This is a genomic window from Lactiplantibacillus brownii (assembly GCF_031085375.1).
Taxonomy (GTDB): Bacteria; Bacillota; Bacilli; order Lactobacillales; family Lactobacillaceae; genus Lactiplantibacillus; species Lactiplantibacillus brownii.
In genome coordinates, this window is sequence record NZ_JAVCWF010000001.1 from 2768231 (window position 1) to 2825901 (window position 57671).

Genomic DNA, 57671 nt, shown 5'->3' on the forward strand with positions numbered 1-57671 from the left:
ACCGCACCGAACGAGGTAGTGCATTATAGTTATAAGTAGCCGACCTACTGAGCTTGCCGCTCCGGTTGGTCTGGACTGACGCTGGAACGTGGTGGCCCGGCTTGTGAGCCAAAAGGCGGTCTCACAAGCCGGGCTTTCTCTAAGCTGGAAAGACCACCAGCAAAGAGAAATTTCACCACTGAGCATCATCCAGCCCGCGCTGCGCTAAATAGTGACCCTAACTAAAGGTTGAAAGTTAAAAATTGCCGGTCTGCACTACTACGTCAACAATCCGGTAATGAAAACTAGTCGACTACTGCCGCTTCCGGTTGTTGCCGATAACATGCGGACGAGGGACCGGTTCAAGCCATAGAAACGTCTTGAACCTCGCCCGATGCTATCAGCAACAACCTCCAGCTAAGTCAGTAGTTATTTACGCTTAGCGGAGTCAGTCAAAATCGGTTTGCAGTGTCGGCGAGATCAATCGGCGTTCTTGGCTGACTAATCTCGCGGGGCAATTCAAAGACGTGTTTTGTCGGCTTGGAATTGAGGCGTCAGACCGTACCTTGGCTGGCGCCGTCCCCCCACAGCACACCGATTTTGACTGACGGAGCGCTAAATTTAGGTGAGTCTACTTTAGGCTTATGGGTTACCGGTACTACAACATTTGTGATGCTTTTGAGTCTTTCAACCTTTAGACCCTAATATTAATTGGCTTTTTGCCATGTCCTGACTTTACTATTGCCAGAATTAAAATCACGAGTTAACGTTGGTGCGGACCAGCACGTTTGCCGTGTCGAAACATTTCGCCAATCAACGAAATCGCCCACTAGTCATCTGTTCGAATGATGGCTGCTTAAATTCCTGATAAAGAGAATTAATCTGGTCGCCCAGACCCCTTCAATATCGTTTTCAGCCTAACACGCTTATAATTAAACTTGTGTCAGAAATTTGATTATTTTAACTAATAATTCAATTAATTTGGAGGAAATTATGTACGATAAAAATTTTAAATATCCAGATAAGGCTGCTTATGAATTTGTCATCAAAGCCCTGGCAGCTAAAGGAATTACTTATAAAGAAATTGCACAAATTACGTATAAACTGCAGATCAACTACGTTCCTGGTTTAACGATTACCGAATGCGAGAATGAAACCAAAGAAGTTTTGCATAAACGCGAATTGTTAAATAACGCGATGGTCGCGTTGGAACTTGATCGGCTTGCCACTGAAGGGAAGCTCAAGGAACCGCTCCAAACAATTATCGCAAGCGATGCGGGTGTCTTTGGCGTTGATGAAGGTCTCGCTTTAAACATGGCTAATATTTACGGGACGATTGGCGTCACTAATTATGGTTACGTTGACAAGGTTAAAGAAGGCGTCATTAAGAAGCTAGATACGGACAAATCCGGCGCGGTAAACACCTTTATCGATGATTTGGTTGGTGCGATTGCTGCGGCCGTTGCAGCCAAAATCGCCCATAAATATGCCTAGGATTTACCACCACTTTCCAGCATATACAGAACAGCTTATTAGGCTTAAATTGCCGCTAAACCATTAACACCGGAATTTAAGCAAAAGTAAAGGAACGTTAACTGTCGACATCAGTTTGTGATGGCAATCAACGTTCCTTTTTAATTTTTTTACCCCAGTAATTAGTGTTCCACTCTTAATCGCACTAATCTTAAGCCATTTGGTGTTCTGATAAAGATTTCATCTTCAAGACACGTTGGTCCCGTGGAATAAACATCCGAATCTCATCTTGATTAAACCCGCATAATAAGCGATGGTCGTCAAAAATAATTGGTCGACGTAACAACTGTGGCGTTTGACTTAAAACATGTACTGCTTCACTCAGCGGCATATCTTCAATTGGTGTGGTTCGACTCAATCGTTGATATGCATTCGACTTGGTACTGATCAAATCATCAATCCCGTCGTACGTATACTGTAGCAAATGTTTAATTTCAACTTCAGTCAATGGTTGAGCATTCATATTCCGTTCATGGAACGGGATCCGATGCTCTAATAACCAGCGATGGGCTTTCCGACAACTTGCGGTACTTGGTAACACACATAAGTTTATCATAATATTATCCCCAATCTTGCTTGCCTAACAATGCAACCCCCATTATTGTGCACTGTAATAGTTGACGTCATTAATTAACAACCTAATCATAGCAAAACTAAGCACTAATTGCTAGCGTTTTCAGGAAAATAATAAAAATAATTTGATGGTCGCAGTTTATAAGCGGAATTATTCCAATTTTATAATCGTTCTCATAAAGAAAATAATATCAAATCGTGGGCAACTGACCGCTGTTTTTCAAGAAATCCATCAATACAACGGCTTGGTTGTGCTGTTCGTCCTTTGCGCCGTATAATAAGATGACGTTTGTTTGTTCAAGTTGTTTAGCTACTTGTTTTACAAACTCAGGTGTAAGTGGATTTGCGTGAATTTCGGCCAAATATCGTGTTTTAAATTCCGCATATTTCTCAGGATCATGGTTAAACCACTTTCGAAGTTCAGTCGTTGGGCCGATTTCTTTAATCCATTCGTCCAAGTGAGCATTCACTTTTGAGATACCTCGTGGCCATAACCGATCCACTAAAATACGATAACCCTCTAAATCAGCGGGCTTCGTATAAATTCGTTCTAATTTCAATGTCAACGCTATCATCTTCAATCTTTAGAATTCGAGGAATTATTGTGACTAAATTATCCTATGCAACTGCCGAAGACTTTACTGGCCGACCAACAACTGAGATTGCCCAAGCCTTATTGGGTACAACCTTATTATATCGCACTCCCACAATTACGGTAGGGGGTTTAATTGTTGAAGCTGAGGCCTACCTTGGTAAACACGACACGGCCGCGCATGCCTTCAATGGCCGGCGCAGTGCTTTTAGCGAACCGCTCTATCGTGGACCAGGGACGCTTTACATTTATCGGTTACGCGCTAATTATTTGCTCGATATCGTCACTCAACCAGCCGAAACGCCTGAAGGTATTTTGATTCGCGCCATCGAACCCAGCCTGGCCCCCGCCCAAATGATCGCTAACCGTGGCAAAAATGGCGTGCTAGTCTCAAATGGCCCGGGGAAACTCATGCAAGCACTAGGCATTCAGGATCAAGCGATGAATCTGATGCCTATTAACGACAGCGATTTAGCGATTGATTTGGGCCATCGGAAAACACCACGCAAAATTTTAGCCCTTCCACGAGTTGGGGTGAATCCCGATGCCGCCAGTGGTCAGCTTCCCCTCCGTTTTGTAGTCGCTGGAAATCCTTACCTCAGCGATATTAAGAAACGTGACTGGCAGGACGATCATGGCTGGAAAGCTTAACCAAAGCTCAAAAAAACTGTAACTAAAATAATCGCACTCCCGCTTGAGGAATGCGATTATTTTAGTTGTTTTTATACTGGTTGAACCAACATATCAGCTAATTCTGTTTTAGTCGGATAAGACTTTTGTGTTCCTTTTTTTGTGACCGTCATTGCTGCATATTGGTTGGCATGGCGTAATGCCGTTGGAACGTCCTCACCTTCAGCGAAGTAATGTGAGAAGCTCCCAATAAATGAATCGCCAGCACCGGTTGTATCGACTGCTTTAACTTTCATACCTGGAACAATCTCTGAATGACCTGCAGTGACCCAAAGAGCTCCTTTGCTACCAAGCGTAATGATCAAATTACCAACACCACGACTGATTAAGTTCTCGGCTGCCAACTTAATTTCATCTAAATCATTCGTCGGCATACCTGTCAAGGTGGCTAATTCCGTTTCGTTAGGTGTGAAGAAGGCAGCCTTCGAAACGTAATCAATATTCAAGTCTTCATTAGCTGGAGCAGGATTAAGTAACACTGGCACCCCATACTTCACGCCTAAATCAATCGCATGATAATTCGTTTCCAACGCGATCTCTTGTTGAAGCACGATCAGCTTCGAATTTTTAATTAATTCAACTTTTTCATCAAGTACCGCAGGCGTTAATTCTTTATTGGCCCCCTTGATGATCAAGATGCGATTATCACTAGTTGGATCAACAAAAATTGGTGCCACGCCACTAGCTTGATGCCCAATACCAATGCCATCAGTCCGAATACCGCTGGCTTCATAATTCGCCAACTGTTGCTTACCAAAGTCATCGTTACCTACCATGGTAATAAAGTTGACATCCGATCCAAGTCGCGCAGCCGCCATCGCTTGGTTAGCGCCCTTGCCGCCAAAACCCATGCTGAATTCTGGTGCTTCAATAGTTTCGCCTTCGATTGGCATGCGATCAACATACGCGGTTAAATCAATCATATTTGAACCAATTACTGTAATATCTGCCATGTGGGTGGCCTCCTTAGTTTTCCAAACCAGTTGTGACGCTGAAGCTTCGTTGTTCCATAGGCTTCAGTTGAATTAACGTCCCGGCCTTTTCAGCCGCATGCTTGCCTTCAGGCGTACTAGTCCCAGGTAATGCAAAGGCCGCAACTTGTTGATCAGCATTATGAAGCAACCAGCGTGTTGCAATTGGAAATTCGCTCGTCTTGAATTTAGTCAAAAAGTTATGTTGATCATCTAAATGTAACCGGAATTCGGCGACATCTGTAAATTCAGTCAAATTCTTTGAGAAAAAGACAATTTCTGGATCATAGTGTTCAGGGTCATCTAAGGTGTTAATTAATTCACCACTCGCTTTAAGCTTATCATTATACGCTAACCAATCTGGGGTTGGATGCACATGACTTGGAACCGTTTGGCGCAATTGGAATGCGGTATCTGGCATATTTTGTTCAATCTTGCCATTTTCGGCATAGGCATAATTCATGTGGCACATGTATTGCAATGGCATTGGTTGTGCTTTAGATAAATTCGTCACGCTCAGATTAATATCAAACAAGCCTGAGTCCTTACGCATCATCACAGATGGTTCACTCAAATAGTGATCACCAAAGCCTTTGACATATTCGAAATCAGCATGAATCGTTAACGTGTCCATCCCCAGAGTTAAGTAGGCATGATCCATCTTGCTGGTTGGGAATTCACCATGTAATTGATAATCATCTTCCGGAGCTGGCGTCCCATTACCCAATAAGCCAGAAGTGAACTGGAAACAACCGTAAGTATCAGCAATCCCCTTACCTGGTAATGGTTGTGAGAACATATCCTTCATCTTTAATGAGATATTATCAAAAATCGCGTCCCAAATAATCAGGCCCATAAATGGTAAGACGACCAAATGTCCACGACTATTGTCGATTCGTAGGCCTTCAACACCCGAAGGATACGTAAAAGTAGTCGTTTTAAAATCATCATCTTGGTATAACACTTTTTCTGCTTCCCCAAACATTGCATGGGTTAAATTAATTTTTTTCATAGTGATTAATCCTCCTAATTTGTCACACGTTGGTGTTTTTGATAATAGTCATAGGCATAAATACCAACAATTGCAAAACTGACGACATTGATAATAAACGATAGTGAAATTGACCCTGTTAAATCAGCAACTGCACCTTGAATTAACGGTGAAACTGCCCCGCCAATAATTGACATCACCACAATGGCCCCCGCGGTTTCGGTATAACGCTTATCCTTAACCGTATTTAAGGTTTGTGAATAGATGGTTGGCCAACTCGGACCAAATAAACCGCTTGCAAGAATGGCGAAATAAATCGCAGTAATATTTGGGACAAACATTACGTAAACCAGCGCTAGGACACCGACCACTGAGAACCCCATCAAGACTTGTGACGATTGGAATCGTTTCATCAAGCTAGTCGCAATAATCTTGCCTAAGAAGAAAGCGATGTAGCTATAAACCATGAAGGTTGAGGCGTCCCGTTCGGTGATTGTCTTGGAAAAGCTCATTGCCAAAGTGATCGTAAATGACCACACGGCTGTTTGCATTCCCATGTAGATGAACTCAGTACCAATTCCTTTCATAAATTCCTTGTTATGAATGAGGTAACTTAACGTTTCACCGATTTTGGCATCCGCCACTGGCTTCGTCCCTTTTGCGGCATGTGGGCGCCCACTTGGAAATTGCGTCAGTGCAAAGAGCAACATGCCAACCAGTAAAACAACAATAATGTATTTATAGGGTAGTAAGGTTTGTTGCAGCATTTTTTGCCCATAAGCTAAACGTGCTGCACCATGCATTTTTGCCATGGTTGATTCTAGGCTGGCACCATCGTTAAAGACTAAGTACTTACCCAAAAGAATTCCGGCAACAGCCCCAATCGGATAGAAGATCTGTGAGATATTCAACCGCACCGTTGAAGCTGATTTTGGTCCCATCAGTGTCGAGAAGGTGTTGGCACTAGTTTCCAAGAAGCTTAGTCCACAAGCAATGGCAAACAAAGCAACTAGGAACACGCCATAAGTGGCTAAATGTGATGCTGGGAAGAATAACCAGCAGCCAACGGTATAAAGTGTTAAGCCCATCAGAATAGCAAACTTATACGAAGTCTTTTTGATAATTCGACTAGCAGGAATCGCAAGGACGAAGTAACCAAGGTAAAACGCACTATTAACGAAGGCACTCGCAGCATTGCTAAGCGTAAAAATAGTTTTAAATTGCGTGATCAAGATATTATTCAAGCTGGCCGCTGCAGCCCATAGTGGAATCAGCAGTGATAGCAACATAAATTGAAAGACTGGCGTTCGATCTAAGTAACCATCTTCAAGTTCCTTAGCTCGTAATTTGATCAAACCGAATCGGCGCTTAGGTTCAACCGACCCGTTAATTGGTTTTTCCATAAAATGACATTCCCTTTCGCGTCCAAGTTGAATCCCAAGCGTGACTGGCTTGCAATTCTTAATTGCTGATCCGTAAGTTCATTCGAACTAGGGGCAGTGGCGCTTTTTGTGTGTAATTTAAAGGCTGTTTCAACAATTTACAGCGCTTACATTAATTCAATAAAGTCAAGCCGTTTTAGCAACGGCCACGATAGCTCTAAGCTTTACCAATAATCTTCATGCTGGCACTAACGCCTAATCGTGAAGCACCGGCATCCAACATTGCTTGTGCTTCTTCAGCAGAGTGAATGCCACCGGAAGCCTTGACCTTAATTCGATCACCAACTGCAGCCTTCATCAATTCAACATCATGCACCGCAGCACCGCGTGTCGAAAATCCAGTCGAGGTTTTAACGAAATCAGCACCTGCATCGGCAACAACTTTACTTGCCTGACTAATCTCAGCATCGGTTAATAATGCCGTTTCAATAATTACCTTAACGAGTTTGCCAGCCTGATGGCCAGTTTCAACGACTGCTTCGATATCCTTTTGAACAATTGCTAGATGGCCGGATTTAAACTCACCAATATTCATCACCATATCGAGTTCATCAACGCCGTCATGAATCGCTTGTTCGCTTTCAGCAACTTTAATGGCGGTCGTATTAGCTCCTAAGGGAAAACCAATGACACAAGCCGTCTTCACATCTGAGCCAGCAAGTTGCGTATGTACGTGGTGGACCCAGTAAGGATTGACCATTACTGAGCAGAAATGATTCGCTAAAGCTTCTTGGGTGACGCGATTGATTTGAGCTTCAGTCGCCTCCGGATTTAGTAACGTATGATCGAGATAATGATTTAATGACATGTTTTTGAAACCCCTTTCTTTTTCAACAAAATCATCATATCAGGGAATTGAACATTTGTAAAGTACTATCTTGAAAATATGTTCATGTCAGTTAATGTGCTATAATGACGCTATTAATAACAATGGAGTTTGCCAATGGATAATCAAGATAAAATCAAAACCGCGCTAAAAGTTTGCCATTTATACTATGAAGACGGCCTTAGCCAAGGTGAAATTGCCGCGAAACTTTTAATTTCACGACCAACTATTTCACGATTACTACAGTTTGCACGTGACCAAGGGTTGCTCAAAATTGAAATCATGGACCCGCTAAAAGATTTAGATGTCCTAGCAAAACAGCTTGAAAATAAGTATCACCTCAAAAAAGTTATTCTTATTTTTGATGCCACCAATGATCTCGAAGCAATCAATCCCAAAATTGGCGCTGCCGCCGCTGATTACTTAGATACCATTGTCAAAGATCAAGACAGTATCGGCATTAGTTGGGGGGAAACGCTTGAAAGTGTGGCGAACCACTTACATCCTAGCAAGGCCAATAATGTGTCGGTCGTGCAACTCAAAGGGAGCGTTTCTGGGAGTGAAATGAATAACTTTGCTAACGATATCATCAATAAATTTAGTAATGCGTTCAAAACCGATGCCATCAACCTACCTTTGCCGGTAATTTTTGATAATGCCACCACCAAAAAAGTCGTCATGCAAGATCGGTTTATTAAGGCCATTATTCAAGCTGGGATTAAAGCTAACATCGCTTTATTTACTAGTGGCACAGTCCGTGATGATGCGATGCTTTTTAATTTGGGTTATCTGACTCAAGCTGAAATTAGTCGGTTGCAATCACAAGCTGTCGGTGATGTTGTTTCACGATTCATCACTGCAACCGGGGAAATAGCTAATACCGATATCGACGATCGAACGGTCGGAATCCCATTGAGCGCCTTACGCGACAAGGAATATTCAATCTTAATTTCGGGATCGAGTCGCAAAGTGGCGTCAATCCGAGGGGCATTACTTGGGGGCTACGCTAATGTACTAATTACTGACTCACAAACCGCCGCTGCCCTGCTGGATTAGAATTTAAGTCACTATAGCTAACACTCAGACAACAAAAAAAGGATCTAGCTTAACACCCCACAATCGGGCAGTTAAGCTAGATCCTTTTAATTTTAACTAACCTTCACCAACCACTACTTCAACTTGTCCCCGTTTCGGCACAAAGTTAATGTCGTAGATTGGTTCACGTAAGACTTTTTCGTACTCATCCAGTACGTCTGACGGCAATGGTGTATGCGTCGATAACGCCAGCAGGAGATCATCCACTGAATAAATCTCTGCCATATTCACGAATAGCCGCATGTTGCTGACAACATCATTGAGCAGCTCTGTTAAAACTGCATTGGGCTTGCCGTTGCCATCCGTGACAACGACTTGATTACTGTCGATTTCCTGATGATCTATCTTAGTTAACTTAACAATATCAAACACATTCAACAAGTTCTTCGCCCTCCGTCATCTTTAACCGTTTTTAACACGAGTCATTAGTTTGCTAATAGTTTACCACAATCTCAAACCCTTGCGGCAATCAACTGCTCACTTTGCTTCAGCACTATGATACCGATCCCAAATCTTGGTTTGGACTTTCGGCATCGGTAATTGGCTTAACGCTTCCTCGTTGACACTTTTACCGGCAAAGAAGGCTAAATCAGCTGGTGCAACTTGGCCTGATAATAACTGAATCGTCCACTTTTGATGCGTGAAGGTATGCGTCACCGGTCGAACAGCCAGTGGTTCAGCGGTCAAAGTAAGCTGATACTCTCGCTTGAAATACGCAATCACTGCTGTGACTAATTCAGCTGAGGGAACAGTTTCAGTTGGCAAGTCTAAGTCCGCCAATTTAATCAATGGCACCGTCCATAAATTGGCCAACATGCCCTGACTACCACGTTGCGTCATCAACCAATCAGGCCCCATTTTCGTAACTACCGCAACATAATCAATCGGTTGTGGCCGTGGTTTCTTTGTTCGGACCGGATAATCTAACTCCTTGCCATCCAAATAAGCCTGATTAAACACTTTAACCGGTGAATGTTCGGTATCCGGTTGTCGGGCTGTCATATAGCTCGCCCCTAAATCCATAATGGCTTGATTAAAATCCCCCGGTCGATCATGTGGCATAATTCTGCTGATTACCCGTTCAAAAAGTTGCCGCGTACCGGGTTTGGTGATGTCGGCATCAATTTCTAACAAGCGACTAAACACGCGATAGGCGTTGCCATCAACGGCCGGTACGGGTTCATTGAACGCAATACTAGCAATCGCACCCGCGGTATACGGTCCAATCCCAATCAACTCAGTCAATGCGGCGGCAGTTTGCGGCCACTGACCCTCGTAATCGGCCAATAACTGCCGCGCACAGCGTTGCATGTTACGAACCCGAGAGTAATACCCTAAGCCTTCCCACGCCTTTAACAACCGTTCCTCAGGCGCCTCAGCTAAGGCTGTAACCGTTGGAAACCAAGCCATGAAGCGTTCATAATATGGGATAACCGTTTGAACTTGCGTTTGTTGTAGCATGATTTCTGAGACCCACACATGATATGGCTCCTGATCACGACGCCACGGCAAATCACGGCCAGCAGTATCATACCAAGTTAATAAGGTCGTTTGAAACGCCTTAATAGTGGTTGGTGACCACTCGATCATGTCCATTCCTCCTTTATCCATTTTCGAAAAAAACGAGCCCGGGGGTTAGCCCAGACTCGTGACTTCATAAGTAAATTAATCTAACCGATCAGCTAGATCGACTAACGTTTTCTCATAATGATCCGTCACACTGGCATCCTGAAAATCAGCATTAAAGACTGCTAATGTCATATATTCGGGATACTTGACGATGACCGTTGCTAAACGATCATTGGATTGCGGATACTTCTGATCCTCGTTATTTAAAATATCTAAGCTTGCTTGATAACAAACGTTTGCCAAAAACAAATAATCGACAAAATAGTTAAAACCTAATTGATTTTTCAATTTAAAATGCGCGTCAGCATCGACCGTTTCCTTAATATTCGTTAAATACTTGGTTACGATTTCTTGATATTGACGCAACAACTCTTGTTTGGCCGCCGTATGTGTTTCGGTTGTCATAAATATTCCCCACCTAACTTCACTCTGTGAGAATTATAACATATGCCGTAACCCCAAATTAATGTTCTGAGCCAAACCAGCCAATTGTTGATATTGCCATTGACGTTCCGCTGTCACGGCTGCCGGATCATTCGGCTGCGTTAAATTAACTAACTTAATGCCTTGATCCGCCGCCCGTAAAGCATTTTCATCGACATACGCTGAAGCAATTGCCCAGCTGATACATTCCAAGGCAGCCGCACCAATCGAGCTCGTGCTATCCGCAATCATTGCTTCGACTTTGGCACTAGCCTGTCGAACTTGATAGACACTAGCTAAATTGACCTGCCATAATTCATTAGCGTCGATCGCCAACCGTAAACGGCGATCGCGCTGCTGATTGTCATCGACATACTGCATCGCTTTTTTCGCGATAATCAACGCCCATTTGGCGAGTTGTTGTTGTGAGAGTTCACCAGTTAACCCTTCGATTTGGGACCGTATTCCAGGGTCATCGTCAATCGATATCTTAGGGTGACTCGGTCTAAAACCTTCCGTCATCACGCATTCCTACTTTCTGCTAATCCTACGACTGTTCCAAATACTGAATAAGGCAATGGCGGCGAAAATGGCTAATAACCAATAATCGACGCTTGCCCCACTGGCAGTGGTCACTGCGGTTTTCTCCGGCAACAATTGGAACGACCCCACTACGGCCGCCAAGACACCCGTTCCTAATGAACCAGCATATTGTTGTGATAAATTGAATGCCGCATTGATATCCGCTTTTTGCTGCATGCTGACCTGCTTGCTGGCATTCGTAATCGTGTTCCCAAACGCAAAGGAAAAACCGACCCGCATGATCACGAAGAACACACAGATTAACCCTACCGTTAAGAACTCATGACTAACTACGAAAGCTATGCAACCAATCAGCATGGCCGTGACCCCACCTAATATCGGTCGGTACGCGCCATCTCGATCCATGATTCGTCCAGCTAATGGCGCCAAACAGGCCCCTAATAAGGCGCCTGGCAACAACATTAGTCCGGCAATAAATGACCCTTTACCCAAAACCAACTGGGCCACATTTGGTAAGATGAACGAACTACCGATATTAATGAATTGTAACAGAAAATAGGCCAATAAGTGCCAATCTACAATCAAATTACGAAAAATTTTTAAATCTAAGATATGAATGCTGGATTTGCGGTTGTAAATAACCAATGCAATGACCAAAAAAAGACCCGCTAATAAGAACAACCAAAATTTGGCACTCATAAATCCTGTTTTGCCAGCTTGATTAAACGCGAAGTCAATCACAATCAAGAAGGCCGAAAATAACACAAAGCCTACCCAGTCAAAACGATCTTGTGGTTCGCGGGCCGGCAAGTCTAAATGCCGAACACCGATAAAGAAGACCACCACCACGAGCGGCAATAACCACCAGAAAATTTCACGCCAAGAAAAGCTAGCCGTTAACCAGCCCCCATAACTCGGGCCTAGTGCTGGCGCTAAGGCAATAATCATCGCTGCCATACCGTTATACGTCCCAGTTTTTTCACGTGGAATCTGCGTCAAAATAATATGGAACATCAATGGCGTTGAAATGCCAGTCGCCAACGCTTGAATCACCCGTGCCCCCATTAATACCGGAAAATCCGGTGCTAAGGCTGCGACCACCGACCCCAGTGTGAAACAACCGATCGCAAATAAAAAGAGCTGCTTTGCCGGATAGCGTTTCAATAGGTGCGCTGAGGCGATCATCATCATGGTCACCACGAGCAAATACCCCGTCGTCAGCCACTGCACAGTATCCAAACTGACATGCATGGTTTTCATTAGTGTTGGAAAAGTCACATTCATGGAAGTTTCTACTAAGATTCCCATGAAACTTAGCAGCCCGGCTGCCACGATACTATATTTAATATTTTTTGATACTTTTTGAGTCACAATCTGCTTCCTTCCGTGCCTAGTGCTTGAAAACCACTGTTGACACTTATGTACACCCTTTATTCTAACAAAAGATTACGGCTATTTAACCACGTGTTGATTCTTAGCGCACCGTAGCCCGTTAAATAGCTCATTAATTGTCCGTCTCCGTGGACCAGCACGTTTGCTGTGAGGCAGACCTGCAGCCAAGAAGCGGTCTGCAGGGCGCTTTCAAGCCGCAACCCACGTCTTAAAAGTCGGCCAGACACTAACCTGGGTAAAGTCCACCCAGGTTAGTGTCTCGACACGGCAAACGAACTGGTCAACTCCGACGTTAAATAGCGATTGTGATTCAGGCAATAGTAAAGTCAGAATCTGACAAAAAGCCAATTAATATTAGGCTCACTATTTAGCGCAGGGCGGGCTGGATGATGCTCAGTGGTGAAATTTCTCTTTGCTGGTGAACTTCCAGCTTAGAGAAAGCCCGGCTTGTGAGACCGCTTTTTGGCTCACAAACGTGGCCACCACGTTCCAGCATCAGTCCAGACCAACCGGAACGGTAAGCTAAACTGATACTTATAAATATGATAGCTGCGAAGCACTAATCTCACACTTTTATCACAGCTACCGGCCATGAAAAAAAGACGGTGCCCCAAGTCTAACAACTCGGACCACCGTCTTAAACAATTTTTATTGAATTTCAATGTGATGCGTATCAGCCGCAGCCTTCTTTGGCAAAATCAACTTCAACACACCATCTTCATAATGAGCTTCAATCTTCGAAGCATCAACATCTGGTAGTGCGTATTGGCGACCAAAGCGACCCGTCCGACGTTCGCTGGCAATCATATTACCATCTTTATCGCTGTCATCGCTGATGCTATCGCGCTTAACCGCAATAGATAGATTGCCGTCACGATACTTCAAAGCAATGTCGTCCTTCTTAATTCCAGGAACATCGACGTGCATCTCATACTGTTCATCATTTTCTTTGATATCAGTTTTCAATACCGCGCTGTTACCAAAGTTACCTGAAAACGACCGTTCCAATCCATTTACTAAATCGTCCATTTTTGTTAAATCATTAAATCGATCAAATAAATCATTGTGCCAATTCATCATATCGTTAGCCATATCTAAATCACCCTTTCAACTTGATTACAATTTCTATCCTAAACATTTGAGTCATGAATGCAAGCATTTAGCACTCAATGTAAGTGAGTGCTAAATTCAACTTATTCCACTTGATAGGTACTCATGTCGACCGGAATAATTCGAACCACTTTATGCGGCGTAATCGTTATATTTTTAGTAGAACTTTGCCGCGGCCAGTGCGACTGTGGTCGATCCGCCAATTCAAGGCCAACCAACATCCGAATCCGATCCAAAATATCGGGCACGGCATACGCGTTGTTCCCTTGATTAAACGATGTCTGCAACATATTAATCTCAACTTGTAAGTGTTGATCATGATAACTGAACGTGACTGGCACATACACCAAGTCGGCGGTTGCGTTCGTTTCTTGTGCCAAAGTCTGATCCAGCGTGGCAATAAAGGCTGTGAATTTATCCATGCAAGCCACCCCCATCCATTGCTAATATTATACAGCGACCACCACAGAACAACCATCTTAATGCTGAAAAATAACGCCTTACGGTCAAAATGATTCATTTGCAGGCATTGCAACTTATTGTTCCAGCGTCCAATCAAGCCAGCTAAAATGATTAACGCTACTTTTTACTCAATTTATGACAAAAAAATAGATCAACCGCCGATTAGGGTCGTTGATCTATCTTCGTGATGAACGTCAGAAATTAGTTATTAGATAATTTCTTAGCATCTTCATCGATCGTTTCGAAACCGGAAACGCCGTTCTTCTTCTTTGGATGCTTTGCACGTTCTTCTTCAGCTTTTTGAATCATAGCCTTTTTTTGTTCTTTGCTAAGCTTTTGTGCCATGAGACTCGCCTCTTTCTTTTGGTAAACGGATTCATCATCCGCTACAAGACCATTATAGTGCTATTTGTCAAAAGTGTCACAGATATGCCCGAAAAGATTTAAAACCTTCTACTTGCATTCTGTAATTATAAGATTTACAGTTGAATTATTCAGGAGGGGATATCATGACAAAAGTACTAATTCTCGGGGCTGCGGGCCAAATTGCGCGCTTAGCTGAACAACAATTTCTTGCAGATTCCCAAGTAGAACTCACACTTTACTTACGAAATTCACAACGAGTTGCCGACTTGAAATCGGACCAGGTTCAGATCATCGACGGCGATACAACCGATGCTGCTAAGCTGACCAAAGCCATGCAAGGCCAAGATGTCGTATACGCTAACTTAGCTGGTCAAAATATCAAAGTTCAAGCAGAGACCGTTTTGAAAGCGATGCACACTGCTGGTTTGAAACGACTCATCTGGATCTCCACCTTGGGCATCTATGATGAAGTACCAGGTAAATTTGGCGAATGGAACAATGCCACTTTGGGGAGTTATTTAACCCGCTATTACAGTGCTGCGGAAGTTCTAGAAAATTCTGACTTGGACTACACCATTATTCGCCCAGCTTGGCTAACGAATAAAGATGAAATCGATTATGAAACGACCAGTCGTCATGACGCCTTTAAAGGCACCGAAGTTTCTCGGAAGAGTATTGCTGCGCTAGTCGTTAAGCTTGCCAAAAATCCAAGTGAATCAGTACGTGACTCACTTGGTGTTAACAAACCTAATACCGATGGCGATAAACCTGCTTGGTATTAATAAATTTATAACATGGTTAAAAATAAGCCGCTGTATTTCAGACGAAATACCGGCTTATTTTTTAATTTATTTTTCATTTTTGACCTGATAAAATCAACGTTTTGAAATTCTGGACCTTTCAAGTTGACGGCTTGAAAATGAGGTGTTAAATTGTAGACTCGTTTTGAAAAAATCTTGGATTTTCTGATCCATTTTTCAAGGAGGCACCACCTATGAATTTAAAATGGTTTGTTAAAAAGTTTAACGGTCTGACGACCATCCAACTCCACGATATTTATCAATTACGTGCCAAGACCTTTGTCCAAGAACAAGCGCGTAGCTACCAAGATCCTGATGATACGGATTTGGAAGCTCGCCATGTCTTTGCCTACGATGGCGATCAACTGGTGGCTTACGCCCGTATCTATGAACATGATGGCCTGGTCACCTTTGGTCGCATTACCACCGATAGCAGTTATCGTGGTACCGGCTTAGGCAAGATGCTCATGAACCATGTCATGGCAATTCTTAAGGTTCACTACGCGACCGCCACGATTGAAATCGATGCTCAGACGCAAGTTCAGAAATTTTACGAAAAATTCGGTTTAACCACGCAAGGTGAACCTTTCACAGACCTCGGCGCGGAAGTCATTAAAATGCAAGCACCAGCCCGCGCGTTGGTCCTCGCTTAAAACTAAGTCCAGCTAATCATTGACTAGCTGGGCTTTTTTGTAACCATTCATCTGGTCAACTATTGTTACGCTAGCACCAGCACAATTGTTCACGCAACAACCGATTAAAACGGACCACATAGGCCTTGTGAAAACGTTTAAAATAGGATTGCTGTCGTGTGATAAGTGGCGGTATAATAAGGCTTAGCAAAATCTTATCCCGCTAATAATAAAGGTGGAACTCTGATGAAAAATGATGATGACAGCTTAATAGTAATTTTGACTAAATTAGTCGTGCTGATTCCAGCAACTGCATTTGTGATCATGTTAATTATTGGCGTGATAATGTCTTAACGCATGATCTGACGTGTTTGTAGCGACTAGTAACAGGCTGTTAAGAGTCTGGGACAAAACCCCAGACTCATTTTGGTATTCCTAATATTTATAGCCGAAACGTGGAACAAAAGGCTGCGACCTCCGCTTAGCTACGAAAGTCAAACGATTGAAAATACCAATCATTCGACTTTCTAGGCTATGCTCGGTAGCAAAACGCCTTTTGTCCCACTCTTTATTTGTCGTGATTTTCGGCTAAATAATGTTTCAGCGCGACTAAGTCAGCATCAACCGTGGGTAAAATTCGCTTAAATCGGCGGCTGTACGATGGATGATATAACGGAAAGATAGGATAAACCGTCGCTGACCAATCGAATTTTTGTGTCACCGTTGACCAACGTCGAATCGGCGACTTCAATAATTGACCGTGAACGGCGCTGATTTTCACTTTAGGGCCCAGTAGTCGTTGTAACCCAGTATTGCCTAGTGGCACTAAAACGTGGCCTGTGAGTTGTGCGAGCTCAGAATCCAACAACGGTGCACTTGCGATGACTTCAGCACGGGTTGGACGACGGTCGCTTTTACGGCCGGTGGCACCGAGTTTGTAAGGTCGCGAACGAACGGCCCCGGTTAAATACACCTGATCACGGGTCAAACCGAGCTTTGCGAGCCAACGATCTAACTCGGTTCCCGCCGGTCCTTGAAAAGGATGCCCTACTTCTGCTTCCACCTTGCCTGGCGCCTCCGAGACCATTACGATCACTGGATCTAAGGCCCCTTCACCAGGCACGAAGCCTGCTAACTGATCAAATTGTTTTAACAGTGCGCGCCCTTGAGCTTGCTGCGCCGCCGTCAATAAAGTTGCCATAATGCCATCCCTCCACTTCGTTTGAAATCAATTTAACCCCAATAATGACCGTCGTCAAATGTACAGGACTTTTGTACCAAATATACAGGTTCACCCTCTAAAATCCCGTTTCATCAATGTTTTTGCTTAATTGGCCTTTTGTTAGCTAGACTTGATGAATTTTGTGTAATGTGTCACAATGTAAATTGTAAGCGGTTTACATACTAATTAAATTTTAAAAGTGAGGCACTAGTATTATGAAAATTAAAGCTGCTGTTGTTGATAAAGTTAACGACCCATTTGTCATTAAAGATGATATTGAATTGGCTGAGATGGGCCCAACCGATTTACAAGTTAAGCTAGTCGCAAGTGGTATCTGTCACTCTGACGAAGCCATCCGTAAAGGAGATGCTTCCTTAGGCTATCCAGTTATTCTTGGTCATGAAGGCTCTGGGATCGTTGAAAAAGTTGGCCCACAAGTTAAAAACTTTAAAGTTGGCGACCATATTGTCATGTCTTTCTATGCAGACGGGACTTGTGACAACTGTCTCAAAGGTATGCCAACGAAGTGCCGGAATTATGCTGACTATAATTTGAGCGGGACTCGTCCTGACGGCAGTGATCATTTCCAAGAAAATGGTCATCATGTCAGTGATATGTTCGATCAATCCTCGTTCACGACACATACCGTCATTGACCAACGTAACGCAGTTAAAGTTGATAAAGACTTAGACTTACGGCGCTTAGGGCCTTTAGGCTGTGGCTACGTTACCGGTAGTGGGACAGTGTTAAATAGCCTGCAACCACGTCCTGGGCAGACAATTGCCGTCTTCGGGACTGGCGCCGTTGGTTTAGCTGCAATGATGGCCGGCAAGATTTCTGGCTGTACCGAAGTAATCGCCGTTGATATCGTGGATTCACGGTTATCTTTGGCGAAAGAACTCGGCGCAACTCATACCATCAATAGCAAAAATGAAGATCCAGTGGCAGCTATCAAGAAGTTGACTCATGGCTATGGCGTTGACTTTACAGTTGATACGACTGGGGTTGAACCCGTCATGATTTCCGCTATTCAGGCTTTAGCACAAGGTGGGACCGCCGCATTGATTGCCGTCACCGCTAAAAATATTACGATCAGTTCTTGGAATGACCTTTGTGTCGATGATAAGAAAGTCATCGGTGTCAACATGGGGGATGCCATTCCTCAAGTCGACGTGCCTCGTCTGATCGACTTTTACAAGCACGGCATGTTCCCATTCGAAAAGACTGAAAAGTTCTACAAATTTGATCAAATTAACGAAGCCAACGCTGATTCTGTCAGTGGTAAGACCATCAAACCGGTTTTAATCATCGACGAAGATTACCAACCAGAAGCTTAGGCTAAATTTGCCACTTCGGTTCGTCTAGACGTCCTTATCGCAAAAGCTTTGAACTAATCTAAAAAGAAGGCTAGTAACTACTCGGATTATCGAGCACTTACTAGCCTTCTTTTTGTTAATACACCTTAACAAAATACCACCAACACCGAGTTACAGTCAGCAATATTTTAGCGTCATTAAGACATTTAGTCCAAACTTGGATCACTGCGGAAACGTTGTAAAATATAAATCGCAAAAACAACTAATACCGAGCCGATAATCTCAACAACACTGACTTTTAAGCCCAAGAAAATAATACTCAAAATAAATGTGACCACCGGTTGGACCGCATCCACGATACTAACGACCGCTGAAGGAGCAAATTGGAGGCTGTGTAATAAAGATAGAAACGCAAAAATCGTGCCAATCAAGACGATCGCCCCAATTGATAAAACTAAACTGGGGGTTACCTTGGGCGCACCTTGCCAAAGCGGATGATAGAGGTTAAACAGAAAACCCGCAATCAGGGTTCCCCAACCGAGAATTACGACGGGTGAATTTTCAGCCACAATTTTCCGTGGTAAGACCACATACAATGCCGCTGTCACGCCAGACAGCACACCCCAAACTAGCGCATCCATTGGAATCGCTAGTTCATGAATGTTACCACGAGTAATCGCCAGAAATACCCCTAACAATGACACACCAAAAGCAATCATATCCGTCCGTAAGGGTAATTCACGCTTGAAAGCTAACGTCCCTAAGACAATAAAAAGTGGGCTCAAATATTGCAAAATCGTTGCGGCTGCGGCCGTCCCTTTTTCAATACTGACATAGAAGCTATACATATTGGCCATCAAGCCTAAGGTCGCGTACGCTACTAGCTGCCCCACTGACGCCCAAGAACGAAAGACCTTGAAGATTCCCCGACCTTGTTGTACTGCCCCAATGGCTAATAAAATCACGCCAGCAGATAAGGTCCGAACCGATAGGAACCAATCAGCTGGAATGGCTTGATTTTGCGAAACAAATTGCATCACCGTTCCAGAAATCCCCCAGAGTGTGGAGGCTAACATCGCCCACATGATGCCTTGCATGTAACGACTGGTAGTTTTTGTTTTCAATTCTCGTTTACCCCTGTTTATAGATTAATGGCAATATTATACCGGGGCTTGATTAAAACTCACTGAAAATTTTAGGCCGATTTTCAATAAAAAAAGACGGATTCTAGCAATTTTGCCAAATCCGTTTCATCAATTATTTTATATTGATATTTTAGAATAACGTCCCGACATAATAGTGAATAAACATCGTAATAATCCCGACAATCACATTACGTGTCATCGCAGTCTTGATATTACCTTTACCTAATACCGCTGATAAATAACCAGTCAAAGCGACCGATAAAGAAACCGCCATGATGGTTCCAGGCCATTTAAGCGCAGTCGGTAAAAAGGTCATCGCAACTAATGGGAAAATCCCACCGGCCGATGCGGAGAACAATGATGAAAACGCCGCATCCCAGGGATTCATATAGTGTCCAAGCTTCATATCGTATTTAATGCTAACGACCGTTTCCAAGGGTTTCTTAGCTAAAAGGTCCTTAGCAATTTCCAAAGCGGTTCCTTCGGTGACTCCCAGTGTCATATAGTGGCGCTTAACGGCCGCAATTTCGTTGTCAAAATCGGTTTTTAACAACTGACGTTCTTTCTCAACGACGGCTTTTTCAGTATCCTTTTGGGTACTAACGGAGGCGTATTCGCCTGACGCCATGGAAAACGCGCAGGCAAGTAAGTCGGATAACCCGGCGATAAAAATGGTAAATTGATTGCTGGTTGCCGCCGCAACACTGAATAGCACTCCGACAACGGTTAAGATCCCATCATTGGAACCCAAGACCCCGGCCCGCAACGTATTCAGCTTTTCATCCATCGTTTGTTTGGACTTATCGGGCTTCGTTTTTGACATAATCATTTGCTGACTTCCTCTCAATTAGCACTACGCGAATAAGTGACCGATGAAGTAAGTCACTAACATCGTCAACAAACCAGAAACCACATTCCGAAACACACTGTGCTTCCGGTCGGCATTCCCCAAAATGGCCGCCGAATAACCAGTGATGGCTAACGCAATTGCAACCGCAACGACCGTCGCCAAAATTTTTATCCGTGGTGGGAAGAAGGTAATCGAAACCAGCGGTAAAATTGAACCAGTTGGGAATGAAATCATTGATGCAATTCCCGCAGCATAAGGGCTGATAAATTCATTTGGATTGAACCCGTAACGTTCGCGGACGGTCGTGACTAAGGCATCATCCTTCATCATTTCTTTAGTCGCTTGCTGGGCTAACGGTGCACTAATCCCCTGATCCACATACTTCTGTGTCACCATGGCACTTTCACCATCATAGTCATTTGCCAACGCTGTTTTTTGCCGTTTGATAGCCATCTTTTGGGCATCCTTTTGCGCATTAACCGAGACATATTCACCCATGGCCATTGAAATGGTCCCAGCCAACATCCCAGCTAGTCCTGAAATCAGGATAGAATAACTGTTGGTCGTTGCACCGGCAACCCCAACAACGATACCGGCAACGGATAGAATCCCATCATTTGCACCCATGACACTCGCGCGTAAAATGTTGACACGTTGTGCTAAGGTCATTTTTTGTTTCATAATTGTTAACCCCCATTAGCTACTTTGTAATGGTTCTTACCTAGTAGATGTTATTCCTTTTCCCACTGAATTGCAAGTTGTTCTTATTAAAAAAGTTATGTGTCCCTAACTTCGTTTCAAGTGTACCATCAATCGCATTGTTTTGTTAATCAAACTCGACAAAAAAACGCCTAACCTTAATTGGTTAGACGCTATATTGGTTAATTAACTGCTTTAAATTGTTGTTGACCCGCAAGTGCGTATTCCGTCGGTGTATCGGCGGTCATCACTGCTTCGGTCAAAGCAACCCGGGTAATCGTTTGATCATTGTAGGGCTGCATGTAAAATGCTGGTTCATTCATACTCATGTAAGCGCGATATTGCGTGTAATCATCGGAACCATCCGCCTTAACTTTAACTCCCTTGGGAATCTCAACCGAATTCAGCATGTGTGATAACGTATTAACCGCCGCTGCATCCGTATCAACTGTCTCCGTATGTTCACGGTTAAAGACGGTTCGAATAAAGCGGGATGGCGAGGTGTAATCGCCCGGCATGCCTAACGCGCCCGTCCCAGGACCAAAGGCATTCACCGTTAAGTCACCATATTGACGGCTCGCGGTATGTGGCATTGGTTGGAGTTCCACGTAGTTGCTCAAGTTCTTCAGATGCCAGTCAAAATCAGGTGAATTTGTCATGACACCGACTGGATTCTTCATATAATGCATGCCATCAGCTTCCTGTTCCAAGACGAACGTTTCGCCTTGGCGGTCACTAATGATCCAATGCAATGGCACAACAATGTTCAATAGTGGCGCAGCTGATTCCGTAATCGTTAAATCTGCAAGACGCTGACTTAGTTCAGCCGTACTCTTCACATTACCCAAAATCCACATCACAACTTCGTGTGGGGCCAAATTAATTTGACCCTCAACCGGTTCAGCCGCATAGTGGGCTTGACCAGCGAAATACAAGGCAGCAGCGCTAACGCCATATTCATTGACGCCGTCAACTAGGATATAACCATTCAGATCCCGTCCAGTCCCCGCAAAGCTATAAGGTGCATCAAAACCTGTTGCATTCGTCACACTCGTAAAATGATGTTGCCGGGGAATTACGACCGGCCGACCACCGAGCTCAAAGCCAAAATCCATTGTCCGGGCTAAAAACTGATCACCACCCGACGTTTGATACGTTAAACTTGTACACATGGGACTCACTTCCTTGATTTAAATAAGACTATTTTAGCACCTAAACCAAGGAGTTACACGCATTTACGACAATTAATTTACGGCCATCAGTTTATTTTCTAAGCCGCAAGGTCATCGCATTAATCGCCACGATCACGGTACTTAGTGACATAACCACCGCACCGACCATAGGGTTCAAAATAAATCCGATAGGTGCTAAGATGCCGGCAGCTAGTGGAATCGTGATGACGTTGTAACCAGCACCCCACCAGAGGTTCTGTGTCATTTTCCGTGTCGTTTGACGAGCCAATTCTAGGAATTCTACCACGTCATTAGGATTACTCTTGACTAAGACGATATCAGCTGAATCAATCGCAACGTCGGTCCCAGAACCAATCGCCACACCGATATCCGCTCGTGCCAAACTTGGCGCGTCATTGACACCATCACCGATCATCATGACACGACTGCCATCGGCTTGGTACTTTTGAACTAATTTTGCTTTATCTTCTGGTAAAAGACTAGCGTGAACTTCAGTGATACCAAGTTGTTTCGCAACGACTTGCGCACTTTGTTCATTATCACCAGTTAACATCACTGGCGTAATCTTTTGTGCTTTCAAGCTATCAATTAAGTTCTTCGATTCAGGCTTAATTTGATCCCCTTGGGCGACGTAACCAAGAACCTGTTGGTCTTGAACCAAGAAGCTTACTGAGTTCCCAGCGGAGGCCAAACGATTAAATGTTGCTTGATCATAAGCCAACTTCTGCCGATCCAAATAGGCCGCTGAAACGATTTGATACGTTTGACCAGCAACTGTCCCACTCAAACCAACACCAGTAATCTGATGACTGTCCGTTACTTCGGCCGCAGTCAATTTTTTAGCTTTGGCAGCTTTTAGAATACCAACTGCGAGCGGATGACTGGACCCATTTTCCAAGCTAGCCATGATCTTCAAAACATCGTCGGCTTTAACTTGTGGCTCTAAGCTTTGATATTCAGCGACTTTAAAGTTCCCAGCTGTTAACGTCCCAGTTTTATCCATCAAAGCGTAATTCAACTTTTTCACTTGTTCCATAGCGTCCCGATTCCGAATCAATAAGCCGTGGCTAGCCGCAATCGCAGTACTCCGCGCAACGACCAGTGGAATCGCTAACCCTAAAGCATGTGGGCAGGCGATGACTAAGACCGTGACCGCAATGGACAATGCAAGCGCTAAGTTACCGACTAACAACCAAACAATAAAAGCGACAATGGAAACGGTCAGCGCCGCGTAGAACAATAACCCAGCGACCCGATCGGCCATATTTTCTTGTGATGACTTCGCTGCTTGGGCATCTGTCACTAACTTCATGACTTGTGCTAAATAACCCGTTTCGCCAGTCCCAGTAACACGCATTTCAAAGGTACCTTCACCGTTAACTGAACCACCAACGACTTTGGCATCCGTTTGTTTTTCAACTAACCGCGCTTCACCAGTGACCATCGCTTCATTGACACTAGTATTACCACTAACAATGACCCCATCAGCTGGGATCTTTTCCCCAGCACGAACTTGGATATGGTCATCTTTAACTAAATCCGCAATAGCAACATCCTGTGTTTCACCATTTACTAATTTGTGCGCCGTGCTTGGTAATAACTTAGCTAAGTTATCAACCGCAGAGCCCGCATTCATCACGGTGTTCATTTCAATCCAGTGCCCTAACAACATGATGTCAATCAAAGTTGCTAATTCCCAGAAGAAATCAGTCACTTGCGGCGTGGCATGCATGATGTTGTTCGCAACGACCGCGTAGATACTATAGACAAACGCAACGCCGATACCCATGGCAATCAAGGTCATCATGGCTGGCTTTTTATTCTTTAGTTCTGCTTTGGCACCGCTAAAGAATGGTTGTCCACCATAGATAAAGATCACGGTCCCAATCAGTGCCACGAGGTAATCCGACCACGGGTGAAAAATTAGTTGGAATGGCAATTGCATTCCCATCATCGGACTCATCAAGAGAATTGGCAACGTTAAAATCAAAGAAACCCAGAACTTTCGTTTCAAGTTCCCCATGTGCATCATTTGGCCGCCACCCATATCCATGTCCATATTTGACATGTCCATGTTACTCATATCTTTATCTTGATCCTTTTTTGACTGATCCATTTGACCCATCTTATTCATTTCTGATTTATTCATCGTAACAACCTCCCCAACAAATGCTCTTATGTCGTTTACATTTGTAATTTATGGTTAAAGTTTACAATCGTAAACGATAAATGTCAAGTCTTGGCCTCATAAAAATTTAAATTATTTGGCCGCTGACGGGAGTATTATGGTTAGCAATTGGCCAACGACACGGCATCACAGGATTTGACCGGTTTGTCAATTGAGCATCATTACCCAAACGATTCACGAAAACATTCCATAGAATAAGTGCCGTAAAGACCTTGTTCAAACCAAATTTTGCTCCTATACTGATTATATTGAGGATTTAAGAAAACGCTTACTTTTATAACTATTTTCTAACTGAGGTGAGTTTCATGAATAGTCTTATCTTCCAAATAATCATCTGTTTGGTATTGGTACTCCTTGGTGCTTATCAAATCAATGCTTCAACAAAGTACTTTCGGCAATTGAAACTCGCGGGTAATGCGACCACTTCAAATTTTGCCTTACTGGCTTTGTGGGACGGCTTTATCTTTGGCTTAATTTTCATATTAGGTGGCATCTCAATGATGCTAGGCCTATATGCTTAAACGCCAGTAAAACAGCCACTCACAACAAAAGCCCGTCACGCTTTCGAAATCCGCGTGACGGGCTTTTGTTATCATATCGATTATTAAAATTTAATTCGTTTCAACACCTTCACCGGTAGTATCGCCATCGGTTTCGGCTTGTAACTTAGCTTGTTCTTGTTTGTATAAAATAGCATCTTGCTTGCGGGCGAATGGCCAGTAAACGAAGAACGAACCAACAATCATCCCAGCTTGCCAAACAGCGGTTCGCCAGTCACCAACTAATAGACCAGAAATAATTGGCGGCGTGGTCCATGGCACCATGGGTCCGCGGAAGTATGGGATAATCCCAAACTTGATGGCGAGATAAGTCGCTCCCATCGAGATAGCTGGCATCAAGATAAATGGTGCTGCCAAAATTGGGTTCATGACGATCGGTGTCCCGAACAAGACTGGTTCGTTAATGTTGAAAATCCCAGTCCCAATACCTAAACGACCAATTGATTTCATTTGTTGTGACTTTGCAAAGAAGACCATGAACACAACTAAGCCAAAGGTCATCCCAGAACCCGTTACCGTCCCAAACTGGTCAAGTAATGATTGCGTGACAATGTGACCACCGTTGCTAGCAGAAGCAATGTGTCCAGCAGCCGTAATCTTAGCATTCGCTAAAGAGTTCGCTTGCAATAATGGTCCCATGATCCCGCCAATAATAACGGCACCGTGAACCCCAAAGAACCAGAATAATGGAATGAGTAACGCAATAATTAACATCCCACCAAAAGTATCCGTTAACCCTTGTAATGGGGTTTGAACAACTTTGTAAATAAATTCAACTAAAGTAGTATTGCCGAAGACGTCGAACAAGCCGTAAACGACTAACCAACCAACGGTAATTGCCGTTGCTGGGATTAAAGCGGTAAAGGAACCCGCAACCGCAGCAGGAACTTGTTCTGGTAATTTGATTCGAATGTCGCGCTTTAAGAACCATGAATAGATCCAGCCGGAAACCAAACCAATTAAAATAGCTGCAATCATGCCTTGGCCGCCTAACCAAGTCCGATCAATCATCGGCACTTGAGCAGCTTGGGCTGCGGTGACCGCAATCTTACCATTGATCATAATGGCAGTTGTGGGCCGCTGAATAATTAAGAAACTGACTAACGCGGTTAATCCCGCTGGCATCGCATCAAAGCCGTCATCTTTAACCCAGGTATACGCAATCCCGGAAACCGCAAAGATTGACATAACCCCGAATGACGCATTGTAAATCTGCATACAAATCGCTGACAGTCCGGTCTTAGTCATCCACGCTGCCCAAGAAGCTACTGGCAACGAGGCTAAGATCAAGAACACTGAGCCAATCATAATAAATGGTAAGGTGAAAAGCATCCCATTTTTCAGAGCAGTGATGGCTTTGGTGTTAACGAACTTCATTATTGGTGGCAAGATTTTGTTGTTCATAAAATCGCCCATAATTGAACACCCCTCCATGTATAATTGCAAAATAAGCACGAACCCTGACTGGCCAGTCGGCTTCTGTATCCGCTTTCATTTACAACTATACCGAACGCCACCAGCTTTGAACAGGCTTAACGGCGCTAAAAAAACAGGTGCTATAAATATAACCTGTCACAAAAAAGTAACTGGTTACATTTTAGGGCAGCAGTCCCTACTGTTCGGCGTTTGCGCGCCGGGCGGCTTGTAGCTTATGGGTCTTGTGCATGATTTGTTCCATCGTCAAAACGACCGGAACTTGGGTCGTTAGATCAACATCATCATTCACCACATCACGGACTTCATGCGCATTATACGCAATGTTAACATCTGACAAACGTGCCAGCGTTGAGATCGCCGTATTCGTAATCGACACAACTTTGGCACCGAGTTCATGGTAAAACTGAGCTTGCTTAAGCACTTGTTCACGTTCACCAGAAACCGACACATCAACCAAGACGACATTTTCCGCATGGCGTAATTTCGCTGGTTGTGGTTGAAAAGGATCAACAATTGATAAAGTGTACAGGCCTAAGTTAGCAAGTAAGCGCGCCCCATATTGGGCAAAGGTTCCACTAGTTCCAATGCCGAAAAATAAAATCAAATCAGCATCGACCATCATTTCTGCCACTTGTTGCACATGATCTTGATAAGTTTGATCGTTGAAACGGCTCAAAAATTCGTTGACTGAATCCACGACCCGCGTCATTTTCGGTTGTTCAAGCTTTTGATGAGCAAGATCGCGCTTAATCACATATTTCAATTCCATAAAGCCATCCAGTCCCACCTTGTTGCAAAAACGTAAGACTGTCGTCGTTGAGACATGACTCTTGTTCGCCAAGTCGCGTATCGTCATGCCCATCACGGCACTTTTATTTTGAATAATATAATCATAGACCGTTAGCTCTAATCGATTTAAGCTTTCAATTTCCTGATAATTAAACACAGGTTGTTTTCCCCCTTTTGACCTGCTATCATCATACCATTTTAAGCGCTTAATAATTGGCAAAACGAGCATCGAATCAAGGCAGCTTATTACCACAGTATCACCCCTTGATGTCTCACAACGCTACCCTGAATTTCTTGTGCCACACTTCGATGATAAACATTAGGATGAGAAAAGGCGTCTAAGAAAAAATCTTAGACGCCTGCTTTACTAATTTTTCTTACCTTGACCAGCACTAACAACAATCATTTAGCATTTCATTTCACCGGGTAAACAGTCACAGTCGACTGTTTCTGGCGCAGTTTTTGCTTTTTCAGTCAATAAGCCTTGTAGACTATTGATATCACTCTGGCTCAAAGTCAATTGATCAACTAGATCCGTTAAGGTTTGACCAACACGCATCTGACACAAATGACCAAATAACGTTGTCACAGCTTCATCCATCGACGGCTGTTCTGCGACGGTCGGATAATACGTGAAGGCGCGGCCGTTCTTTTCGGCTCGGAGTGCGCCTTTCTTAATGAGTCGACCTAACAGGGTTTTGACGGTGGCTGTTTTCCAGCCCATTTTTTCAGCCATAATTTCAGCCATCTGACTACTGGTCACACTGCCTAAAGTCCAAGTCACCCGCATGACTTCCCATTCTGCATCACTAATTTCCAACTTTGTCTGTGCTACCATTTGATTAGCCACCTTTCAAACCACCTTTAATTTAGTTCCATTCCTAATATTTAATATAGTTTACATCCGTAAACGATAAAATGCAAGCCTAAAACCCGCTAAACCGGTCGTATAACCATCGACTAGTCACGGTCAACTTATTGAACCGAAATGCGATGTATATTACAATTAGTTTAAACTGATTTACCCACTAAATCACGTATTTTTGTTGTCAAAGGAGGAGATTATTATCTATAAATTCTTTGTTCAGCCGCAAGTCGATGAAACAGACCACTCAATTTATGGTTACGAGGTCTTGTTACGAAAGCGACAAAAGGACACTTGGACGTTACCCACTAATTTTTCTGAAATTTCACTGGATGATCAAGCTAAATTATTGGAACAAACGGCCGCTGCCTTAAAAACTTCCCTGACCAACAAAGTCATTGCATTCAACTTGAATCATGATCAAATTGAGAACCCACTAACTTTGGGGGTCATCGTGGCTTTGAAGAAACGGATCAATCCTTCCGCCTTAACCATCGAGCTTACCGATGCGCCAACCCTGGAAGAAGTTCAACGTTACAGTATCCTATTACATCAAAACGGGATGCAATTGGTCTTAGACGACGTCGGAACTGGGACCAACACCTATGAAAACATTAAAGATGCCCTCCCATACGTTGACCAAATTAAATTTGCCATGCAAAATTTGCGCATGAGTGGCGAGGCTAACCAAATTCCTGAACTACTCGCTTTTTGGACGAAAATTGCTCGCAACTACCGTTTAGATATGGTTCTTGAAGGTGTTGAGGATCAACATGACCAAGCCCTCGCGGCAAAATTTGGGATTAAGATCCATCAAGGTTATCTTTATGGTAAACCGATGCCTGCCTAACATCGATTACAACTAGTTTATAGGCAGATGGAGGCCAAACTCATGACACTAACGCATTGGTATGTCCCATCGTTAGTAACCAGTGTTTTTTTCTTACTTGGCATGATTACCCTATATTGGAATTTAGCCGACCGCGCCATTCGCTACTTCGAAAAGCGTGGTAAAAAATTCGATAAAGAAGGCGTCCGCACCATGGTCGGAATTATCTACATGGCCGCGTTCGTCTTACTACTCCAGCTGATTGTTAGTCACCAAACCACGACCTGGGTCTTCATGAACTTCCAGTTATTCGCCGTTGTTTTTGTCAGTTATTTTCTATTACTTGGCATCAAGCTCTGGCAATGGGTCGTGACCGCCATTCTCTTCATGTTGATCAATGGCACAATCACGGAAACATTATCTTGGCTCTATACTTTTATCTTTGTGGCGTTTTTCTTCATTATGAAGTTACTCAAACGGCGCAAACACTATGATCACTGGGATTTCGTTAAATATATCGTTGTTGCTATGGCGTTTTCAGCAGCGCTATGGGTCGTTGTAGCGTTTCGATTGCACTTAACGGTTAACATCGTCTTAGCCGAATTGCTGTACATGTTTATCATGCTCGTCATCGTCTACTTTTACGTGAACTTACTCTACCGAGATGCCGCAACGTTAGCTCAATTAACTTACAATACGAACTTTGATGAGTTAACACATGCGAAAAACTTCTTCGCCTTTCGCACGACCTTTGGCAAGAGTTTCGAAAATCAACGTACCGAAGACCGACCGTTCAAGGTGATGCTCTTTGATATTGACCATTTTAAGTCAATCAACGATACGTATGGTCACTTAGCTGGCGACTATGTGCTGGAACGTCTGGCATTACTCATCGAAAAGTATCTGCAAAGCGTTGATAAGGAGCTAGTGCTCTATCGCACTGGTGGCGAAGAGTTCACGATTTTGTTCGATGACTATGACTTGGCGACAGCCCGTGTTCATGCCGAAAAGATCGGTGAACTGATTCGACAAGCCGCGTTCAAATATGAGGATCAAGCGATTCATTTGAGTATCTCAATTGGCTTAACGCAACAACATCCTGATGATGAAGACAGCACCACGCTTTATAAACGGGCAGACGGCTATCTGTATCACTCAAAAAATAATGGCCGTGATCAAGTCACCGCGAAATAAGGCAGGCTTCATTTACCGCGACAGGGTATTAGCCAATCATTCAAAACAAACTAAATGGCAGGTCAAAACTTGGAAGCTTCCGAGTCTTGACCTGCCATTTAATTTTAGTCTCGCTTTAAGCTAGCGTTTACGCCGATAACCTGCAAGGCCTAGTAGTGCTAACAAACTAACCCCCGCAACGGCTAACCACCCCGTTGCACGCTGTTCATCAGTTTGTGGCAACTGTCGTGTCGAATTCGTTCTAGCCAGGTTATCAGGGTCTGTTGCCAGTACCGCCGTTGGTGTTTTAACCAACTGATTAGGTTGCTTCTGAACGGGACTTTGACCAGTTGTCACGCCACCGTTGAGCTGATCATCAGCAACACCGGTCTGATTACCGCCATTATCTGGTTTAGTGACCTCGTTGTGATCCTCGCTATCATCAATAGTATCGCCATCACTATCGGTCTCGTTACCTTCATTACCGTTGTTATTACCGTTATTACCGTTATTGTCTTCATTACCATTATTATCGCCAGTGTTGTGATCGTTATCGTCACCATCATTGTTGTCGCCAGCGCCGTTATCCTCATCCCCGTCACCAGGTTCCTCTGGATCAGCGACCACTGTGACTAGCGCCGTGGCAGTCAAGACATTGCCGGCAGCATCCGTATACTCATACGTAATTTTGGTTGTGCCAGCTTTAGTGGTGTCAACCGAACCGGTAACCTTTAGCTGGTCGATCGTGATCGGCTTGCCGTTGGCATCATGTGCAACCGTGATATTGTCGGCAGCCTTCCAAGTCGCCCCAATGGTTAATTGACTATCTTTAGTCGTTAGCGCTGCTTGACTCGTAACCACGTGGATCACGGCTTCAAAAGTCTGCGTATTACCTTCAGAATCCGTATAGACCAACTGAATCGTCTGGTCGCCAGGTTTAGTCAAATCTGGTTCTTGAACCACAGTGACCGTTAATCCGGCTAAGTCTGAAATAGGGTTACCATCAAAGTCCGTCGCCCCGGTGACATTATCTTGCCAAGTCCAAGTGGCTTTGGGCCCCGCGATGATTGTTATCGGTTGCGTCTCTAAAGCTGCCTTGGTTGCAACCACCGTTACCAGCGCCGTGGTGGTTACTTCATTGCCGTACTTATCAGTGTAACTCAGGGTTACCGTCTGCGGCCCAGCTGTCGTTAGATCCAAACCTGATGCCTTAACGGTTGCTAACTCGGCCGCAGTCAATGGCTCGCCATCGGCATTCATTGATAAAGCCGTGTCGACCGCATCACTCGCCTGCCAGCTGGGATTAGTCCCCATTTTTACGGTCGTGGGCTGACCAACTAATTTGGCGGAACTAGCTGTCACCGTGACGATTGACGTGGCTTGCTTTTCAATCCCATTGGCATCCGTATAGGTCAGCACAACGGTATACGTCCGATTCGGAATCGTCGCATCGATCGTCGTCACATTGGGATCACCGTTGATACTGGTGACTTTGACCAACTGATTCACATCGACCGTATTCAAATCCAAATTATTCCCGTCGCCATCAACAATTTTCGTCACACTATCTTTAGCAGACCAACTACTTTTAGGCCCTGCCACCAAAGTAACATCTTGTGCAGTGAGCGCCGCATTCGAAACGGGTGACCAAATATAAGTTGTGGTAGCGTTTGGCACGGTTGTACCAGTGTAGAGCGCCACCAACTCACTACTCGTGTAGGCTGGATCAGTGGCCGTCGTTGCAGCTTGACTTTGCCAAGTTCCCGCTTGCGTAGGGACATTTGGTAAGTTCACCCCGGCGGCCAGGCGCGTGTTCGCACCTAGTGTCAACGACCGTAAGCTGGTCGTATTCGTGAACATGCCCATGAAGCTAGAAGCACCCGTCACATTGCGCAAATCCCAGCTTGAAAGATCCAACGTCTTCAACTGCTGATCATCAGCAAACAAATTCGCAACCTGTCTCGTCGTGCTAGTGTCCCAACCCGACACGTTCAAAGATGTGAGATTGGTACAACTAAGGAACATCCCACCTAGTGACACATTCGCTCCGGCAGCAATCGACTGACCAACTTTCCAACCACTTAAATCTAAACTAGCAATTTTAAGATTACTGAACAAATTATCAAAAGCAGTCACGGCCTCTACCCGCCAATTTTCGATCGGCAGCTTGGTGCTATCAGTGACTGCATTGTCAGAAAATAGTGACGTCATATTAGTCACTTTACTTGTATCCCAACCGGCCACGCCTGAAAAGTCTGTGATCTTCGCATTGGTGAATAAATAGCTCATATTCGTTGCTTGGCTTGTATCTATTTTTTCTAAACCTTCAATACTGCTAATCTTTTTACTAAAAGTACCACGTTGCGAGAAGACCGAGGAAAAGTTACTGCCGGCCTTGACGGGACCATCAATCACCACTTTAGTAATTGTCCCACGCTGATCGTACCAAGACTGGGTCGCGGCGGCCGTGATGTTGGCCACATTCCCCGCATGAATGGTCAAAAGCCCCGTATCATCAATCGTCCAGTCACTCCCACCATCAATCTGCAACGTTCCCTGAGAAACGACTGTCGACGCCGCAGCAGTCGGGGCCGCAACTGACCGTGCAGACTGATTAACTGCCGCTGCTTTAGTCTCAGTTGCTGACGCTGGTGTTGCTTGACTGGTCTTATCAACCGCTGGAGCTACTGACTCAGGCGTGCTCACAGTGGGTGCCGGGGTGCCTACTGGTTCAGCCACTGATGACGTTGCCGTTTTATCAGCCGTGGCTGACTGGGTCGCTGGCACCGAACTAGCAGGGCTTGCCGCTGATGGCGCCGTGACTGGTGTCTTAGGCTGCACCGAGTTAACAGCGCTTTCATTATTGGCTTCAACAGATGTCGGTGTAGTGCCAGACTTTAAAGTGACTTGCGACTGATTCAGTTTGCTTGCACTAACCGTTGCCTCATTGGTGACCGGTATTTTAGTGGGTGCCGGGGTGGCTGTTGCAGCCTGACCAGCTAAAGTTCCCAAGTTAATTGTTGCCAATGCGATCCCTGCAGAAACCCAAAAGCGACCCTTTTTATACATTTTAAAAGTTAGTTTTTCATTTTGACCATTTTTCATGTGCGTTCTCCCCATTCAAATGACATGCAACCAACCACAACCCAATTAAGGCCTATTTACTCGAAGATAATATTAATCGCGTTCGATTAGTTTATTAATCAGCTAAATTAATAACCCTCATAAATAAATAAGCACCTCATCTATGACAAATGTATCATAGATAACGTCAATAAACCAACAAACAAAAATAATATTTACCGATTTATCATTTAACCGATTTTCTAATGTATTTACGGTATAAAACTAAAGGTTGAAAGACTCAAAAGCATCACAAATGTTGTAGTACCGGTAACCCATAATCCTAAAGTAGACTCACCTAAATTTAGCGCTCCGTCAGTCAAAATCGGTGTGCTGTGGGGGGACGGCGTTCTTTTGCCGGCCTTACACCACGGACGGTCCGGGAGATTTGCGGTTTTGGCAAAGTTTCCGGGCGAGGCTCAAGACGTTTCTATGGCTTGAACCGGTCCCTCGTCCGCGTGTTATCGGCAACAACCGGAAGCGGCAGTAGTCGACTAGTTTTCATTACCGGATTGTTGACGTAGTGGTGCAGACCGGCAATTTTTAACTTTCAACCTTTAGGTATAAAAAATTAATTGGTGCGCAAAAAAGGATCGCTTCTCAGCGGTCCTTTACACTTCATTGCTAATTATGACGCCGTTTCCGACCGATGCCAACCAATCCCGTTAAACCGCTCAAGGCTAACAAGACCACACCGAACCTTTGCTTAGATTTAGTAGTCACTTCATTGGTCTGCGGTAAAGTGATTCCCGCCTTTGAAAGTGAAACTGGCTTGCCATTAATTGCGGTAGTTGCAGCCAACGGTTTCATTACCGTTGAGACGGCTCTCGGCTTCGTCACTGGATTAGTCACTTTTTGATTAGCCGTCACTGCATTCTGACTAGGCTTTATCACTGGCTTAATCGGTTTCGTTGGAGTAACAGGTTTCACCGGCTGATCAGGTTTAATGACGGCTCCTGTACCCGAATTGCCAGTATTCTCGTTACCCGTACCCGGCTGAATTGCCGCGACAACCGTAATATTGGCTGTGGCCGTATAAACGTTTCCCGCGACATCTGTATACCGATACATTACTGGATAGACCCCAGCTTGAGCCATATTGACCGCCCCAGTGACTGCTAGTTGAGCCATTGTCACTGGCTGACCATTGCTGTCCTTAGCAACCAAGACATTGTCAGCTGGTTGCCAAGTTTCACCTACTGACAATTTGCTATCCTGAATTTGGAGATCTGCTTGACTGGTAACAACAGTGATGACGGCATTAGTCGTTACTGTGTTTCCCTGCTGATCAGTATAAAGATACTTGATATGATATTGCCCAGCTGTCGTCAAGTCAACATTGCCAGAAACAACGACAGTCGTGCCGTTTTTTTGTAAATAGCTTGCCAAAATAGATTCATTCTTAGCGATAATCAAATTGACATTATCTTTTAAAACTATCTCAGAAGCTTGGATTGTCTGACCATTCGCAGTAACGACACTGACTAAGTTATCCTGCGATTCCCAATGAGTGCTTGGGCCTGCAATCACTGTCTTACCAACGACATTGACCTTTGCTTGTGTCGCAACAACATGCACAGTAATCTCTTTTGACCGTTCGTTGCCACAACTATCCACAAAATAGTACCGAATCTGATAATCATTTGGTATGCCGGTATTCACTGTACCAGCAACTTGAACATTAATAACAGCTAACTGATTCCCTTCAGCGTCAGTAGCGCTCACAAAGTTATCCGCAGCATGCCACGCTGTCTTCGGTCCAGCAATCAAATCACTATCTTTAACTTGTAAAGTCGCTTGTGTGGCTTTAACCACAATGATGACTGACTTCACAATCAAATTACCTGCAACGTCAGTATAACTATAAGTCACTGGATAATTATTCGCCTTTGTTGGATCAACAACGCCATTAACCGCCAACTGATCAAGTGTCAAAGTGTTACCATCGGCATCTTGAGCCGTTGAAAAGCTATCAGCAGGCGTCCATTTTGCACTAGGACCAGCAACTAATGCCACATTATGGGCATCAATGACTGCTTTTGTTTTCTTGACAACGACTGTCGCAGTTTGATAAAACTCATTACCCGCAGCGTCTACATAACTGTAGGTTACTTGATAATAACCAGTCTTAGTGAGATCGGCGTAGCCATCAACTTTCACATCAGTGACTCTTAATTGATTCCCCTCATCATCTGTAGCGCTTACAAAATCATCGGCGGCAGACCACGTCGTTTTTGGCCCAAGTATTAAGTTGCTAGATTTAACGTTTAAACTAGCTTTGCTGTTCTTAACCAAGATAGTCGCATGTGCTTCATGGACATTGCCGACACTATCTGTGTAGCTGTATGTCACAGTATTCTTTCCGGCTTGGGTTAAGTCAACCGTTCCTACGACCTTAACATCTGTAGCTTTCAATTTATTACCTTCAGCATCAGTGGCACTGACAAAATTGTCGGTTGCATCCCAGGTCATTTTTGGTCCAAGTATTAAGTTGCTAGGTTTAACGTATAAACTAGCTTTGCTGTTCTTAACCAAGATAGTCGCGTACGCTTCACGAACATTGCCAGCACTATCTGTGTAACTATACGTCACAGTATTACTACCTGCTTTAGTTAGATCAACAATTCCTATGGTTTTGACGTCAGCAACGTCCAATTTATTTCCTTCAGCATCAGTGGCACTGACAAAATTGTCGGCCACACGCCAGTCTGTCTTGGGTCCTGCAATTAACTCACTAGATTTAACATTTAAGCTAGCTTGACTTGCCTTAACCACGATGTTCGCATACGCTTCGTGGCTGTTGCCAACACTATCCGTGTAACTGTATGTCACAGTATTACTACCTGCTTTAGTTAGATCAACCGTTCCCACGACTTTAACATCCATAACGTTTAAATTATTACCGACAGCGTCAGTCGCACTTACAAAGTTATCCGCAGTATCCCAAGTCGTCTTCGGACCAATAATTAAGTTGCTGTTCATAACATGTAGACTAATTTTAGAACGCTTAACAACTACAACAATTTGCTTTTCAAGTATATTACCGGCACTATCTTCATAACTGTAAATAATTGTATAGTTGCCAGCTTGCGTTGGTTTCGCGGTACCAGTGACCTTGATAGCCTTTACATTCAAATCATTACCAGCAGCATCAGTCGCACTTGTAAAGTTATCCGCAACATCCCAGGTCGTCTTTGGACCGGCAATTAATTCACTAGATTTAGCCTTTAAACTAGCTTGACTATCTTTTACCGTAATCACCGCTGCCTGCTGATAGACATTTCCGGCACTATCTGTGTAGACATACATCACAGTATTGCTACCAACTTGAGTTAAGTCCACTGTTCCCACGACTTTAACAGCAGTAATCTTTAAATCATTACCTTCAGCATCAGTGGCACTTACGAAGTTATCAGCCACATGCCAGGTCGTTTTTGGACCAAGGATTAGCTCACTAGGTTTAACCTTTAAACTAGCTTGGCTGGCCTTGACTAAAATGATTGCATCCGCTTCATAGATATTTCCGGCACTATCTGTATAACTGTACGTCACAGTATTACTACCTGCTTTGGTTAGATCAACGGTTCCCATGGTCTTAACATTAATAACTTTTAATTCGTTTCCTTCAGCATCCGTGGCGCTTACGAAGTTATCAGCCACATCCCAGGTCGTCTTTGGACCAAGGATTAAGTCGCTGGATTTAGCATTTAGACTAGCTTGGCTGTCTTTTACCATTATCACTGCTACTTGCTGATACATATTTCCGGCACTATCTGTATAGCCATACATCACAGTATTACTGCCCGCTTTAGTCGGATCGACCGTTCCCACGACCTTAACATCAGTAACCTTTAAACTATTACCGGCAGCGTCAGTCGCACTCACAAAATTATTGGCTTTAGTCCATTCAACATTCGGTCCAGCAATTATCTCACTAGATTTAACCTTTAAACTAGCTTGACTCGTCTTAACCATGATGATCGCATTCGCTTCACGGACATTGCCAACACTATCTGTATAACTATATGTCACAGTATTACTACCTGCTTTAGTTAAGTTCACTGTTCCCATAACCTTAACATCAATAGCAACTAGTTTTCCTCCTTCAGCATCCGTGGCACTTACGAAGTTATCAGCCACATCCCAGGTCGTCTTTGGACCAAGTATTAACTCACTGGATTTAACACTTAGACTAGCTTGACTGGCCTTGACTACAATGTTCGCAATTGCTTCATAGACATTTCCGGCACTATCTGTATAACTGTACGTCACAGTATTACTACCAGTTTTAGTTAAGTTCACTGTTCCAGCAACTTTAACATCAGTAGCAACTAGTTTCACTCCTTCTGCGTCAGTAGCGCTTACAAAGTTATCCGCAGCATCCCAAGTCGTTTTTGGACCAAGGATTAATTTACTGGACTTAACACTTAAACTAGCTTCACTAGCTTTAACCACGATAATTGCATTTGCTTCATAGATATTTCCGACACTATCTGTATAACTGTACATTACAGTATTACTACCTGCTTTAGTTAAGTCCACTGTTCCCAAGACTTTAACATCAGTAACAGCTAGTTTCCCTCCTACAGCATCAGTAGCACTTACGAAGTTATCCGCAGCGTCCCAGGTCGTTTTTGGGCCAATAGTTAAACTGCTATCCTTAACATTTAGACTAGCTTGGCTGGCCTTAACTAAAATGACTGCGTCCGCTTCATAGACATTTCCGGCACTGTCTGTATAACTGTATGTCACAGTATTACTACCTGCTCCGGTTAGATCAACAGTTCCTGCGACCTTAACATCAGCAACCTTTAAATCGTTACCTTCAGCATCCATGGCACTTACAAAGTTATCAGCCACATGCCAGGTCATTTTTGGACCAATAATTAAGTCACTAGATTTAACCTTTAAACTAGCTTGACTGGCCTTAACCGCGATAATCGCATTTGCTTCATAGGTATTCCCGGCACTATCTGCATAACTGTATGTTACAGTATTACTACCAATTTTAGTTAAGTTCACTGTTCCAGCGACTTTAACATCAGTAGCAGCTAGTTTCCCTCCTACAGCGTCAGTCGCACTTACGAAGTTATCAACCACATGCCAGGTTGTTTTTGGACCAATAATTAAACTGCTATCCTTAACATTTAAACTTGCTTGGCTGGCCTTAACTAAAATGACTGCATCCGTTTCATAGACATTTCCGGCACTATCTTCATAACTATACGTTACAGTATTACTACCTGCTCCAGTTAGATCAACAGTTCCTGCAACCTTAACATCAGTAACCTTTAAATCGTTGCCTTCAGCGTCAGTGGCACTTACGAAGTTATCCGTAACATCCCAGGTCGTTTTTGGACCAATAATTAAGTCACTAGATTTAACCTTTAAACTAGCTTGACTGGCTTTAACCACGATAATCGCATTTGCTTCATAGGTATTACCGGCACTATCTTCATAACTGTACATTACAGTATTACTACCAACTTTAGTTAGATCAGCCGTTCCCACGACTTTAACATCAGCAACCTTTAAATCGTTGCCTTCAGCGTCAGTGGCACTCACGAAGTTATCAGCTGCATCCCAGGTCGTTTTTGGACCAATAATTAAGTCACTGGATTTAGCCTTTAAACTGGCTTTGCTGGCCTTGACTAAAACGACTGAATCCGCTTCATAGACATTTCCGGCACTATCTTCATAACTGTACGTTACAGTATCACTACCAACTTTAGTTAGATCAGCCGTTCCCACGACTTTAACACCAGTAACTTTTAAATCGTTACCTTCAGCATCCGTGGCACTTACAAGGTTATCAGCCACATTCCAGGTCGTTTTTGGGCCAAGGATTAAACTGCTATCCTTAACATTTAGACTAGCCTGGCTGGCCTTAACCACAATAATCGCATTTGCTTCATAGGTATTCCCGGCACTATCTGCATAACTGTACGTTACAGTATTACTACCAATTTTAGTTAAATCAACTGTTCCAGCAACTTTAACATCAGCAGCAACTAGTTTCACTCCTTCAGCGTCAGTGGCACTTACAAAGTTATCCGCAGCATCCCAGGTCGTTTTTGGACCAAGGATTAACTCACTGGATTTAGCATTTAAACTAGCTTGACTGACTTTGACTACAATAATCGCATTTGCTTTATAGGTATTCCCGGCACTATCTGTATAACTGTACGTCACAGTATTACTACCAATTTTAGTTAAGTTCACTGTTCCAGCAACTTTAACATCAGCAGCAACTAGTTTTTCTCCTTCAGCGTCAGTAGCACTTACAAAGTTATCCGCAGCATCCCAGGTCGTCTTTGGGCCAAGGATCAACTCACTGGATTTAGCATTTAAACTAGCTTGACTGGCTTTGACTACGATAATCGCATTTGCTTCATAGGTATTACCGGCACTATCTTCATAACTGTACGTTACAGTATTACTACCAATTTTAGTTAAGTTCACTGTTCCAGCGACCTTAACATCAGCAACTTTTAATTCGTTTCCTTCAGCGTCAGTGGCACTTACAAGGTTATCAGCTGCATCCCAGGTCGTTTTTGGACCAATAATTAAGTCACTAGATTTAACTTTTAAACTAGCTTGACTGGCCTTAACCAAGATAATCGCATTTGCTTCATAAGTATTCCCGGCACTATCTGTATAACTGTACGTCACAGTATTACTACCAATTTTAGTTAAGTTCACTGTTCCAGCGACCTTAACATCAGCAACTTTTAATTCGTTTCCTTCAGCGTCAGTCGCACTTACAAAGTTATCCGCAGCATCCCAGGTCGTTTTTGGGCCAAGGATTAAACTGCTATCCTTAACATTTAGACTAGCCTGGCTGGCCCTAACCACAATAATCGCATGTGCTTCATAGGTATTCCCGGCGCTATCTTCATAACTGTACGTTACAGTATTACTACCAATTTTAGTTAAATCCACCGTTCCAGCAACTTTAACATCAGTAACAGCTAGTTTCACTCCTTCAGCGTCAGTCGTACTTACGAAGTTATCAACAACATCCCATGTCGTTTTTGGACCAAGGATCAACTCACTGGATTTAACTTTTAAACTAGCTTGACTTGCCTTAACTAAAATGATTGCATCCGCTTCATAGCCATTTCCAGCACTATCTGTATAACTGTACGTCACAGTATTACTACCTGCTCTGGTTAGATCAACAGTTCCCGCGACCTTAACATCAGCAACTTTTAATTCGTTTCCTTCAGCATCCATGGCACTTACAAAGTTATCCGCAGCATCCCAGGTTGTCTTTGGACCAAGGGTTAACCCACTGGATTTAGCATTTAAACTTGCTTGACTGGCCTTGACTACAATGTTTTCCTTTGCTTCATAGACATTTCCGGCACTATCCGTACAGCTATATGTCACAGTATTACTGCCCACTTTAGTCCGATCGACCGTTCCAGCGACCTTAACATCAGTAACCTTTAAACTATTACCGGCAGCGTCAGTCGCACTTACAAAGTTATCCGCAGCATCCCAGGTTGTCTTTGGACCAAGGATTAACTCACTGGATTTGGCATTTAGACTAGCTTGAGTCTTCATTACATGGACGGCAATATTGCTGATATGTTCAACACCTATACCATCCGTATACGTGACCTTAACCGTTTGATCACCAACCGTTAGTAAATTCAATTGACTCATATCAGCTACTAACTTGGCATCCTTAAACACCACATTTTTCCCGTTGACGTCTGTGAGATTAATAACAGCCGCTTGCAGGTCAAAATTAGCTGTCGGACCAGCCACGATTGTTACCGGTTTGGTTGCAATCATCGCTTGATTTTCAACTACGTGGACCGTCACGACATACCGGTGGGCAACGCCAACGCTATCTGTATAAGTTAACGTAATCGGATAATCACCCACGGTCGTTAAATCAGGCTGATCACTAGCTATCAAATTGAGCCCTGTCAAATCAGTAACTGTTTTGCCAGCTGCATCCGTAGCTGTCACGATTGGACTCAACTTATCCCAGCCCGTTTGCTGGCCAAGAACAATGGTTTGGTTAGTAACTGTTAAACTTGCCCGACTTTCCAAAACATGCACAATCGCAGTCGCTTGTTGCGTGTAGCCATAAGTGTCTGTAAATGCGAAAACCACAGTATAATCTCGATCACCAAGTCCTGGCGTATGAACATCAATTCTGTGAATATCCGCATCACCATTCACACTAAAGATTGTGACCCATGGACTGATGTTATCATTGAGCAACAAATCAGTTGTGCCATCACCATCAATTAATTTAGTTAAGCTTTCTTTCCGACCCCAACTTTCATTTGGCCCAGCAATAAAGGTCAAATCTTTCGTTTCAATGCTTGACCGTACTGCTGGCGACCAAACATAGGTTATCGTACCAGTAGGAATGTTGCTATTAAAATTGCTATACAAATTCATCAATTCATCGCTTGTATAAGTTGTCTCACTAGTTGTGTTTTTCCAAGTGTGTTCAGGAGTTGGTACGGCTGGTAATTCAGAATCAGAATATATATCTAGTGCTTTCATATAAAACATTAAACGCATATTTTCACTCAAAGTCAGAGACCTTAAATTCGTATCACCAGAAAATAAATCACCACTATATTTGAAATCCCGTAAATCCCAACCAGACATATCTAGAGATTGTAATTGAACAGCATCTTCAAATAAGTATGCAACTTGGGTGGCATGCGTCATATTCCAACCAGAGACATTCAATGATTTCATCTTTGGTTCAGTCAAAAACATCCCACCAAAAGTAGTATTCTGACCTCCAACGCCAACGTTCCAATTGCTTAAGTCTAGGCTCTGTATATTGGTACTGCTGAACATATTATTAAAAGTCTCAACTTTGCCAACATTCCAATGTTCAACTGGCAAATTACTACTGTCAATTACCGGATTAGCAGCAAACATCGAATTCATATCAGTCACATTGCTAGTGTCCCAATCCTTTATGCCAGAGAGATCAGCAACTTTATCACCACAAAACAGAAAACCTAAATCTGTTGTTTTCGAAACATCCAAGTTTTCTAACCCATCAATTTCCGTTAAATCATCATCAGCAGGTAATTTAAAAAACATATGCGTAATAGAGTCTCCAGCAATGACATTGGGGGCAATAATCACTTTTGTGATACGTGACCGCAGACTAGAATCTTCCCACGGAACACCAACGGTCCCCAAAGTCCCTGTTCCAATAGTTAGAACACCGTCACTGGTCACACACCAAGCACTCGTTCCCCAAGTACTACTACCAAGCACTGTCACATCGTTGGACTTTACTAGGTTAGCTCGTGATAGTTTGTTATCTTGAACCGCGGCAGCACCCAGTGCATCGTTTGTTAATTGTTGCCGGTTGGTCACTGTTGCTTGTTGTATTAATTGACTGTTGCTATCAGTTTCTGTCTTTGCGAGGTTGGCAACAGTTTCAACTGCAGCACCCGTTGCGTCTGCAGTATCGTTAGCTTTGGTTAGAGGTACGTTGGAATCTGCAGTAGTTGTAGTGTTACTTTTGGCAGATGTGGCATTATTTCCTGAAATCGTGCTGGTTGACTGACTATCAGCACTGGCTTGTTTAGTGTCAGTTTGCTGGACTTCATCGGTTACTGTTCCAGCAGTTGTCGCCTTAGTATCGTCACTTGATGAACTTTTAGTCGCATCATCAGCGGCATTTTCAACAGTACCTTGTCCAGATTGTGCAGCACTTTTCTCAGTCTGATCGGCTTGAGTGTCTTTAGTCACACTTGACGAATCTGCTGATGTTTCAGCGTCACTTTTGTCGTCCGTCCTATTTGATTCACTAGTAGCACTGCTGGACTTCAAAACAACTTGCGATTCGCCGCTAGAACTTACGTCAGTTTTTTCACTAGACGTTGCGTTCGCCGTTGTTTGACCCGTCGCATCTGCGTGACTAATCAATGTCCCCACATTCATTGTCGCCACCGCTACGCCAGCAAAAACCCAGAAACGTCCTTTTTTGTACATTTTATAATATAATTTATTATATTGTTCTTTTCTCATGATTATATTCCCCATTCCAAATCCATTTTGAAAATGTTAAAAATACACAATCACACTAATTTAAGTATAAAATGATTAAGTTCAATTTGATTCATTAATAAAATAAACTTACATACTTCTATGCACTGATAGTTTAATGATATTTATCGATAAATAATTGATAAATATATTTATATGTGTCATTAATAGATAAACACTTTGCTCATTCACAATGTACCACAATCTATCTGTATAATTCAATTATTATTTCTTATATACTAATTATAAATATATTAATGTAGTTGAAGCTAAAAATAAGATTATTTAGCTTACCAACTATCTAATGATTCGCACAATTCCAGCTATACCAATTACGTTGTTTATTAAGAAGGTATTTTTTAACCAAAAAGACGACCCTGATATCAAGATTTAAGAAACAAAAATTGGGTCAATCCATCGCAACATAAATGCTGTCGGCGCACCCATCCTTTTACTAGCATTCACAAAGCATCACTGATATTAAACAAGTCTTTTTAAATTACAGAATTAGCCTAATCAATATGACTTCGGCCACAACGAAAAAATCATTGGCCAAACAAAAAAGCTCAATCACCATCACTATTGATGGGGTTGAACTTTTTTTAGTGACCTTGTTTAACGAATTGTGCCAACAACGTCATCAATGTTGTGACCGTTGTGGGATAATCCGTGGTATTTTGTAGTAAATAACTGACTAACTTACTCTGATACAAAACGGTCGTGGCCGTTTGACCATTTGTTTGTAATAATGTCCGGCGAAACTCATTCAATAATTGCTGTAGCTTCGCTTGCATTGGATCGGCACGATCTAAGGTCAGAGCCGCCCGACTAATCGCGTCCAATACCATCGCTTGCGTAATTTTTTGTTTTGTTGTCATGTGATTAAGGCCCCCACCCTTTTGAATACCCCTAAGTATACACTGACTTTTCAGAAAAGCGTTAGCAAAAGTTTACAAATTGCCGACTAACAGTAAATATGTTAGGATATGCCATCACCTATCTTGGGAGGTTTGTTGGTTTGAAACCAAATTCTAAATTTTTACAACGTCTACAACGGTTCATGGTTGGTCGTTACGGGCAAAATGATACGCTAAACAAGTTTTTAAATAACCTAGCTTTTATTTTAATTGTGGTTAGTTTTTTCCCAAAGGTTACTTGGCTCGCTTTAGTCGCCCTATTACTGTTAGTACTGAGCTATTGGCGACTCTTTTCAAAAAAGATCTATACGCAAGTTGCGATTAATCGTGGCTTTCAGCACGTTTGGTTCCCACTGGTACGACCGTTTACGCGTTTAGGTTACCAGATCAAACAACATTGGCAGTATCGTTTCTTCCATTGTTCTGCGTGTCATCAGCGCATCCGGATTCCGCGGCATCATGGTCACGTGCGAATTACTTGTCCCAACTGTGGTCATCAATTTGACGCCCGAACTTAATGACAACATTTCAGAAATATTAAAATATTTTTCAGAAATTACTTACGAAGCGCGCCTTTTTCTGTTACAGTGACCTATTGTGTTCACTGTACGGAAAAGGAGAAAATGAAATGCAAACCAAGTCACACTCAAACCCTAATCTGATCATGATTGGGTTATTGCTTGGGGGCTTTGTGGGGATGTTTAGTGAAACCGCTTTGAATATCGCCCTCCCTCAATTAGAACAACAATTACACGTCAATACCGGGACGATTCAATGGCTCGTCACTGGTTATTTGCTGATGGTCGGCATTGTGTTGCCACTATCAAGCATGTTGACCAAACACTTTACCACCCGCCAATTATTGATCTTCGCTTTATGCGATTTTATTGTCGGCGCCATCGTTTCAGCACTCGCAGGTAACTTTGCGTTACTACTCGTTGGTCGGATGATTCAAGGAATTGCGACCGGACTGATTTTACCCTTGATCTTTATTGTTTTGTTGGCCGTCTATCCACCGCAAAAACGCGGCGCTGCCATGGGTCTCGTCGGTTTAGTCATCATGTTTGCCCCAGCTTTAGGACCGACCTTAGCCGGCTTAATCTTAGGCGCACTCTCATGGCATTGGATTTTTTGGTTATTCGTGCCATTATTAGCAATCGCATTAATTATTACGTTAATTTTCATGCAAAATGTCTCAGAAGTAACCAAGCCAAAAGTTGATGTTTTATCAATTATTTTATCATCCGTTGGTTTTGGTGGCTTAGTCGTTGGTGCCAGTCTCGCCGGTGACCGTGGTTGGGGTAATCCCATGGTTTTAATGGCTTTAGTCATTGGGATTGTCTTCCTTTATTTCTATTGCCACCGTCAATTACACTTAGAGACGCCAATCTTGAACTTGCGGGCTTTTAGCTTTAAAAAGTTCAGTGTCGGCACCGTTTTGGTCATGATTGATTTCGGAATCATCATGTCATCCATGTATCTCTTACCTATGTACTGGCAAAAAGGGCTAGTCGTTCCCGTAGCATTGACCGGGATTTTGATGTTACCTGGTGGGATCATCAACGCGGTGGTTTCTGCCACTTCTGGTCGGTTATTTGATAACTACGGCGCTAAATATCTCACTCGTGCTGGTTTTGGTTTATCCTTCATCGGAGCCTTGATGTTGATCTTCACAACCACCCATTCTGCCTACTGGTATGTCGTTTTAGCGCATGTTATTTTGATGATTGGGGCACCGTTAGCAATGTCACCAGCACAAACTTACGGCCTAAATGCCTTGCGTGGTCCAGTGGCTGCGGACGGTAGTACCATTTTGAACACGTTGCAACAGATTCTAGGTGCTTTAGCGACTGCAATCGCAACAAGTTTACTCGGAATTGGTCAAGCAGCGAGCCATGCGACTGGATCGACCGCTTTTGTTCATGGGGTCCATTATGGTTTCTGGTTCACACTAGCCTTAGCCGTACTAGGTTTCTTCCTCTCGATGTTGGTCAGCAACGAGCCTGAAAAGTCCGTTGATCCGCTGGCTGAAAAACGGGCGGCCGAATCAACTAAAACCACAACCGCTGAAGAAAATTAAATTTGCTTATTAAAAACGTTGGGGCGTAACTTAAACCCAACGTTTTTTTGATTGCACTTTTAACCGCTATCCGCCACAATGGAATAGTAGCGTTAAACAAGGAGCTTATAAAATCCAATGGCACTCACAATCAATTTTATTATCGGAACCAGCGTGATCTTAGCATTAATTTGTTGGGGATTAACCTTTTATTATTTTCGCCAAGTCCAAAAATTCATGGCCACCATCTGGCTTATCGCTGGCTTTGCGGCAGCCGGTTTAGCTGGCTTCTTTATCTGGGCCGCAATCCCACTTTGGACGAGCATTTAAGGAGTTGAAAAGAAATGATGAATCCAGCTGATATTTTCACTAAGTACCTCACGAAATACCAGATTACCATGCAACATCCTGAGCACGGCCTGGTGATGTTGACTTCGCCAGTTTGGCCCGTGCATCCAGAACTGCAAGCACAGACGTTGCAAGCACTGGAAAGCTTCAACGGGGTTCACCAAGTAACCGTGAATAGTCCTGAACAACTCGTCATGCGCTATGACTCTGAACAATTACGCAAAATGAACCCATTAACTTTATTTTCAGTTGAACGACGTTTAAGTCGCCAATATCACCATGCTGGGTACTAAAAAAGCCGGACACTGTCCGACTTTTTTTATACCATAATTACTCGTATGCTTTAGTTCCAGTATGAATTTTTTTAATTTGCTTTAAAAACAACTGAATCAAAGGTCCAAGCCCAAACATTGCTATCAAGGTTGCAAAGCCAACCTTAGCACCCATCAAGAATCCTAAAGCAATAAAACTGGAGTCCAAGACAACCCGTGCACAACGCAAAGACCACTGAAAATGAGTGACTAAACAATTCATTAGAGCTTCCGTGGGACCACTACCTAAATCTGAGGCTAAATAGACTGCTGTTCCAAAAGCCATCAATATGAAACCAATCATTGAAATAACTAAATCATAACTAGTCGCAACATAATTTTTAAATAGTGGTGCTAATACATTGACTGTTGCACCAACTATTAAACCATTAATAATACTACCAATTCCAAGTAATGAGCGATTCCAAAAGAAGGTAACCAATAAAAACAGTATACTTAGGATTTGACTCCACGTGCCAAAACTAATAGTAGACCATGCCTGAATCTCATTCATAATTCCTAAAATCAACGTACTAATTGAATCAAATCCTGCATTAGCAACAACTATCAATTTTACTCCAACACCACAGATTGTACTTCCGAGAATTGTAAATACAATCCTTTTTGCTAGCTTAAGTTCTTTAACATTCACAATTCACCTACATTTTCCGTTTGTAACTGTTCCTTTAATACATCTAAGAACTGCTGATAAGAGATTGTTTCAGCAAGCTTATTAACATTTATTGGTTCACTTAAAACGTTGACTAATGTTTCAAAGATATCATTAAATTGTTGTGCATCTTTTCGATTAATCCCTATCAAGAATATAATTTTAACTGATTGGTTTTGCCACATGATTGGTCTTGAGCATCGATAAACAGCGATGAAACTTTTAAGTGCATCCATTCTAAATGCATGTGGAATTGCTACACCTGATGGAAATCCTGTCGACGACATATTTTCACGTTTATCGACAGCCGTACCAAATTTATCAGGAATATATTTTTTCTGTTTCAACAAATCCAAAAGATAGGTAAGTATTGCTTGTCGAGACGTTAAGTCCATATCGGCAACGTAAACTTCTTTGGTCATATATTTTTGAATTTGATTGATCAGCTTAGGCATGAACTTCGACTGTTTAACTATTCCAATTTGCCGCCTAATTAGTGCTTGGTCAGCTTGTGTTAAAAACGGATGAACTAGCAATACTGGCTTATCCGACTGATGTACACTCTGAATAGTACTAATTATGAGATCTGCCTGACGTGCTACTTTATCATTCAGCAATGAGGCTACTGAAAATATATCAATCTCATCTGTATACAAATATTTCAACTTATTTATCAACGAAACCCGTATATCTTCATATGCATCAGTGACTAGGTATACCTTCAATAATTGTTGCTTATTCTTTTGCTCTAAATATGCACCTAAATGTAACGCAATAAATGTTATTTCATCTTCTGTAAAAGTTATTCCTAATTTTTGATTTAAGGAAACCGCTAAATATACAGAAATGTCATAAATCAATGGATAAGTTGTCTTTATATCTAATAAACTTGTGCTGCGATTGAAATGATCTACTGAGAAGCGTCGATACAAATTTTGAACATGAATCGCTAGTTTCGTAAAAAAATCCTCATCTGATAAATCCAGAAAATAATTTTGTTCCGCCTCATGTAATGCAGCCTTTAATGCCATTTTTATTTTGGGTTGAATAAAGGTTTCAATCTTTACAGCATGTTTCCCATTCACAGCACCTTGATTACCAACAAATAAAATTGCCAATTGTTGTTTTTCGGGATTAGGAAGTTCAATATTATAGTTTTCTTTTAACTGAGTTGCAATTTCTTGAACAACTGCTTGCTCCATTGGCAGTTCAACAACATTATCTGATTCAGGAATGTCATTTCCTTGTTGAATACGCTGCAGAGCAATCGCAAAATGCAATACAATGTTATTTAATGCATAATTATTTATTTCTAATCCTTTGATTTGAGCTGCTTGTTTAATTATCTTTTGCAAATCTACTAAGGGAATGTCTTCAATTAACTTTTGAATACTTTTTCGAACATTATCTTGGAAATTAGCTTCTCCGTACAATATTCCAAGAATTAATTTTCGTTTTGCCCGTTCGGTACCAATTAGTCGGTAATTAAATTCATTTCCTTGAATACGCACAGCATAGTTTTCAATTTTCTTTTGTAATTTGTTTATATCGTTACGGATAACTGCATCGGAGACGAACATTTTATCCGCATAGTCATACAAATTAATACCGTGACTACCATCATGAATCAGAGCCATTAATAACTTAGTACTCCGCTCATCACTAGTTGATATACTAATGGTCGTGGGCTCAGCACTTTTATCAAACTTATAGCCATTTCGACCGGAAGAAATACACCCATCATATTCATTGTTCAACCTTGCAACAACGTTTCTAATAGTTCGAGTTGTACATTCAAAACGTTCAGCCAATTCTTTGGCACTTGTCCATTTATAAGCATGTGCTTTTAAATAGTCCAACACTTCGATATCCCGTTTTGACATAGTCTTCCTCCAAACTGGTTATAGTTAATAACTAAAGGTCGACACCATTACTACTGATAACTTTTTTATACCAATCATAGCTATCCTTCTTAATTCTTTTTCCGGATCCTTTTCCAAAATTGTCCAAATCCACGTAGATAAAACCATATCTTTTGTCCATTTGGGCCGTTGAACAGCTTATAATATCAATTGGTCCCCATGCCAAATATGCAATAACTTTGACACCATCTTTCATTGCAGCTTCCATAGCAGCGATATGTTGCGATAGATAAGAAATTCGATAATCATCATGAACCGTGCCATCTTCAAGCTTATCGTACATTCCAAACCCATTTTCAGCTATAATGATCGGCTTTTTATATCGGTCCCAGTTCTGCGATAATGTATTATATAATCCCTTAGGATCAACACCCCAGCCCCATGGATTTGCCTTAATATTGGGATTTTTCACAACAGACGCTGGATCCATTGTATTTCGTTTAGCATCTACAACTTGCGAATAATAATATGAGATTGCTAAAAATGACATTGTACAGTTCTTCAATAAATCTAAATCGCCTGGTTGGATATTCAAATCAATGTGGTGTTCTTCAAAATAATTTAAAGCATATTGTGGGTATTCTCCTTCAAATTGAACATCGGTATAAAAGTACTCCATTCGATTTCGTTTTAAAGCTAGCTCAACATCATCGGGATCACAAGAATATGGATATGCAGTACTGTCAGCGACCATCGTCCCGATTTGCATTTCAGGATTGATTTTTTTAGCCGCTTCTACTAATTTTGCACTAGCAATAAATTGGTTATGCACTGCTTGATATGCAGCTTCTGAGTAATTATCAACAGTATCGTAAGGAATTGCGGTAGAATTAAAAGGTTCAAATTGGATCAAATTAATCTGATTAATTGCAATCCAATATTTCACCTTATTTCGATAACGTTTTAAAACTGTCTTGCCATATTTTACAAACAAATCAATCACTTTACGGTTATTCCAGCCACCATACTTGGTCGTAATATTGATTGGTGTTTCATAGTGTAGAATAGTAATAATTGGTTCCATTCCTAATTCAATAATTTTATCAATTAATCGATCATAATATGCTAACCCTGCTTCATTAGGTTTCTCCTCGTCCCCCGTTGGGAAAATTCTAGTCCAATCAATCGATGTCCTAAAAGCTTTAAATCCCATATCTGCCAGTAATTTCAAATCTTGTGGATACGTATGATAAAAATCAATGCCTACACGTTTAGGGTAATACCCATCCTTATCTGACAAATGAAGCTTAATATCCTCAGTTGAAACTCCTTTAATTTGTTTTGCCGAAATTTCTGCATTAGTTAAATCAGGTTCATACTTATGAATATCAGCTAAACTAATACCTTTACCATCAATTCCAAAACCACCCTCAGCTTGATTAGCAGCAATTGCGCCACCCCATAAAAAATCTGTTGGCATTTTATAATCCATTTTTGTATTCCTCCTATTTGTTCTCAGTGATGTTAGCAACAATTTTTTCTAAATGATCGGCAATCAACAGCTCACTTTGAGCCGTCATTAAAGTGTCTTGCGCATGGCAGAATAGTGTCGAATAGCGAATCTGATTACCATTAGCTTCTTCCTGAAGCGTATCGGTTTGTAACCCATGTGCAATCACAATTTCTTGATGTGCCGTTGCTAAAAGCTCATCCGCCAATGAATATTTTTGCTGTTCAATAGCTTCCAATGCCTTTACCACTGCATCGCGTGTGTTACCTGCATGGACCAATATATTCATTGATAACATATCCAAATCATCATTTAATGGTTCTTCTTTTATCTTCTTCATATTTCTACCTCTAATCTGAAATCACTGTCTGTTGTGACATTTCTTCTTTCTCTTTAACTACTAATGAATTGTCATATGCTTTGAAGAATGGCCAAAATACAATCCAAGAAATCGCAAAGATAATGATTGCTAAAATGATTGCACGCCAATCTTGTGTTGCTAAATAGGATGTAATAGGATATGGAATATACCAAAGTAAGAATGTCTTTGTTGGGATTGCCACCCAATTCCAAGCCATTGAGATATAAACAATCGTTGGAATCAAAATGCTATTAATCCACATTGGTACCATTAGGTAAGGGTTAAAAGCAATTGGAGCACCAAAGACTAAGGGTTCATTAATATTAAATAGTGAGGGAACAAACACTGCCTTACCAATTGCCTTTAACTGTGCAGACTTACTGAAAAACAACATAATGAAAGCTAAAGCTAACGTTGTACCAACACCACCCATACTAGAAAATGCGTAACATGTTTCTTGAGTAGCAATATGTGTCGCAATACCGCCATTAGCGACTTGCTTTGCATTTTCAGCTAATCCTGCCATATATACTGGATAGATTACTGGCATCATTACCCAACCACTGATCCCAAACGTATACAGAAAAACCGGAATAAAAACTGAAAGAACAAATCCAGGATAACTCTGGACAATTGACGCTAAAGGACTGAACACTAGTAAAACAACATTAAAGAAATCTATTTTGAATTGAATTGTAATTAACCAACCAACTAACAGTAAAAAGGTAATTGGTAATAAACTATCAAACCATCCAATCACAAAATCTGGAATTGCGGTGTCTTCACCAAAGAACGAATGTTTAGCAGCCAAGTTCATTACTGCTGCAACTACTAATCCGGTGATAATAGCTAAAAACATACCGGTTGCACCAAAACGGCTCATAATAAATTGGATATTTCCAGATTTAGTCATTGTTGGAGAAAGCAACATCATAAACAAAACCAAAGAGGTCGCACCACTAATAATTTTGCTACTGTTATTCTTCTTTTTTTCCATAACATAATAAGGAATTAAGAATGAAACAACTAACCCAAACATACCGAATGAAAAATCACTTATAACACTAAAATCTGGCATCCCTTTAAATACATTTTGTAAAAGAGAAATAATTGTAATCAAGGACCCAACGAATACTAATGGCAACGCCGTCATAATTGAGTCTTGAATTGCAGCAATCCACGGATTTTTCACAATCTTATTTACCTTAGGTGCAAATGAATTGGTCATGAAATCCATTATTTTATGCATTATATTCACCCTTCCATCTGTTCAATTAATTCCAATGCCTTGGGACCATTTAGTGAACCATAAATTGCCTGAGGAATAACTGCAATCTTTATGCTTCGGTCTCCCACTTCCTGTTTTAAATCATCAACCATGTACGCTAAATGTGGCCCAATCAACAAAATGTCTGTTGTATCAATGCGATCATCTAGCTGTGATTCACTGGTCGCTTTGACGCTTACTTCTACACCCGTTTTCTTTGCTGCCTTGCGAATTGCAGCTGCCATAAACCCACTTGATGCACCAGAACCACAAATTAATAAAACATTTTTCATTTCAATCACCCCTCGTATTTGATTACAGTTACATTGTGCCAATTTATGTAAGCGCACACAATTACACTTTTTTCCCCCTAAGCGGAAACATTAAAAAAGTGCACATAAAGTCCAGCTTTGACTTCATGTACACTTCTTAATAAAATTTACTTTTTAGTTGTTCTTAGTCAACGCCCATTTGCCACCAAAGGATGTATTCTTCATGGTATAACGGTAGGCACGCTGTTGTTGGTATGCTGTCACTAATTGACCTAATTGAACCGTCGTCTTCGGGATAATCTCAAATTGTGGCACATGGCCCTGTAAAGCGGTTCGTTCGCCAGTAGGATCATCGAAACTGTTCAACGTCACTTGTCCATCCGCTGCCACGTGTGCCAGATAGCAAAAACTCGTTTCAGCCGTGTCAGTATGGCGTTTCAACACGTAAATCGTCGTTGATCCTTGCTTAGCCGTATAGTAATAATAGTGCGCTTTGACAGCATTTCGCATGCGCCATAAGTCTTGATTAGTGGCCGCGGTGTAGTATAAGAGAAAGTAACCCCACAGTTTGTTTTTGCGTCAACGATTGTGTCGAACTTGTCGCTAATTTTCGGACATATTGGGCGTCATTAAGCGTGCGCTCATCTCTGGTTAGCGGTCGCGGTTTCGACTGCTTCAACTTGTCCACTAAGAAAGTCACCGTCCACGTCACAGTCTGGTCTCGTAGTCCACCAACCGGCCACAAATTGACCAAGCTAGCAAACAGTCCTATGCAAACGATCGTCACCCAAGCGGTTCGCGACTTAACGTGATGCTTTGCCGCGGCCGTGCCCAAGTCCGCTGGGGTACTCGCCAATGTGACAACACCATCCTTGATCGCAGTCAGTTGCACAATTGCCTGATTGAACAGCCAATGACCATAAGTGTTCAGTGCTAATCCTAAGACCACTCCACCAAGACTTTCACTAAACCAAAGTTGCGCATTCGGTGTGCCATCAAATAAACCCAGCAATTCCAGTCCAACCAAAATAGCGCAGCCAATCGCAATCAATTTACCCACCCGCGCATAACGTTGGGCTCGAACAATCTCTGGTTGTCGCCAGTAATCACTTTGTAAGGCAAAGCGGCGGCCCGCTTGAATTTGTTGGATCGTCATGGTTTTATGATAATCTGACAAATAATCAAGCAATTTTCGATGATCCTGTCGCAATCGCCATTGATAATAGCTTGCCACAATGACCAATATCCCGGTAATCACTAAAACTAATTTCATCATCTCAACTTTGCCCCTCCAAATGTTGTCGGATCACGTCCGTTACTGCTAGGTTAAAGTTTATCATGCCAAATATTTTGTTGACAAGGCCTTCATTAAGCCGAAAAAAGGCTCAACGATGTCATTAAATCGTTGAGTCTAAATTGATAATCATTAAAATTTAATCGTCGCCATGAACTTACCTTCGGCACCACTGAAATCGATCACTTGGCGCTTCAAGTTAGCGGTCCAAGCTTGACAACCAGCTGCCGCTAAACGTTTGACCGCATCCGCTAATGATAATTTACCATCAACATATTCCTGACCAACTTTAGCAACCTCCTTGGCGTCTTCTTCCATAGCTACCTTGGTCCCTAAACCATTGGTCCGGCGTTCTACTAAGTAACCGTCAGCACCAAAATAAGTCGTGGAACCAGCCGCAACGTCATATTGAAAATGTTGGACTCCCAAATCAGCTTGTTTTTTAGCGACCGTGGCAAAGTCCACGTGATCTCCGAGTTCAGCTAATACTTTATCAATTGCATCTAATTTAAACATAGTTACGCCCCTTTAAATTTCGTTTACTTCTCCATTGTAATCCAAATTAAGCAGATTTGGTTTTCATTGGGTAGAAAATCCGCATTAAGCCCATATAAATGAAACCGATGATGACCATATCAATAAACGTCGCGCCAGTGACATTCGCCACAAACGGGAGTCGTTTTAACCCTAAATAGATGGCAACACCTAGTACCCAGCAACCTAGGGCAATCCAGTTCACGCCATGCGCATACCAATATTGCCCTTTAGAACTTGCTAATTCATTGACGTCATAATTTTGATGATGCCGCCAATAATAATCGATCAGCATCACCGCAATCATCGGTCCTAAAACCATCCCAATATAATCCAGAAAAGCCGTGAAGGCCGCTAAAAAGCTGCCAATGGCGAATGGAATCAGCGTCACTAAAGTCGCAATTGCCGTAACGGCCCACAAAGCTGGCCGTAATCTAATTTTCGGAAAAATATTCGACAAGGCTGAACCCGCTGCCAATAGGTTGACCGCATTGGCTGTCATACTCGTCAAGATAATCACTAGTAAGGCCAACACACCCAGCCCTAAACGACTGGCAATCGTGCTAGGATCAGAATTATTAGGATCATAAGTTCCTGAAGTAATGGCAATGCTCATCGTGGCCGCTAAACCAATAAAAGCAAACCAAAATACCCCGGTAAAAGCACCTAAGAATGGCATCTTAGTTGCCCCGGATCGTTTACGCGTGAACCGTGTAAAGTCCGCTCCAGCAATTACCCATGCCAAATTAAACGCCGCCAAAGTATCCATCCCAGCTCCCGCAGTCATGTGCAATTTAGCTGGTGCCTGCCATGACAGTAATTGGGAGAAGGTGACCGTTTTGAAAACAACCACAGATTCCCATAGCACGAATAGAATCACTAAAATAATCCCAATCCGTTCCACAATTTGTACGGAACGCTGGCCGACTGAAACGCTTAGAAAATGGAGGATACTCATCACAACGACCCCCATGATCAAGCCTTTGGCACCCCCAGGCTGACCATAAACCGGCCAACCGATAATATCATGTAACAGATAACTCACCGAAGTCGCGGCAATAAAAGTGTTGACGGCCGTCCAGCCAATATAAATCGTCAAATTGACGAATGACGGCACGTAACTCCCACGAACGCCAAATGACCCCCGAATTAAACTCATCGTTGAAGCCCCAGTTTTATAGCCCATAAACCCGACCAACGATAAACATAAATACGACAACGTCGACGAAGCAACGATTACTTTCAAAGCAGTCAATAACCCACAGGCTGCTAAGACCCCACCAACATACCATGTCCCATTGTTGGCATTGGCACCAATCCAGGTGGCAAACATGTCCCAATTCGACATGTGCCGATGTTTTGGTGCCACGATTTCAATCTGATACTTCGTTTCCTGCTTCACGACGTTCACCCTTTCTACAATGTTAACCATTGTCCGTTTTTCAGCGGCAATGGTCAAGTCACTTTTACCCAAACTTGGTCGTTGTACTTACTTTTAAAAAGCCGTAAGATGAAGAGAGATTAATGATCCCATCAGTTTCAAAAAAATAGTTGCTCAAAAAAATGAAACGCCATTAATTTTCGTATTTATTAAATAACAGGCTAAGGAAGGTGACATAGTTGAAGGGCGCTCTTGAAGGTTGGCGGCGAAATCTAGCCGTTTTATGGTTAGGCACATTTATTGCCGGCATGGGCTTCTCCGAAGTGATGCCGTTTTTATCATTATACGTGAGTGAACTGGGCCATTTTACCCGGGGACAGCTCACGATGTACAGTGGGCTCACTTATGCGGTCACTTTTTTCGTCATCGCCGTCGTCTCGCCACTTTGGGGCAAACTCGCCGACCGCCGTGGCCGTAAAATCATGTTACTACGTTCTTCCTTAGGGATGGCCGTAGTCATTGGTGCCATGGGATTTGTACATAACATTTGGATGCTGATTTTCTTGCGGTTCTTACAAGGATTATGCGCTGGCTACATTCCTAACGCCAGTGCGCTAATTGCCACCGAAACACCTAAAGAAAGCAGTGGGACCGCCATTGGGATTCTCACAACAGGCTATGTTTCTGGCAACTTAATTGGCCCTATTCTTGGCGGCGTTTTGGCGCAAGTCTTCTCAATTCGTTTAACGTTCATCATTACGGGGATTCTATTGTTGATTGTCTTCGTGCTAAGCTTAACGCTCGTTCATGAAAACTATCATCCCGCACCGATTACCGCTCAAAAAGAAACTGGCAGTTTACTTAGCCAATTCAAAAATCCAACTTTGATCGTGACCCTCTTAGTTTCCACAATGATTATTCAAATGGGAAATAACTCGATCACCCCAATTATCAGTCTGTACGTGAAACAGTTGATGCATAACGTTGGTCCTATTACCGTCGTGGCCGGAATCATCGCCGCACTACCGGGGATCTCAACACTTTTGTCTGCGCCACGGTTGGGGCATTTAGGAGATACTCGTGGAACCGACCGCATTTTAGTCTTTGGCTTCGTATTCGCAATCTTAATGTACTTCCCACAAGGCTTCGTTTCCAGCATTTGGACACTTGGCCTATTGCGCTTCATGATTGGGATCTCCGATGGGGCCCTTTTCCCCACGGTACAAACGTTACTTTCAAAAAATACGCCCTATCATTTAACGGGGACCATTTTCAGTTGGAACCAATCCTTCCAAGCCCTGGGTAGTATGTTAGGTTCTTTACTCGGTGGGGTCGTCTCAAATTGGTTTGACTATAATGGGGTGTTCATTTTTACGGCACTATCGCTATTATTGAACTTT

Annotated in this window: 50 protein-coding genes (1 of these 50 cut by a window edge); 14 read left to right on the plus strand and 36 right to left on the minus strand. The window is 42.7% G+C overall.

Annotation, left to right across the window (positions count from 1 at the left end):
• The first annotated feature begins 972 nt into the window (after nt 1–972).
• Nucleotides 973–1473 carry a phosphatidylglycerophosphatase A family protein gene (locus RA086_RS12960; protein WP_308704192.1) on the plus strand — a complete coding sequence of 167 codons (501 nt, stop codon included), beginning with the start codon at nt 973–975 and terminating at the stop codon, nt 1471–1473.
• A 190-nt stretch (nt 1474–1663) separates the two neighbouring features.
• On the opposite strand, the gene RA086_RS12965 is transcribed toward RA086_RS12960, so the two are convergent.
• Nucleotides 1664–2068 carry a Spx/MgsR family RNA polymerase-binding regulatory protein gene (locus RA086_RS12965; protein WP_308704193.1) on the minus strand — a complete coding sequence of 135 codons (405 nt, stop codon included), beginning with the start codon at nt 2066–2068 and terminating at the stop codon, nt 1664–1666.
• Nucleotides 2069–2276: 208 nt separating this feature from the next.
• Complete coding sequence (locus RA086_RS12970) at nt 2277–2651, minus strand: DUF488 domain-containing protein (RefSeq protein WP_308704194.1); 375 nt, start codon at nt 2649–2651, stop codon at nt 2277–2279.
• A gap of 38 nt (nt 2652–2689) precedes the next feature.
• On the opposite strand from RA086_RS12970, the gene RA086_RS12975 reads away from it, so the two are divergent.
• Nucleotides 2690–3328, plus strand: a complete 639-nt coding sequence (locus RA086_RS12975) for a DNA-3-methyladenine glycosylase (RefSeq protein WP_308704195.1) — start codon at nt 2690–2692, stop codon at nt 3326–3328.
• A 71-nt stretch (nt 3329–3399) separates the two neighbouring features.
• Here RA086_RS12975 and rbsK read toward each other — a convergent pair whose 3' ends face one another.
• The 4 genes from rbsK to deoC form a co-directional block, all read right to left on the minus strand.
• Nucleotides 3400–4320, minus strand: a complete 921-nt coding sequence (rbsK, locus tag RA086_RS12980) for a ribokinase (RefSeq protein WP_308704196.1) — start codon at nt 4318–4320, stop codon at nt 3400–3402.
• A 13-nt stretch (nt 4321–4333) separates the two neighbouring features.
• Complete coding sequence (locus RA086_RS12985) at nt 4334–5350, minus strand: aldose 1-epimerase family protein (RefSeq protein WP_308704197.1); 1017 nt, start codon at nt 5348–5350, stop codon at nt 4334–4336.
• Between the two features lie 14 nt (nt 5351–5364).
• Nucleotides 5365–6732 carry an L-fucose:H+ symporter permease gene (gene fucP / locus RA086_RS12990; RefSeq protein ID WP_308704198.1) on the minus strand — a complete coding sequence of 456 codons (1368 nt, stop codon included), beginning with the start codon at nt 6730–6732 and terminating at the stop codon, nt 5365–5367.
• Between the two features lie 196 nt (nt 6733–6928).
• Nucleotides 6929–7579, minus strand: coding sequence for a deoxyribose-phosphate aldolase (gene deoC, locus RA086_RS12995; protein ID WP_308704199.1), 651 nt, complete (start codon nt 7577–7579; stop codon nt 6929–6931).
• A gap of 135 nt (nt 7580–7714) precedes the next feature.
• On the opposite strand from deoC, the gene RA086_RS13000 reads away from it, so the two are divergent.
• Entirely contained in the window at nt 7715–8653 is a 939-nt protein-coding gene (locus RA086_RS13000) for a sugar-binding transcriptional regulator (RefSeq protein ID WP_308704200.1), read from the plus strand.
• Nucleotides 8654–8749: 96 nt separating this feature from the next.
• Here RA086_RS13000 and RA086_RS13005 read toward each other — a convergent pair whose 3' ends face one another.
• The 8 genes from RA086_RS13005 to RA086_RS13040 all read right to left on the minus strand — a co-directional run bounded on the left by RA086_RS13005 (nt 8750) and on the right by RA086_RS13040 (nt 14596).
• Nucleotides 8750–9073 (minus strand): hypothetical protein, encoded by a 324-nt coding sequence (locus tag RA086_RS13005; protein ID WP_308704201.1) that lies wholly within the window; start codon nt 9071–9073, stop codon nt 8750–8752.
• 96 nt (nt 9074–9169) lie between these two features.
• Nucleotides 9170–10282, minus strand: a complete 1113-nt coding sequence (gene mutY / locus RA086_RS13010) for an A/G-specific adenine glycosylase (RefSeq protein ID WP_308704202.1) — start codon at nt 10280–10282, stop codon at nt 9170–9172.
• A gap of 75 nt (nt 10283–10357) precedes the next feature.
• Entirely contained in the window at nt 10358–10726 is a 369-nt protein-coding gene (locus RA086_RS13015; protein WP_308704203.1) for a hypothetical protein, read from the minus strand.
• A gap of 33 nt (nt 10727–10759) precedes the next feature.
• On the minus strand, nt 10760–11266 hold the full coding sequence (locus RA086_RS13020; protein WP_308704204.1) for a putative immunity protein: 507 nt from the start codon (nt 11264–11266) through the stop codon (nt 10760–10762).
• 9 nt (nt 11267–11275) lie between these two features.
• The gene (locus RA086_RS13025) at nt 11276–12658 is read right to left on the minus strand and encodes an MFS transporter (protein ID WP_308704205.1); all 1383 of its coding nucleotides are present in this window, start codon (nt 12656–12658) and stop codon (nt 11276–11278) included.
• Between the two features lie 669 nt (nt 12659–13327).
• Nucleotides 13328–13771 carry an Hsp20/alpha crystallin family protein gene (locus RA086_RS13030; protein ID WP_308704206.1) on the minus strand — a complete coding sequence of 148 codons (444 nt, stop codon included), beginning with the start codon at nt 13769–13771 and terminating at the stop codon, nt 13328–13330.
• Between the two features lie 101 nt (nt 13772–13872).
• Nucleotides 13873–14211: a hypothetical protein gene (locus RA086_RS13035; protein ID WP_308704207.1), complete on the minus strand. Its 339-nt coding sequence runs from the start codon at nt 14209–14211 to the stop codon at nt 13873–13875.
• Between the two features lie 241 nt (nt 14212–14452).
• Nucleotides 14453–14596 carry a hypothetical protein gene (locus RA086_RS13040; RefSeq protein ID WP_308704208.1) on the minus strand — a complete coding sequence of 48 codons (144 nt, stop codon included), beginning with the start codon at nt 14594–14596 and terminating at the stop codon, nt 14453–14455.
• Between the two features lie 164 nt (nt 14597–14760).
• On the opposite strand from RA086_RS13040, the gene RA086_RS13045 reads away from it, so the two are divergent.
• Together RA086_RS13045 and RA086_RS13050 are read left to right on the plus strand one after the other, a co-directional pair.
• Complete coding sequence (locus RA086_RS13045; RefSeq protein WP_308704209.1) at nt 14761–15399, plus strand: SDR family oxidoreductase; 639 nt, start codon at nt 14761–14763, stop codon at nt 15397–15399.
• Nucleotides 15400–15611: 212 nt separating this feature from the next.
• Nucleotides 15612–16070 carry a GNAT family N-acetyltransferase gene (locus RA086_RS13050; RefSeq protein ID WP_308704210.1) on the plus strand — a complete coding sequence of 153 codons (459 nt, stop codon included), beginning with the start codon at nt 15612–15614 and terminating at the stop codon, nt 16068–16070.
• Nucleotides 16071–16617: 547 nt separating this feature from the next.
• Here RA086_RS13050 and RA086_RS13055 read toward each other — a convergent pair.
• Nucleotides 16618–17250, minus strand: a complete 633-nt coding sequence (locus RA086_RS13055; protein ID WP_308704211.1) for a uracil-DNA glycosylase — start codon at nt 17248–17250, stop codon at nt 16618–16620.
• Nucleotides 17251–17486: 236 nt separating this feature from the next.
• Between RA086_RS13055 and RA086_RS13060 the strand changes: the two genes are divergently transcribed.
• Complete coding sequence (locus tag RA086_RS13060) at nt 17487–18608, plus strand: NAD(P)-dependent alcohol dehydrogenase (RefSeq protein ID WP_308704212.1); 1122 nt, start codon at nt 17487–17489, stop codon at nt 18606–18608.
• Nucleotides 18609–18793: 185 nt separating this feature from the next.
• Here the strand turns inward: RA086_RS13060 and RA086_RS13065 are convergent, their stop codons facing one another.
• From RA086_RS13065 to RA086_RS13085, 5 genes are all read right to left on the minus strand, one after another.
• Nucleotides 18794–19684 carry a DMT family transporter gene (locus RA086_RS13065; RefSeq protein ID WP_308704483.1) on the minus strand — a complete coding sequence of 297 codons (891 nt, stop codon included), beginning with the start codon at nt 19682–19684 and terminating at the stop codon, nt 18794–18796.
• Nucleotides 19685–19862: 178 nt separating this feature from the next.
• Nucleotides 19863–20555: a VIT1/CCC1 transporter family protein gene (locus RA086_RS13070; RefSeq protein ID WP_407659096.1), complete on the minus strand. Its 693-nt coding sequence runs from the start codon at nt 20553–20555 to the stop codon at nt 19863–19865.
• Between the two features lie 30 nt (nt 20556–20585).
• Nucleotides 20586–21263: a VIT1/CCC1 transporter family protein gene (locus RA086_RS13075; RefSeq protein WP_308704214.1), complete on the minus strand. Its 678-nt coding sequence runs from the start codon at nt 21261–21263 to the stop codon at nt 20586–20588.
• 200 nt (nt 21264–21463) lie between these two features.
• Nucleotides 21464–22453 carry a choloylglycine hydrolase family protein gene (locus RA086_RS13080; RefSeq protein ID WP_308704215.1) on the minus strand — a complete coding sequence of 330 codons (990 nt, stop codon included), beginning with the start codon at nt 22451–22453 and terminating at the stop codon, nt 21464–21466.
• Nucleotides 22454–22544: 91 nt separating this feature from the next.
• A complete protein-coding gene (locus RA086_RS13085) occupies nt 22545–24557 on the minus strand; it encodes a heavy metal translocating P-type ATPase (protein ID WP_407659097.1) in 2013 nt (670 codons plus the stop codon).
• A gap of 410 nt (nt 24558–24967) precedes the next feature.
• Here RA086_RS13085 and RA086_RS13090 point away from each other — a divergent pair, with 410 nt between their 5' ends.
• Nucleotides 24968–25183, plus strand: a complete 216-nt coding sequence (locus tag RA086_RS13090; RefSeq protein WP_308704217.1) for a hypothetical protein — start codon at nt 24968–24970, stop codon at nt 25181–25183.
• A 90-nt stretch (nt 25184–25273) separates the two neighbouring features.
• Here the strand turns inward: RA086_RS13090 and RA086_RS13095 are convergent, their stop codons facing one another.
• From RA086_RS13095 to RA086_RS13105, 3 genes are all read right to left on the minus strand, one after another.
• The gene (locus RA086_RS13095) at nt 25274–26638 is read right to left on the minus strand and encodes a PTS sugar transporter subunit IIC (RefSeq protein ID WP_308704218.1); all 1365 of its coding nucleotides are present in this window, start codon (nt 26636–26638) and stop codon (nt 25274–25276) included.
• A 196-nt stretch (nt 26639–26834) separates the two neighbouring features.
• Nucleotides 26835–27605, minus strand: coding sequence for a MurR/RpiR family transcriptional regulator (locus RA086_RS13100; RefSeq protein ID WP_308704219.1), 771 nt, complete (start codon nt 27603–27605; stop codon nt 26835–26837).
• 249 nt (nt 27606–27854) lie between these two features.
• The gene (locus tag RA086_RS13105) at nt 27855–28286 is read right to left on the minus strand and encodes a CopY/TcrY family copper transport repressor (protein ID WP_308704220.1); all 432 of its coding nucleotides are present in this window, start codon (nt 28284–28286) and stop codon (nt 27855–27857) included.
• A gap of 229 nt (nt 28287–28515) precedes the next feature.
• Between RA086_RS13105 and RA086_RS13110 the strand changes: the two genes are divergently transcribed.
• Nucleotides 28516–29163 (plus strand): EAL domain-containing protein, encoded by a 648-nt coding sequence (locus tag RA086_RS13110; RefSeq protein WP_308704484.1) that lies wholly within the window; start codon nt 28516–28518, stop codon nt 29161–29163.
• 42 nt (nt 29164–29205) lie between these two features.
• Nucleotides 29206–30336 (plus strand): GGDEF domain-containing protein, encoded by a 1131-nt coding sequence (locus tag RA086_RS13115; RefSeq protein WP_308704221.1) that lies wholly within the window; start codon nt 29206–29208, stop codon nt 30334–30336.
• A gap of 120 nt (nt 30337–30456) precedes the next feature.
• Here the strand turns inward: RA086_RS13115 and RA086_RS13120 are convergent, their stop codons facing one another.
• The 3 genes from RA086_RS13120 to RA086_RS13130 form a co-directional block, all read right to left on the minus strand.
• Nucleotides 30457–33420 (minus strand): BspA family leucine-rich repeat surface protein, encoded by a 2964-nt coding sequence (locus RA086_RS13120; RefSeq protein WP_308704222.1) that lies wholly within the window; start codon nt 33418–33420, stop codon nt 30457–30459.
• 642 nt (nt 33421–34062) lie between these two features.
• Nucleotides 34063–43467 carry a bacterial Ig-like domain-containing protein gene (locus tag RA086_RS13125; RefSeq protein WP_308704223.1) on the minus strand — a complete coding sequence of 3135 codons (9405 nt, stop codon included), beginning with the start codon at nt 43465–43467 and terminating at the stop codon, nt 34063–34065.
• A gap of 620 nt (nt 43468–44087) precedes the next feature.
• Nucleotides 44088–44363 (minus strand): hypothetical protein, encoded by a 276-nt coding sequence (locus tag RA086_RS13130; RefSeq protein ID WP_308704224.1) that lies wholly within the window; start codon nt 44361–44363, stop codon nt 44088–44090.
• Nucleotides 44364–44503: 140 nt separating this feature from the next.
• Here RA086_RS13130 and RA086_RS13135 point away from each other — a divergent pair, with 140 nt between their 5' ends.
• The 4 genes from RA086_RS13135 to RA086_RS13150 all read left to right on the plus strand — a co-directional run bounded on the left by RA086_RS13135 (nt 44504) and on the right by RA086_RS13150 (nt 47102).
• Nucleotides 44504–44920 (plus strand): Zn-Finger Containing protein, encoded by a 417-nt coding sequence (locus RA086_RS13135; RefSeq protein WP_308704225.1) that lies wholly within the window; start codon nt 44504–44506, stop codon nt 44918–44920.
• A 110-nt stretch (nt 44921–45030) separates the two neighbouring features.
• The gene (locus RA086_RS13140) at nt 45031–46482 is read left to right on the plus strand and encodes a DHA2 family efflux MFS transporter permease subunit (protein WP_308704226.1); all 1452 of its coding nucleotides are present in this window, start codon (nt 45031–45033) and stop codon (nt 46480–46482) included.
• A 117-nt stretch (nt 46483–46599) separates the two neighbouring features.
• Nucleotides 46600–46791: a hypothetical protein gene (locus tag RA086_RS13145; RefSeq protein ID WP_308704227.1), complete on the plus strand. Its 192-nt coding sequence runs from the start codon at nt 46600–46602 to the stop codon at nt 46789–46791.
• A 14-nt stretch (nt 46792–46805) separates the two neighbouring features.
• Nucleotides 46806–47102, plus strand: coding sequence for a hypothetical protein (locus RA086_RS13150; protein WP_308704228.1), 297 nt, complete (start codon nt 46806–46808; stop codon nt 47100–47102).
• 37 nt (nt 47103–47139) lie between these two features.
• Here the strand turns inward: RA086_RS13150 and RA086_RS13155 are convergent, their stop codons facing one another.
• The 10 genes from RA086_RS13155 to RA086_RS13200 form a co-directional block, all read right to left on the minus strand.
• Nucleotides 47140–47772, minus strand: coding sequence for a YczE/YyaS/YitT family protein (locus RA086_RS13155; protein WP_308704229.1), 633 nt, complete (start codon nt 47770–47772; stop codon nt 47140–47142).
• A complete protein-coding gene (locus tag RA086_RS13160) occupies nt 47769–49673 on the minus strand; it encodes a BglG family transcription antiterminator (protein ID WP_308704230.1) in 1905 nt (634 codons plus the stop codon). The genes RA086_RS13155 and RA086_RS13160 overlap by 4 nt, the downstream gene beginning before the upstream one ends.
• Nucleotides 49674–49704: 31 nt before the next feature.
• Complete coding sequence (locus tag RA086_RS13165) at nt 49705–51144, minus strand: glycoside hydrolase family 1 protein (protein ID WP_308704231.1); 1440 nt, start codon at nt 51142–51144, stop codon at nt 49705–49707.
• Nucleotides 51145–51157: 13 nt separating this feature from the next.
• The gene (locus tag RA086_RS13170) at nt 51158–51502 is read right to left on the minus strand and encodes a PTS lactose/cellobiose transporter subunit IIA (RefSeq protein ID WP_308704232.1); all 345 of its coding nucleotides are present in this window, start codon (nt 51500–51502) and stop codon (nt 51158–51160) included.
• Nucleotides 51503–51512: 10 nt separating this feature from the next.
• The gene (locus tag RA086_RS13175; RefSeq protein WP_308704233.1) at nt 51513–52772 is read right to left on the minus strand and encodes a PTS sugar transporter subunit IIC; all 1260 of its coding nucleotides are present in this window, start codon (nt 52770–52772) and stop codon (nt 51513–51515) included.
• A gap of 5 nt (nt 52773–52777) precedes the next feature.
• Complete coding sequence (locus RA086_RS13180) at nt 52778–53083, minus strand: PTS sugar transporter subunit IIB (protein ID WP_308704234.1); 306 nt, start codon at nt 53081–53083, stop codon at nt 52778–52780.
• Nucleotides 53084–53236: 153 nt separating this feature from the next.
• Nucleotides 53237–53572 carry a hypothetical protein gene (locus tag RA086_RS13185; RefSeq protein WP_308704235.1) on the minus strand — a complete coding sequence of 112 codons (336 nt, stop codon included), beginning with the start codon at nt 53570–53572 and terminating at the stop codon, nt 53237–53239.
• 16 nt (nt 53573–53588) lie between these two features.
• Nucleotides 53589–54338 carry a hypothetical protein gene (locus tag RA086_RS13190; RefSeq protein ID WP_308704236.1) on the minus strand — a complete coding sequence of 250 codons (750 nt, stop codon included), beginning with the start codon at nt 54336–54338 and terminating at the stop codon, nt 53589–53591.
• A gap of 150 nt (nt 54339–54488) precedes the next feature.
• Nucleotides 54489–54872, minus strand: coding sequence for a DUF1398 family protein (locus tag RA086_RS13195; protein WP_308704237.1), 384 nt, complete (start codon nt 54870–54872; stop codon nt 54489–54491).
• A 46-nt stretch (nt 54873–54918) separates the two neighbouring features.
• Nucleotides 54919–56292: a cytosine permease gene (locus RA086_RS13200; protein WP_308704238.1), complete on the minus strand. Its 1374-nt coding sequence runs from the start codon at nt 56290–56292 to the stop codon at nt 54919–54921.
• Nucleotides 56293–56510: 218 nt separating this feature from the next.
• Here RA086_RS13200 and RA086_RS13205 point away from each other — a divergent pair, with 218 nt between their 5' ends.
• On the plus strand, nt 56511–57671 hold the 5' portion of the coding sequence (locus RA086_RS13205) for an MFS transporter (protein ID WP_308704239.1). It continues 57 nt past the right edge of the window; only the first 1161 of its 1218 coding nucleotides appear in the window; the start codon lies at nt 56511–56513; its stop codon lies beyond the right edge, outside the window.

Bases quoted from the DNA above. Each gene is read 5' to 3' on its own strand.
- RA086_RS12960 (WP_308704192.1), top strand. From the start codon at position 973: ATGTACGATAAAAATTTTAAATATCCAGATAAGGCTGCTTATGAATTT.
- RA086_RS12965 (WP_308704193.1), bottom strand. From the start codon at position 2,068: ATGATAAACTTATGTGTGTTACCAAGTACCGCAAGTTGTCGGAAAGCC.
- rbsK (WP_308704196.1), bottom strand. From the start codon at position 4,320: ATGGCAGATATTACAGTAATTGGTTCAAATATGATTGATTTAACCGCG.
- RA086_RS12985 (WP_308704197.1), bottom strand. From the start codon at position 5,350: ATGAAAAAAATTAATTTAACCCATGCAATGTTTGGGGAAGCAGAAAAA.
- fucP (WP_308704198.1), bottom strand. From the start codon at position 6,732: ATGGAAAAACCAATTAACGGGTCGGTTGAACCTAAGCGCCGATTCGGT.
- deoC (WP_308704199.1), bottom strand. From the start codon at position 7,579: ATGTCATTAAATCATTATCTCGATCATACGTTACTAAATCCGGAGGCG.
- RA086_RS13000 (WP_308704200.1), top strand. From the start codon at position 7,715: ATGGATAATCAAGATAAAATCAAAACCGCGCTAAAAGTTTGCCATTTA.
- mutY (WP_308704202.1), bottom strand. From the start codon at position 10,282: ATGATCGAGTGGTCACCAACCACTATTAAGGCGTTTCAAACGACCTTA.
- RA086_RS13015 (WP_308704203.1), bottom strand. From the start codon at position 10,726: ATGACAACCGAAACACATACGGCGGCCAAACAAGAGTTGTTGCGTCAA.
- RA086_RS13020 (WP_308704204.1), bottom strand. From the start codon at position 11,266: ATGACGGAAGGTTTTAGACCGAGTCACCCTAAGATATCGATTGACGAT.
- RA086_RS13030 (WP_308704206.1), bottom strand. From the start codon at position 13,771: ATGGCTAACGATATGATGAATTGGCACAATGATTTATTTGATCGATTT.
- RA086_RS13035 (WP_308704207.1), bottom strand. From the start codon at position 14,211: ATGGATAAATTCACAGCCTTTATTGCCACGCTGGATCAGACTTTGGCA.
- RA086_RS13040 (WP_308704208.1), bottom strand. From the start codon at position 14,596: ATGGCACAAAAGCTTAGCAAAGAACAAAAAAAGGCTATGATTCAAAAA.
- RA086_RS13045 (WP_308704209.1), top strand. From the start codon at position 14,761: ATGACAAAAGTACTAATTCTCGGGGCTGCGGGCCAAATTGCGCGCTTA.
- RA086_RS13050 (WP_308704210.1), top strand. From the start codon at position 15,612: ATGAATTTAAAATGGTTTGTTAAAAAGTTTAACGGTCTGACGACCATC.
- RA086_RS13055 (WP_308704211.1), bottom strand. From the start codon at position 17,250: ATGGCAACTTTATTGACGGCGGCGCAGCAAGCTCAAGGGCGCGCACTG.
- RA086_RS13060 (WP_308704212.1), top strand. From the start codon at position 17,487: ATGAAAATTAAAGCTGCTGTTGTTGATAAAGTTAACGACCCATTTGTC.
- RA086_RS13065 (WP_308704483.1), bottom strand. From the start codon at position 19,684: ATGCAAGGCATCATGTGGGCGATGTTAGCCTCCACACTCTGGGGGATT.
- RA086_RS13070 (WP_407659096.1), bottom strand. From the start codon at position 20,555: ATGTCAAAAACGAAGCCCGATAAGTCCAAACAAACGATGGATGAAAAG.
- RA086_RS13075 (WP_308704214.1), bottom strand. From the start codon at position 21,263: ATGAAACAAAAAATGACCTTAGCACAACGTGTCAACATTTTACGCGCG.
- RA086_RS13080 (WP_308704215.1), bottom strand. From the start codon at position 22,453: ATGTGTACAAGTTTAACGTATCAAACGTCGGGTGGTGATCAGTTTTTA.
- RA086_RS13085 (WP_407659097.1), bottom strand. From the start codon at position 24,557: ATGAGTAACATGGACATGTCAAATATGGACATGGATATGGGTGGCGGC.
- RA086_RS13090 (WP_308704217.1), top strand. From the start codon at position 24,968: ATGAATAGTCTTATCTTCCAAATAATCATCTGTTTGGTATTGGTACTC.
- RA086_RS13095 (WP_308704218.1), bottom strand. From the start codon at position 26,638: ATGGGCGATTTTATGAACAACAAAATCTTGCCACCAATAATGAAGTTC.
- RA086_RS13105 (WP_308704220.1), bottom strand. From the start codon at position 28,286: ATGGTAGCACAGACAAAGTTGGAAATTAGTGATGCAGAATGGGAAGTC.
- RA086_RS13115 (WP_308704221.1), top strand. From the start codon at position 29,206: ATGACACTAACGCATTGGTATGTCCCATCGTTAGTAACCAGTGTTTTT.
- RA086_RS13120 (WP_308704222.1), bottom strand. From the start codon at position 33,420: ATGAAAAATGGTCAAAATGAAAAACTAACTTTTAAAATGTATAAAAAG.
- RA086_RS13125 (WP_308704223.1), bottom strand. From the start codon at position 43,467: ATGAGAAAAGAACAATATAATAAATTATATTATAAAATGTACAAAAAA.
- RA086_RS13130 (WP_308704224.1), bottom strand. From the start codon at position 44,363: ATGACAACAAAACAAAAAATTACGCAAGCGATGGTATTGGACGCGATT.
- RA086_RS13140 (WP_308704226.1), top strand. From the start codon at position 45,031: ATGCAAACCAAGTCACACTCAAACCCTAATCTGATCATGATTGGGTTA.
- RA086_RS13145 (WP_308704227.1), top strand. From the start codon at position 46,600: ATGGCACTCACAATCAATTTTATTATCGGAACCAGCGTGATCTTAGCA.
- RA086_RS13150 (WP_308704228.1), top strand. From the start codon at position 46,806: ATGATGAATCCAGCTGATATTTTCACTAAGTACCTCACGAAATACCAG.
- RA086_RS13160 (WP_308704230.1), bottom strand. From the start codon at position 49,673: ATGTCAAAACGGGATATCGAAGTGTTGGACTATTTAAAAGCACATGCT.
- RA086_RS13165 (WP_308704231.1), bottom strand. From the start codon at position 51,144: ATGGATTATAAAATGCCAACAGATTTTTTATGGGGTGGCGCAATTGCT.
- RA086_RS13170 (WP_308704232.1), bottom strand. From the start codon at position 51,502: ATGAAGAAGATAAAAGAAGAACCATTAAATGATGATTTGGATATGTTA.
- RA086_RS13175 (WP_308704233.1), bottom strand. From the start codon at position 52,772: ATGCATAAAATAATGGATTTCATGACCAATTCATTTGCACCTAAGGTA.
- RA086_RS13180 (WP_308704234.1), bottom strand. From the start codon at position 53,083: ATGAAAAATGTTTTATTAATTTGTGGTTCTGGTGCATCAAGTGGGTTT.
- RA086_RS13185 (WP_308704235.1), bottom strand. From the start codon at position 53,572: ATGCGAAATGCTGTCAAAGCGCACTATTATTACTATACGGCTAAGCAA.
- RA086_RS13190 (WP_308704236.1), bottom strand. From the start codon at position 54,338: ATGATGAAATTAGTTTTAGTGATTACCGGGATATTGGTCATTGTGGCA.
- RA086_RS13195 (WP_308704237.1), bottom strand. From the start codon at position 54,872: ATGTTTAAATTAGATGCAATTGATAAAGTATTAGCTGAACTCGGAGAT.